This window comes from Clostridium lundense DSM 17049 (assembly GCF_000619945.1).
Classification (GTDB): Bacteria; Bacillota; Clostridia; order Clostridiales; family Clostridiaceae; genus Clostridium_AO; species Clostridium_AO lundense.
Map to the genome: position 1 here is coordinate 1 of NZ_JHVC01000023.1, position 57,671 is coordinate 57,671.

Consider the following 57,671-nt stretch of genomic DNA (forward strand, 5'->3'; position numbering starts at 1 on the left):
TTGACGGTGAGAGACTTCAAACCGTTAGTATCTATTACAGATTCGTAGGTTGCATTGAATAACCTATGACTGTTCTTTAAATCTGTTCCACTGATATAGAGCAGCGTGAAGGGAGAATTTTAAGACAAGGAAATATAAATCCTGAGGTGAATATCTATAGGTATGTTACCAAAGATACTTTTGATTCATACCTTTGGCAGATTGTAGAGCAAAAACAAAAGTTCATATCGCAGATAATGACTTCCAAATCTGTTGCAAGAAACTGTGAAGATGTAGATGAAACAGTACTGTCCTATGCAGAAGTTAAAGCTTTAGCTACTGGGAATCCCTTAATAAAGGAAAAGATGGATATTGATAATGAAGTATCAAGACTAAGAGTTTTAAAAGCTGCCTATGATAGTCAAAAATATACCCTTCAAGATAATTTCACTTTTAAATATCCAAAACTTATTAGTGAAGCTAACAGCCAGTTTGAATGTGTTATTAAGGATATTGATAAAAGAAATATGGAGGATGGTAAGGAGTTTTCAATAATTATAAATGGTAAATTATTTGATGAAAGAGAAAAAGCAGGAACAATGCTTCAGAGTCTTTATGAGAAGATACCTAAAGGTGAGGAGCTTCATGTAGGAAGTTATAAAGGTTTTGAATTAAAACTTAGAAAAAATCTCTTCTATGAAAAGCATGAACTCTTAATTCATGGTAATTTAAAATACACGGTAGACCTTGGAGATAGTGCTCATGGAAATATGCTTAGAATTGAAAATGTACTAAATAATCTTGAAAGCAAAATGGAGAATATAGAAACAAAGATTGAGGAATATAAAAGAAACTTAGAACAGTCAAAGCTAGAATATGAAAAACCATTTCCTTATGAAGAAGCATTAAAAGAAAAGCTATCAAGACAATTTGAGCTAAACTCATTACTGGATCTTAATAAAAAAGACAATGAAGTTATAGTAGATGAAGATGCATTAAGTAAGGAATGTGAGGAAAATGAAGGGTTAAAAGAACAGGAATATGATGAAATGGAAATGTAAAAAAGATTTTGAAAAAGATGGGGTGAGGTAAGTGAATAAAAATAAAGGAATAAATAGAGATAACTATAAATATATAAGTTCTTTAATAGCACAACTTTTAGAACTTGATATAGACACCGAAGAAAAAATAACAGGTTATATTGAAAACTATGGAGTAGATAACTTCCTAAAAGACTATGACAAAATGGAGCTTCCTTATGAGACTTATGAAAAATTAGAAAGCTTAGAGATGATTATAGAAAATATGGGAGGTGCGGTGTAAATGGATAAGAATATGCCCTATACTAATAACTTTTTAAAAGGCTTAACCAGTTTGACAGGTATTCCTATAAAGAAAATTCAAGAATATGCAAAAGAAAATAATCCTTTTAATATATTAGAGCATCCAAAAGTTATAGAACCAAATGAAAGGCAACTTCAAAAAATAGGACTGCTTAATGAATTTATAGCTTCTTACAACCTACTTAAAGTACATGAAAGTGAAAATAAAATTAAGTTTTCATCTCCCAAAGAAGCAGCTGATTACTTTGTTCCATTATTAAGCGGTATAAAGGATAAAGAGAAATTTATGGTGGCATTTTTAGATAATGGAAACAACATAATTCAGACAAAAATAATGTCAGAAGGGAATATAGCTCAAGCAGTAATTTATCCAAGAGACATTTTAAAAGAAGCTCTAGCTTGTGACTGCAAAGCAATGATATTAGCACATAATCATCCAGGAGGTTCTAATTCTCCATCCAATGCGGATAAAGCATTAACACAAAAGCTTGTAAATATATTTTATCCCTTAGATATAAAAATACATGATCATATAATAGTTGCAGGAGTGAATTTTTGTTCTATGGCTGAAAAAGGTTATATGCCACAAGCTATAAATGAATTAGCTAGCTATGAACCAATAAAAATAGAAAATAAAAATATATTAGAAGAAAATCAAAGCTTCAATTCTCAGTTAGACGAGGAATTGGAGCTTTAACTTTATTTATAGGAGGGAATAGTCCATGGCAATGGAAAAACTAAGATTTACTGATGAAGAAATATCTAAAGCTGATAGTGTAAATATAATAAGCTATGCCTTAAGTGCAGGATATCCAGTAAAGCAAGTTACTTCTCGTTCCTTTAAAATAGATGGCTATGGAGGTTTATATATTCATAGTGATGGCCATAAATGGAATTGGTTTTCTCAGAATAAAGGTGGTGGAGCTATTCAGTTTGTAATGGAAATGGAGAATAAGTCCTGGGTAGATGCAGTAAAAACTCTAATAGGAAAAACAGATGAAATTGTACGATATAAACCTCCAGAAGTTATTGAAGAAGAAACAAAAGGAGAATTTATTCTTCCAGAAAAAAATACTACATTTAAACATATCTTTGCCTATCTTATTAATTCAAGGGGCATTGATAGTGAAATTGTAAGAGATTTTGTTAAAGAACATAAGCTATATGAAAATGCACATGGTAGCTGCGTATTTGTAGGCTTTGATAAGGAAAACAATCCTAAATATGCAAGTATAAGAAGTACTAATACTACAGGTAATTCTTTTAGATGTGATGTAAAAAACTCAGATAAAACCTATCCATTTTGTAAGGAAGGAAAGAATAGTGCAGTATGTATATTTGAAGCTCCTATAGATTTAATGAGCTATCTTACATTGATAAAAAAACATAATATACGAAGCTTTGATAATCACTGTATTTCTCTTGGAGGAGTTGGGGATAAGGCTCTTGAATACTACTTAAAAGAAAATCCTGATATAAATAAAATAATGCTCTGCCTTGATAATGATGAGGCAGGGCATTTTGCATGTAATCAAATTTTTAATAAATATAAATATAGCTATGAAATTGTAAGGCATAAACCTAAAGGAAAGGATTTTAATGAAGATTTAATAGAATTAATTAAGGAGTCAAAGGCAACAAAAATAAGTGAAAATGAAGCTATGTATGGAAGTAGCGATTACTCAAATGAGTTTGAGGATATGAGTATTTAGAAAGGTAAAGAGTTCTTTTTTCAATATCCAAGAAGACTGAGCGAAAACCATGGGTTTGAGGTGAAGGCAAGCTTCCTATTGGTATAGCCAATAGCTTGTTAAGAATGGGGAAATCCCCAAGCCCCTTTAAAAGTCACTTAGAAAGAAGGGATGGTATGAGAAAAAGAAATGTTCAAACTAATATTAGAATGACAGAAGATGAAATAGAGCAAATAAAAAAGAAAGCTAAGAAAGCTAATATGACATTTAGCAATTATGTTATAGCTTCTGCACTTAATAAAGATATTGTGGTTATTGATGGAATAAAAGACTTTACTCATCAACTTTCTAAAGTAGGTACAAATATTAATCAATTAACTATGCTTTGCCACCAAGGAAAGATAACTTGTCCTGATATAAATTCTGTAAGTAAGATGTTGAAAGAGATATGGGAGAAACTTATAGGAATTAGGAAATAAGATAAAGTTCTTGGAATTATTGAGAAATTAATAGAAGTGGAATATAATTTTGTATAACTAATAAGATATTTGAAAATAATAGACATTTATCTAGTTGTTTATAAATTATGTAGAATATTTGTAGACAATGAAATGTATAAATCAGAATTTATCATTAAAATTTTTTATAATTGGAGGATTGTTGGATGCGGTTATATAGAGCCATGCCCATGAATGAAAAAATACTAAATAGCCATAAAAGAGTCTTTTCCAAGGGGCAAAATGTTATCAGTAATATTTGTGTTTTAAATGAAATATACAGTCAGATAATCCCTACACATAAGTTGAATAAAGCAAATAAGAATAGAATTATTTTTTCATTCACAGATGATATAGATGTAGCTTGTAGATTTATAGAAGAATATTCTATGACATATAATAAAATCGGATATATAGATTTAGAAATTTCAGATGAAACTTCTGCATTATTAATAAATAATGAAAATGTTCTATTTATTAAACCGATTTTTAGATTGTCGGATTGGATAGATTTAGCCATTTACAATGTAAGTGAAAATAAAAATTATTGTCTCCCAATTACTATAAATAACGTCAATTACGCACGAAAAGAATTTCCGTTAATAAATACCTTAGTTCCAAGTAGATGGGGAGCTTTAAGTTTAGCACGTTCTGCAAGAGAATATGTGGTAATATGTAAAAATTTAGTTCCTGATATACTATCAAAAAAGGATATTGATTACGAGAGAAAAAATAAGCACCTTAAAGATTATAATCTATTTCTTTCTGATAATGATTCCATCACAAAAAAAGAAGTTGTAAAAAGTTTGAAGAACGACCTTGAAAAAATTAACATATCTCAAGTACGCAAAGATTACCTATTTAAGTTATTATCTGAATGCAAATGAAAGAAATAGAATGGTCATAGTATTTAGATTACAAATTTCAATTCATCGAAATTAAATTGTGCATTCTATAAGGTATTAAAATTATAAGAACATTTGTTATTTTAAAATAATATGTGTTTTTATTTTACTTCAATTTATATAAAGTGTGGTGAATTTATGGCGGTAATAGAGTTTATAAATGCATCAAATAATACCTATAAAGGTATGAAAAGAGCTATAAATTATATAAAGAATCCTCTAAAGACATCAGAACATTTAACTGGAGGAAAAGATTGTTCATCAGATACAGCTTATGAAGAGTTTGTTATGATTAAGCAGAATTTTAATAAAGAAAAGGGGAGACAGTTTATACATTTTATTCAATCCTTTTCTCCCAATGATAAAGCTACACCGGAAATTATAAATGAAATAGGTAAAAAGCTTTTGGAACATGAAGTATTTAATGATTTTCAGGTAATATATGCAACTCATACAGATAAAGAACATCTTCATACTCATTTTATTGTAAATTCAGTTGGTTTTTCAAAAGGATGTAAGTGGCAGCTATCTAAGGAACAATTAGAAAGTCTTAAGGAATATTCAGATGAGTTATGCAAAGAATATGAGCTTATTGTTGTTGATGGAGAAAAAGGAAAGCACAAAAATAGGGGGGAATATAGGTCAACTGATAAAAAGCAAAGTTGGAAATATGAGTTGTATCTTGCTGTAAAGTATTGTAAATGGTGTAGCAGAAGTAAGGATGAGTTTATAGAAAATATAAATAAGCTTGGCTATAAAGTTGATTGGATAGATGAAAGAAAATATATAACTTTTACGATTCCTGATGGAAAGAAGTTCAGGAATAGCAAATTATATCCACCAGAACAATTTACAAAAGATGCACTTCTTAAAGCTTTTGAATTAAATAAACAGAAGGCGGATAAAAAGCAGCTTGAAGCAAGGAGGGAATTGCTATTGACAGCAATTGAAATGATTTGTAAAGATAATACTAATAATTATAATTATCTTTTACCTTTAACTACACTTGAGGGTCAAGCAAAGAAGGAAAGAGCAATTGAGGAAAGCAAAGGAAGAGGATTAGATTGGGAAAAAGAAATTTGAGATCGAAAAAGGGTTGTTCTTGTAACTAAAGCAAAAAAATACTATAATTGTAATATGTAAATTAATGATATTTTGGTTATATCCAAAAGGAGTAAGATATATGGGGGAGTTATATCAAAGTTTAGGATTTAGTGAGAATCCTTTTTCGAGATTTTCAGCAGAAGAAGAAATTGATTATTTATCTGATATATATATTAAACCTAGGTATTTCGACACTTTAATAAATGACTTAAGTAATGGAGCTAGTAGGTTTATATTTGGCGACAGAGGAAGCGGAAAATCAGCATTAATAATAGAACTAAAAAAAGAACTAGAAAAAAATAATATATTTGCAATAATAATTCAAAATTATGATGATATTCCACTAAAAAATAATGATAAACACATGATATATTTGATGATACAGGAATTGTTAAAAAAACTAGTTGTTGTACTTTCAAAAAATTCATTTCTAATTAAGAAATTGGACAAGTATGACAAAGAAAAATTAGCTATATTTATTAGAGATTTCTATAATAGCATGAGTAGACGAGAATATGAAGATTCATTTAATAAGATATCAAAGGTAAAGGCTAAAAATACAATAAAAAATATATTTAACACTATTTTAAATAAACCAATAAATATTGCGATATCATCAGGAATAGAAATAACTTCTGATCTCGTGTGTAAAAGCTTCAATCTGCCTAAAACTGGGAATTTGGATTTTTATAAGAAATACATACCTGACTTAAAGTTAGAAGAAATTAATAAAAAACAAAAGGAAGAGTATTTTTTATCAAATTATAAGTTACTAAAAGATATGTTACTAGAGTTAATTTTTATTATAAAAAAACTTGGGTTTAAAAATACAGTAATATTTTTTGATAGAATTGATGAATTTAAAGCGCTAGGTGGAAAAATAAATAATATTGTAGATTTCACTGTGCAAATGTTAAAGGATACGGACTTATTATATACGAAAGAATTATCATTAGTATTTAGTATATGGAATGACATAAAAAGAAAGCTAAATGAAGATGGGATACGGTTTGATAAATTTAAACCTATTGATGTATCTTGGAATAACGAGGATACAATTAATATATTGCAAAAAAGATTGGCACACTTTGCTATTAATAAGCCTTATGATTATAAAAACTTGTTAGAAAAGGAAGAGTGCTTAGAAGATCTAATATATTTAGTAAATAAGTCACCAAGAGATTTAATACGTTTATTTTCAGCTATTTATGATGAACAATCAATAAGTAATCCTCAAAGTAAAGTGTTTCAGATGGATAATATTCATAAAGCAGAAATTAAATATTGTAGACAATATGATTATTACTCAGTATTCCCTTCCAAAATTGGAACTAAAGAAGACATTGTAAGCATCGTTAAGAAAATACTTAAAGTTGGAAAAACGACATTTAAAAGCAGTGATTTAGTATCAGAATTTAAATTTAGTACACAGTCTGCAAATTCATATATTAAGATTATGAAGGATTATGGACTAATATGCGATAATGAACAAATTGTTAGTGTTCCCAAAGAATATATAGTAATAGATCCTAAATTAGTTTATTTAATAGATAATAGTATTAAAGAATTAAAATAATTATACATAAGAACAAGATCTATCTAATTGTAGGTCTTATTTTTATCCACAAAATTCAATTAACAAAGGAGAATTGCCCAATGAAATATAAAACCAAAAAGCTTATTATAAGTCTGCTCATCCTATTGAGTGGGCTTTTTCTAAACATTTATTTTTCAACTATAGTTCATCAGCTGCTTTCAAAGCAAATGACAATACTAAAAATTCCAAACTTAATAACTTGTATCCAGAGTATAGCGTCAAGTAAACAGCACTTGATGCTTTTTTTATGCCTTAATGGATTTAATATTCTATTTTCAATATTTTATTATTTTGCCAATGATAAGCCGTATCAGAGTGAGTTAAGGGAGATAACTCCTAAAATTTCAACACCAGTGCCAGCAGGTCAAAAGCAATTTGGTTCTGCTGAGTGGCTTACAGAAAAAGAGAAGGATTCAGCTTTTAATAACTTTATTCTAAATCCAAATGACAACAGGGTAAAGGCATTAATAGAACAAGGATATGATGATCTAAAAGAAATGAAGAAAGGATGGAATGAAAGAGAAGATGAAGAGGAAAAGAAGCAAGAGAAATGCTCAGAGAGGAAAGAGCAATTTACCATGGAAGGAGAAAAAGGAAATATTCAAGGAGAATCCAAAGATGAAACCTCAAAATGTTCAGGTGAATTTACCAAAGCTCTTTTACCGCAGGGAGGGATAGTTTTAGGTTGTAAAAAGCATAAGGGAAGTGAAAAGATTTATTTTATAGGAGAAGATGTTCATAGCCTTTGTATTGGCGCTACACGTTCAGGTAAAACGAGAACGGTGGTACTTGAAAGCATAGGTACAATAGCACTTGCAGGGGAAAGTATGATATTAAGTGATCCTAAGGGAGAATTGTATGCATATACCTATCCTTTTTTAGAAAGGTTAGGCTATGAAGTTATAGCTATAGATTTTAAAAATCCTGAAAAGAGTAGTAGGTATAATTTCCTGCAGCCTATAATCGATGCAGTAGATAACAATGATGTTGCTAAAGCTATTGATGCAACTTGGGATTTAACCTCACAGCTTGTAGGAGAACCAAAGGGTGAGAGAATATGGACAGATGGTGAAGCTTCTATAATTGCAAGTGCTATTATGAGTGTGGTTTATGACAACAAAGATGGAAATAATAGAAAATATCAGAATATGACTAATGTTTACTACTTTATTAGTGAGATGTGCAAGTCTACTGGTAATACTATGCCAATAATAGAATATGTTAAAAAGCTAAATCCTTCCCATCCTGCTAAAGCTTTACTTGCCATTTCAGAAGTAGCACCAAGTAAAACTAGAGGAAGTTTCTATACTGCAGCTCTTACAACTCTAAGATTATTTACTAATCCTTTAATCAATTCCATGACTAATGTAAGTGACTATAATCCTAAGGAAACAGGCAGTAAAAAGAGAGCTATATTTATAATACTTCCAGATGAAAAAACAACTTACTATACCTTGGCAAGTTTATTTGTATCACAGCATTATATTGAACTTGTAAAAAGTGCAGATGAAAGAGGTGGAAGACTAAAAAACAGAGTAAATTTTCTACTTGATGAATTTGGAAATTTTGCTACAATACCTGATTTCTCTAATAAGCTAACCGTTGGTGGTGGCAGAGGAATCAGGTTTAATTTATTTCTACAGAGTTTTGCACAGCTTGATGACAAGTATGGAAAGGAGGTGGCAAAGACCATAAAAGGCAATTGTGAAAACTGGATTTATCTTCAGGCAGACGATATTGACACTCTTGAGGAAATATCAAAAAAGCTTGGGAATTATACAGTATCTACTTATTCTTTAAGTGCATCTCAAGCAAAATTTTCTACTCCATCCAGCTCTCAAAGTATTAATCTAACCCATAGAGCACTACTTGCAGCAGATGAAATAAGGCTAATATCAAGACCTTACAGCTTAATTACTTCAAGAAATAACCCTGCAATTATGTATTCACCAGATTTATCAGCTTGGGAGTTTAATAAAATGTTTGGACTTGGAGATAAAGAACATAACAGAAAAGTAAGGGAGCTAAGGCAAAACAGAAGAAAATCAAGAAACATAACTATGTCTGATATGGACTTATGGGGAATATGGCTTTACTATGCTGCAAAGGAGGAAATGGGATTAATAAAGCAATCAGTAAGAGATATGCGTATGCAGGTTTCTAAAATCCAATCAGGATATTTTTATGAAGAAAGCGAAAAGAAAGGAGAACTATACAGCGATGAAGATTAAGAATTTATTAAAGAAAGTAAAAGAAAAGGCTTGGGTAGTAATTTTAACTTTATACGCCTTATTTATGAGTAGCTATACAGTCTATGCTGATGATAATGTACAAAATAGCAAACTTGTAAAAGGTACAGAAAAACTTATAAATGACATAACAACTTGGCTTATGATATTTGCTCCAGTAGTAGCAGGAGTGCTTATAATATACTTTTTTATAAGACGTAGTGCTGCCGATGATATGGATCAGAAGAAGTGGAACAACAGAATTGTAGTTGCTATAGTTTCTTGCATAGGTGCAGTTATAGCTTCAGCCACATTAAATTTAATAATTGGATATTACAAATAATTTTAAAAAAATTGGAGGTATTTATTAATGAAAAATTTAGTATTAATGATGCAATTAAAAGCAATGAGTAAGATGAATTTAGTAAAAGAAGCTTTAAAGATTAAAAGCGGTGAGGGCTTTGTTGATACGGCAGTAAAAATACTTATGTCAGTAGTAATAGGAGCATTAGTTCTTGGAGGACTATATCTATTATTTAAGGACACAGTTCTCCCTACATTAACTCAAAGAATAAAGGATATGTTCAATTTCAAAGGTTAAAAAGTTATAAAAAAGTAAAAGAAAATATAAAAAGTGGAGGGATTTATTAATGAGAAATTTAGCATTAATGATGCAATTAAAAACAATGAATAAGGTGAATTCAGTAAAAGAAGCTCTCACAAGTAAAAGCGGTGAGGGCTTTGTTGATACCGCAGTAAAGATTCTAATGTCAGTAGTAATAGGAGCACTTGTACTTGGTGGATTATATCTATTATTTAAAGATACAGTTTTACCAACATTAACTCAAAGAATAAAGGATATGTTTAATTTTAAAGGCTAATAAAATCGTTTAAAGGGCTTGCAAGTTTAAACTTCAAGCCCTTTAAACTTGGAGGTGATGATGTTGGAGGCATTACTTGTAATGCTAATTGCAGGGATATTAAGTGGCTGCCTTGCATATGTAAATTCTCTTTTAAATGATCTTGTCTCGATAGCTCTTCATGCAGAAAAATATATGGATACTCTAATTGGTACAAATGGATTTACGGAAGTGTTTAATATATTTTTGGCTTTTGGTATATCTCTTATAGTGCTTAAATTTCTAAAGAAAGGCTTTGAGCAGTATGTGCTTTGGACAGAAGGTGATGCAGACGCAGATCCCTTAGTATTTCTTACTGGATTTTTTAAAGCGTTGGCAATAGCAGTAAGTTTTCCTACACTATATCTTTGGCTTGCAACAATAGTTGAAGATTTAACAGATAAGGTAATAAATTTAATAAGTAGGGGAATGACAACAGATTTTTCAGCAGTAATAACAGGAATATCAAGTGCAGGACTATTTACAGCTATAATATCCTTGATATTTTTCATATGTTTCTTTCTTTTATACTTACAGTTTTTAATGAGAGGTATGGAAATATTAATACTAAGGATAGGACTTCCCTTAGCTTGTGTAGGTATTTTAGATGCAGATAAAGGAGTATTTAGAACCTATATACAAAAGTTTTTTCAATCAACTTTAGCTGTAATGGTTCAGATAGTGCTTGCAAAGGTAGGAGTAGCACTAATGCTTAATACTCATGTGTTTTGGGGAATAGCAGCCCTAATGCTTGCCATAAAAACACCAAGATTCCTTCAAGAATTTATTATCGTATCTGGTGGTCAAGGCTCTGGATTAATGGGAAATATATATCAATCTGTAAGACTTGTACAGATAGCGAAAGGAGCTTTTAAGTAATGGATTTAGTAAAAGAAATGGCAGATGCTTTTATGGTATTAATAAGAGCAGGGGCAGTACTTAGGGTAATTTATTGTATTATTCGTATGGGAGCATCTGAGGAAGAAAGCTCTATGTATAAGAAGAGAGCAAAAAACACAGCGATTTTTTATATAATAGCTGAGTGTATATGGCAAATTAAAGAATTAATAATGAACTATTATAGCTAAATTTTATCTTTAAGGAGTATTTCAATTTTAGCAATAAACACACTAGGTTTAACCTTTAAACTGTTACAAATATTAAAAATAACACTAAGAGTAGGCTTTCTTTTTCCTCTTTCTAAAAGGCTAATATAGGTTCTGTCTAAATCACATTTATCTGCTAATTCTTCTTGAGAAAGATTTTTTTCAGTTCTATATTCCTTTAAAACAATGGCTAAAGCTTCTTCTAAAAGCATTAAAATCATCCCCTTCTATATAATTGTCAAAAAAAAGCGACAAGAAGTCCACGGACTATAGTCTACAAATGATAAAACATATGGTATAATATCTCAATATAATATTATTATGGAAAATGTGGGTGGGGATTATGAAAAAAAGCATAGAACATATAAATAATGAAATAGAAAATCTAAGAATTGTTTTAAATGAAATATGTGCCTCTATAGATGATGAAAGTCTTACGGAGGAAATTTTAGATATAAGCAGACAAATGGACAAACTTATAATTGATTATATAGAGGAAAAAAGAAAAATGGTAAAAACTAAATAAGAATGGAGGATAACAATGGAGCAATTTGAAAAAGAAACTTTATATATACCACTGGGACTTAAAACAAGAACAGAAATTTTTGAAGGTTTTGGCAAGGAAGAACTTTTAAAATCTATAGGAGCTACGTTCATTGCATCAATAATTGATGCAGTAATATATTTAATAACAAGGAACACCGCATTTTGTGTGGTGTTTCTTCTATCTTCAATTGCAGGCTCAGTCATGATGCTTACAAAAGATAAGACTAATATTTCAGTAGTGGATCAGATAAAATTTATGGTAAGATTTCATAAATCTCAAAAGGTTTATAGATACAAATATTTGGAAGAATGGAATATAGGCACCTAACATTTACTTAATTAAATGAAGGGTGCTTTAATTTTGACTGAAAGAAAGGTGAAAAGTTAGGGATGGATATATTTGTTATTAAGGGTATCTTGTATGTCTTAATTTTAGCCTATGCAAGTTTTTGTGATATAAAGACTAAAACTATTCCAGACAAAGTCCATATATTAATAATTATTGTAGCATTAATCAATTTAGACAGTTTAAATTCAATAATAGGCTTATTATTTGTCCCAATGCCATTTTTTATTACAGCTTTAATAAAAGGTGGAGGTATAGGTGGCGGTGATGCTAAGTTTATGGGAGCTAATGGATTTTTTCTTGGAGTGAAAGGAGGGCTTTTTGGAAGCTTTTTAGGGCTTATCATTGCTATAACAGTAAATAAAGTTTATTACAAAATTAAAAAGAAGGATAATAACATATCCTTTCCATTAGCACCTTATCTTTCGGTAGGGTGCTTTTTAACATATTTATTATTTTGAGGAGGAATTTTTGAATGAAAAATTTATTAAAAAACAGAACGGTAATAGGACTTTCAGCTATAGTTTTATCTCTTATTATATGCTTTGGTATAACACCATTATACAATAATGCACTACAGTCAAAGGTTAAAATAGTGAGGATAAGTAAAGATATTTCTAAGGGAGAAATTATAAGCTCTGATAAGATTGAAACCGTTGAAATAGGTGGATATAATCTGCCAAAGAATGTATTAATAGATAAAGATAGTGTTGTAGGTAAATATGCTACAGCAGATTTAAGTAAAGGAGATTATATTTTAAGTAGCAAGATTTCAAATAGTCCCTTAGCAGAAAATAAATATCTATATAGCCTTGATGGTAATAATCAGGCGATATCAATAAGTATAAAAAGCTTTGCTGCAGGGCTTTCAGGAAAACTTCAAACAGGAGATATTATTTCTATAATTGCATCAGATTATGGTGAGTTTAGAGAAACTGTTATACCGAAAGAGCTTCAATATGTAAGAGTCCTTGCAGTAACTACTAGCGAAGGAGCAGATAGGGTTTATAATGAAAAGCAAACAAATGAAAAAGATAAGGAACAGGAATTGCCATCTACTATAACTCTTTTAGTAAATAGAACTCAAGCAAAACTACTTGCAGATCTTGAGCAAAAAAGTAAAATCCATGTGTCCTTAATATATAGAGGTTCAGAGGAAAATTCTCAAAAATTCTTAGATGAGCAAAAGAAGCTTATAAATGATAATAAAGATAGTAGCACAGGAAATATGAGTAATACAGATAACTCAGTAAGTCAGGGGGCAAGTACAAATGAACAATAATAAAATAATTGCTCTTTGGGGAAATCCTGATGCAGGAAAAACTACTGTAAGCATTAAACTTGCTAGAGAACTTTCTACAAAAAAGAAAAATGTTATAGTGGTGTTTTGTGATGTGCTTTCACCAAGCATTATGACAATATTACCCTATGCAAAAGAAGAAAATAAATCTTTAGGTATCATATTATCAGCTCCAGAAATAACTCAGGAAGATATTTTATCAAAATGCATTACCTTAGAAAAAAATCCTTATATAAGTCTCCTAGGATATTCTCAAGGAGAAAATATATTTACTTATGCTTCTTATTCAAAGGAAAGAGCAGTAGATTTTTTAATACTTCTAAGGCATATTGCAGATTATGTTATTATAGATTGTTCAAGTGTTTTTGCCTATGATACCTTATCAGCAGTAGCACTTGAAATGGCAGATAATGTAGTAAGGCTTTGCAGCAGTAATTTAAAGGCAATATCCTACTTCGCTTCTTATTTGCCACTGCTTGTAGATAGAAGATTTAATGTAAATAAGCATATTAAGGTTTTATCAAAGGTAAAGGAGAAGGAACCAAAGGATCAGATAATAGAAATGTATAGAGGAATAAAATATGAGCTGCCCTATACAGAAGAAATAGAAAATCAATTTTTATCAGCATCACTTTTTAACCATCTAAAGGATAAGAATAGCTTAGAATATGAAAATACTATAAGAGCTTTAAGTAATTATCTTATAGATGAAAAAGAGAATACTAAAAACTCAATTTCAAAAAAGAATGCTGTAGAAATTAAATCAAAAATAAAAGAGATTTCCTTATTTAAAAAAGCTTTTGTCTTTGGGAAGGGAGGAACTAAGTAGTGAATAATGCAGCTTTGTTTTTCAATACAGGGAAAAACTTAAAAGAATTCCCAGACATACTACAGGATGTACAGGAACATATTTCAAATAAATATTCAAATCTTATTTCAGATAATCCAAATGAGCAGAAGGAGCAAATAAAATCCTATATTTCAAAATATATTATGGACTATTCCTTAGGGGTAGAAGGATTAAGTTTTGATGAACTTGTAGAAAAACTTTATTCAGAAATGGCAGAGTTTTCATTCTTAACAAGGTATTTATTTAGAAAAGATGTAGAAGAAATCAATATAAATCAGTGGAAAGATATTAAAATAACTTATACTAACGGAGAAATTCTGCCTACAAAGGAGAAATTCAATTCACCTGAACATGCTATAGATGTAATAAGAAGACTGCTTCATAAGTCGGGAATGATTTTAGATAACTCTCAGCCCATAGTAAGAGGACATTTATCAAATAAAATAAGAATAACTGTATTTGGTACTGGTGTTATAGATGATGATAAAGGAATTTCAGCTTCTATCCGTATTGTAAATCCTCAAAAATTAGCTAAAGAGAACTTTATTAAAAATGGCACAGCTACAGAAGAAATGCTGGATTTTTTAAGTATATGCTTAAGATATGGCATAAGTATGTGTGTAACAGGAGCAACGTCTTCAGGTAAAACTACCTTAATGAGCTGGCTTTTATCTACAATTCCAGATGATAAAAGAATATTTACCATAGAAAATGGAACAAGAGAGTTTGACCTTGTGAAAACAGATGAAGAAGGAAAGGTAATAAACAATATAGTTCATACAGTAACAAGATATAGTGAAGATAAAAAGCAAAATATAGATCAAGAAAAACTCCTTGAAAGTGCTTTAACCTTTAACCCTGACTATATATGTGTAGCTGAAATGAAGGGAGAAGAATCCTTTGCAGCTCAAGAGGCAGCAAGAACAGGACATGCAGTAATAACTACAACCCATGCAAATTCCTGTGAAGCTACTTATTTTCGTATGATGACCCTTTGTAAAATGAAATATGATATAAATGATGACACCTTATATTCTTTAGTTACAGAAGCTTTTCCAATAGTTTTGTTTACTAAAAAGCTTGAAGATAATTCAAGAAAAGTAATGGAAATTACAGAGTGTGAAATACTGCCTAATGGTAAAAGGCAAATTCACACTCTTTTTCGTTATCATATTAAAGAGAATACAGTAAAAAATGGAAAAGTTAAAATAATAGGTAACTATGAAAAAGTAAAGGATATATCAAAGAGTCTTCAAAAAAGGCTTCTTGAAAATGGAATGCCATTAAGTGTACTAGAAAGCTTGCTTTCTAAAAATGTAGTAGAAGAAGGTGAAGAAAAATGACCTTATTAAAATTAATAGCTTTCTTAGGAATAATTTCAGGGAGTTTTATATTACTTTCCTTGTCACCCTTTGAATTCTTTGAAGCTATAGCAAATAAATTTAAAGGCAAGAAAAAAACTATTAAAACAAAGGTTAAAGAAGCTACAAATAAGAAAAAGCCAAGAGGAATAAAGCTTCTTCTTGAAGAAACTAAAGAAATACTAAAGATTACAGGAAAAACAGAAAAGTTTTATACTCTATGTGTAGCTTCATTTTTCTTATTTGTAATGGGAGTTATTGTAGCTGTATCTATGAATAACTTCTTTTTAGTTCCAGTGCTCTCTATAGGCTTTTCGCTTGTACCTTTTTGGTATATAAAATTTACAGCAAACTTTTTTAAAAAGCAGTTAAATGCTGAACTTGAAACAGCTCTTTCAGTAATTACCACATCCTATATGCGAAGTGAAAGTATAATAACCGCAGTAGATGAAAATATAACCTATTTAAATCCACCAGTATCAGATGTATTTAAAGGTTTTTTAACTCAAACCAAGCTTATAAATTCTAATATGAAAATAGCATTAGAAAACCTTAGGAGCAAAATAGATAATGATGTATTCAGAGAATGGGTGGATGCAGTAATAGCCTGCCAAGAGGATAAAAACTTAAAAACCACCTTAACACCAATAGTGTCAAAGCTTTCAGATATGAGAATAGTAGGAGCTGAACTTGATTATCTTCTTTATGAACCTATGAAAGAGTTTATAACTATGACTATACTTTTAATAGGAAATATTCCACTAATGTATTTTCTAAATAAGGAATGGTACGAAACGCTACTATTTACTGGCATAGGGAAAGCAATACTTGCAGTTTGCATAACTGTCATATTTATATCATTAGCAGCAGTAATTAAATTAACTAAACAAGTGGAATATAAGAGATAAGACATTGACTAAAGTTATCGTATATGATAACATATAATTAATAAATGCATATATTATAAAGAGGGAGATATAAACGTGGATTGGAAGGTTGAATTCTACCAAAGAGAAAATGGTAACATCCCTGTAATGGAATTTTTATCATCACTCTCACCTAAAATGAGAGCAAAAGCATATAGTGAAATAGAACTTTTAAAGGAGCATGGCATTTATTTAAAAGAACCTTATGTAAAACCCATTAAAGGGGAACAATATAAAGGAATATATGAGTTAAGAATAAAATTAGGATCAGATGCATCAAGAATATTTTATTTTACTTATCATAGAGATACTTTTGTATTGTTAAATGGATTTCTTAAAAAAACAGATAAAACGCCAAAGCTAGAGCTTGAAAAAGCAAAAAGGTATAAAGAAGATTTTGAAAAGAGGTGTGAAGATGAGTAAAGCAAGTGTTGATTTTTCAGTAATTAAAGAAGAACTTATGAAGGATAATGAGTTCAAAGATGAGTATGAAAAACTAAAACCACGCTATGAGCTTATTTCAGAAGTAATAAAAGCAAGAAGAGAGCTAAACCTAACTCAGGAAGAATTAGCTTACCGTATAGGAACTCAAAAATCAAATATTAGCAGGCTTGAAAGTGGAAACTACAATCCCTCTTTAGACTTTCTTAGCAAGCTTGCAAAAGGATTAGGAAAAGAAATTCATATTGAATTAAGGTAATGTAAAATAATTGGAACACGCAAGGCAAAAGCTTTGCGTGTTTTTGTGTGAGGTGAAATTAATATATGTTAACAATACTATTTATATTTTCCTGTCTATTTTCCTTTGGAGTATACATGCTAATGGCAGATTTATTAAAACTCCCTAGTTTAAAAGCTTCAAAGGCAGTAATAAGCATAAGCAGGAGAGAAAAGAAAAAGACACACAATTCGGAACTATATATATTACAGCTATCAACTAAGCTATCAAAAATTATAAAGCTTAATGAGTATAAAAAAAGAAAACTTACAGCAATTTTAAAATCCGCAGAAATAAATTTAACTCCAGAAACCTACATTGCAAAAGCTTATGTTAAAGCAGGTTTAGTACTATTTAGTATTATTCCTGCTTTATTTATTTTACCAATAATAACTCCAGTAATCTTATTTTTAGCTATAGCAATATATTTTAAAGAAATTAAGGTGGCTGAGGATAAGGTTAAAAATCAAAGAGAGGAAATAGAATATGAACTTCCAAGATTTACTGCTACTCTAACTCAAGAGCTTAAAGCAAGCAGAGATATACTGTCTATTCTTGAAAATTATAAGCAAAATGCAGGAAAAGCCATGAAAAGAGAACTTGAAATAACTGTTGCAGATATGAAATCAGGAAGCTTTGAGGGAGCACTTACAAGGTTTGAAACAAGACTTGGAAGTTCAACACTTTCAGAGGTCGTAAGAGGGCTTATAAGCGTACTTCGTGGTGATGATGGAGTGGTATATTTTCAGATGTTATCCCATGATTTAAAGCAATTAGAACTTCAAAGACTTAAAACACTAGCAGCAAAACAGCCATCAAAAATAAGAAAATATTCCTTTGCAATGCTTATGTGCTTTGTACTAATGTATCTTGTTGTAATGGGGATTCAAATAATGAAAACCATGGGGCAATTGTTCTAGGAGGTGGTACAGTGATTAAACTTTTAAAAGAAAAGAAAGGCGAAGGATATATTGATACTGTAGTTATTATAATTGCAGCTATGATGGTTATTGCTTTTGTAGTAAAAATATTTCCTGTATTTGTGGCAAAAAATCAATTAAATACTTATGCCAATGAAATTATGAGAACCGCAGAAATTTCAGGAAGAGTAGGTACGGAAGTAAGTGCGAAGGTAGAAAGTTTAAAAGATCAAACAGGAATAAGTCCTGCTATATCATGGCAGGCAAATTACATTAGTGGAACAAATAAAGTACAGCTAAATGATGAAATTACTGTAGCAGTTACTAAAACGGTGGATATAGGTTTCTTTAGTTTTGGCTCTTTTCCTATTGAACTTAAATCTAAAGCTACGGGGAGGAGTGAAGTGTATTGGAAGTAAAAAACATAAGAAGGATATTGAAGGAGAAAAAAGGAAATGCTCTTCCTCTTGCTTGTGCAATAGTTTTATCACTGATAATAATATTTAGTGCAGTATCAGAATACATGAGGCTTCAAATTATAGCAAAGGGAGTAAGGGATGCACTTCAAACTTCTGTAATAGCTGTGGCGGCTCAAAATTATGATGATGTATATAATGGGCTACGTGAAGGATATAGTGGAGGCTATAATCTAAACCAAGCTAATTTATGGGAGAGTAAAGTAGATACAGGAGATATATTTACTTATCTTGATAATCTTTTAGGTTTAGAGAAAAATGGTGTATATCACATTAAATTTACGGGAAAAGAGACAGAATATAAGCTTTCAGATCTTAAAATAAATATTATAAATACACCATTAGCACCGTTAAATCCTAATACTTCAAATAAATTTCAAGCTCAAGCTACTATCCATATTGAAGTACCTTTATCTTTTGGATGGGATAAGCTGCCACCACTACAAATAAATTTAAAGGTCAATGCAGGGTATACTTCTAAGTTCTAAAGTTAATCACATATCCACAAGAGAGGATGTGGACAACGTGTGAATAAGTAAAAATAAAAAAATAAAAAAACATCTGGACAAAATACAAAAAGTGTGTTTATTTTTTAACAAGGGCAGAAAAACCCGTTATGTTGAAAAAAATTAAGGGAGTGAATGTGGATGAAAAAACTTAATTTTAATGTAAAGAAAAATTTAACTGTAACACTTCTTGTTGTTTTAGCTATAGCTCTTGGAGCAGGCTTAATAAGTTATGTAAATAAAACACCTAAAAATAAAGAGGATAAAGTCTTATCAGATATTAATAAGGTAGATGAAGTTAAGGTAGAGGAAATAAAAACAGAAAATGAAGAAAAAGCTAAAGTACCAGTTATTAATGCTGCTGATAGTACAGAAAAATCCTCTCAAAATAATGTTGTAAGTAGTAATACTGAAACAGTACCTAAAAAACCAGAACCACCAAAGGAAAAACCTAAGACTACAGATGATATAACAAATAAAAATAAAGTACCTACTTATCCTGAAAAAGCAGTAAAACCACAGAAAGAATCAAGTCCTAAGGGAGGAGAAAAAAATAACAAAGGACAAGTATATGTTCCAGGGTTTGGTTGGGTTAACGATGAAGGTGGTGGTGGTCAAGGAACAAATGTAACATCTGATGGTGATATTAATAAGCAAGTGGGTACAATGGATTAGTTTAATAAAAAAGTATTTTTAGAGAGTATGGTTAAAATCTGTACTCTCTATTTTTTTGGAGGTGTAAGCTTATGAAAAGAGTAACAGCATTTTTACTTTGTTTAATGTTAATAATTTTTTCTGTACCTATAAGTGTATTTGCTGAAGGAGATGGAAACTTTGACGGCGGAGGAGGTGGAATGGGAAATGGATCATCTCAAAACTTTTGGAATCCAGGGAATGATGGGGTAAGGATTACTGTTATCAGGTGTAGAGATCAAATGCCAGTAACTACACCTATTGATTTCTCAAATAAAAATCAAAATAATATAAAAATACATTTTGGAAAGAAATCAAAAATTCAATATAGAAACGGAAGTTCCTTGCAAGCATACACAAGTGTGTATAACTATTATATTCCATCTCAACCTATGCCAAGGATAATTGGTTCAAGTAGCTATACTATAAATATTGAAGCTACTAAAAAATACTTTTGTTCTGAATATGCTCTAAGGTTAATTGCAAGTCTTACTGGTATGAATTATGAAAATCTTATAAGCGGAGATTATAAAATACTTATTGAACCTATAGCTTACATGACTTTTCAAGGAGTGTATATGGCAATGACTGCACATGAAGCAGCATTATATGATGAAAAACTTGGAGGAGGTTTAAGAGCAAAGATGGTAAGTTTATCTCATAAGAATTTGCCCCTTGCTTTGTTTTTACAAACTTCTGATTTAGGTTTTGCTGCTTGGTCAGGATCGAGTAATCAAAAGGTATCAAATACTCAAATAAAAGCCTATTTAGGACTTGGTGTCATAAGGTTTAGTGAGGCGGATAAGGGAGTAGATATTGATAGTAATTCCTATGAATATAGATGTGACACAGATGTTATTACTTCAATAACTGTAAATACAGATAGAAGAAGAACACCTGACAATCCTGTATCTGTAAGCTTTAGAGTAAATGGACAAAACTACACTGTAAGTAATATTTATATTCCAGAAGGAGAATCTCAAAAGGTTTGGTTTAAATGGCACACTCCCAAAACACCACAAACATTAAATATAGATGTAAGTATAAGTGGAGCATCTGCAAATAAAGCAAATATTACAGCCAAAATAGTAGACCTTAAAGAAAATACTCCACCAAATCCTACTGCTAATGATAAGAACCCAAGTTTTAAAGCTTCTAGTATTCCAAGTAAAGCTCCAAAAACTTCTGCTACATGGGGAAAATGGGATTGTTATTGGGAACCTAAATGGGAATGGCAGGCAAACTGGAACTGGGTTAGTACAGGTAAAAACACTGGATACTGGGTTGATAATGGTCATTGGGTTGATAGAGGAGATTGGAAATATAAATGGATAAGTTACTATGCTTATCTTTCAGCCAATATGAACCTTCAGCCAGATGCTAAAGTCCCTACAGCCTATTCAAAAACTATGAAATCAGGATATGGAATAAACTTAAATGTAACTTCTAATCTTAGTTCTAATGCTACAAGCTCATCCATAACAGGTGCTCAAAATATTATTTCTTATTATCCTGAATTTAATTATAAAACTTATAATAGAGTATTAGAAATGATAACAGCAGGTTATTCCTCAAGTTTTCAGCTTAGAAAAAATAAATATTCTACCTATAATCAAAGAGTACATTTTACTCCAATATGGTATCCAGATGGAATCTATTCTGTATATGCAGAAGTAATAGATGTATGGACACCAGATGGTATGCTTTCTGTTAATTTAAATGATTATGTAAACATAAAAGGCAGCTTGTATGACGATTGGCATATAGGCCCACAGTTTTAGGGTGAAACTTATGCGATTTAATATAATTTATGCTGATCCACCTTGGAGCTATAAAGTATATTCTAAAAAAGGTAGAGGAAGATCTGCTGAAAATCATTATAATACTATGAGTCATGAAGATATATACAATCTTGACGTAGCAAGTTTAGCTATGGAAGATTGTATTTTATTTTTATGGGTTACTTTTCCTAACTTACTTGTAGGGCTTGAAACTATGAAAAGATGGGGATTTACTTATAAAACCTTAGGGTTTTGCTGGGTAAAGAGAAATAAGAAAAGTCCAAATTGGTTTTGGGGACTGGGATTTTGGACAAGAGCTAATCCGGAAATATGCCTAATTGGAACTAAAGGTCACCCTAAAAGAATATCAAAAGCAGTTCATTCAGTTATAGATTTACCTATTGAAAAGCATAGTAAAAAACCTGAGGAAGTAAGGAAAAGAATAATTGAGCTTTGCGGATATTTACCCAGAGTTGAACTCTTTGCACGAGAAACTCATGAAGGATGGGTTTGTCTTGGTAATGAAATTGATGGCTTAGATATTAGAGAAAGTATTAAAAAAGTAAAGGAGATGTAAAAACTTATGAGAGTATTAATAGTTCAACCTCAAATAAGGCCTTATGTTGCAGAAATAGAAGAAGGTTTAAAACCTATGCAGGAGATAGTTGGAGGCTCAATTGAAATGCTAGACTTAGATGATAATACAAGCCTTGTTTGTAATGAAGAAGGTAAAATAAGATGTCTTGAAGGAAACAGACGTATCGGCAGAGACATAATTGCTGGTACGTTTTTTCTTTGCGGCTTTAATGAAGATGGAGCATCTATTTCACTAACAGATGAGCAGATTTCAAAATACTATGAAAGGTTTAGAGAACCAGAGTATTATTCTCAGGAAGAAGTAGAAGACTCAGCTTTTATGGATGTTTATGTACCAGATTATGAAGATGATATGGAGCTGTAGGAGGTGCACCATGAAACCTATTATAGCAATTGTTATGTTATTGCTTTGTTTAATTTGTGGAGGTTTAACACTGCTATTTTTAAAGAAGAATAGTAAAAGAACAAAGGATACAGAAAATAAAGAGCAGAAAACTGCTAATGAGTTTGTAAATGTAAAAGATATTAAAGAACGCTATTTATATACACGAGATGGCTACATTATCATGTATATAAAAATTAATCCTATAAGTATTGATTTGTTATCAGAAAGAGAAAAAAAGCTTTTATGTAAAACTCTTACAGCAGAGCTTTCAAGTGAGCAAAAGCCTTATAAGTTTTTAGCAGTATCAAGACCAGTAGATATTTCGCCACTTATAAATGAGTATACAAGTATTATTTCAAATAGCTCAGATCAAAAGCAAAAGGATTTGTTAAGAAATGAAATGCTAGTAATGAGTAATTACGCTTTATCTGGAGAAGTTGTTGAAAGGCAGTTTTATATAATGCTTTGGGAAAAGTATGAAGAAGATATTGAAAGAGAAATATCTAAAAGATGCTATGAATTTAAATCAAAATTTGAAAGTGGGAATATCCATTGTGAAATATTAAAACAGCAGGATATAGTGAGACTTTGTAATCTTATAAATAATCCAGCTTATACAAATATTGAGGATAGTGAGTTTGAAGCCACTATCCCTATTTTTTAAGAAAATGAAGATGGGAGAGAGAATAATGGTTAGAAATAAAAAGAATCTAGAAACGGAAATAATGTTAAACAATGCTCTTTTAAATATAATTACTCCTATGGGACTTGAAATTAAAAGAAATAGTTTAGTTATAGGAGAAAATACAGGGAGAATATATGGAATAGTAAAATATCCTCAAAAGGTTGATTATGGATGGCTTTCTAAAATTACAAACATTCCAAGTACCATTGTTAGTGTGTCCTTTACACCTATTGACAATGGTTCTTTTATTGAGAGTCTATCAAGAAATGTTATTCAAAGCCGTAGTATTGCTGAAAGTGCTAAAGATCCACTAGCTCAGAAAAGGGCAGAACGTTCAGCTTTAGATGGAGAAAAGATAATGGTGCAAATAGACCAAAACGGTGAAACTGTTGGACTTATGGGAATTACTATTATGCCAATATCAAGAGAAGATGAAAGCTTTGATAAGGTTTGCAGAAAAACTGAAAGTACATGTGCCATGAGTAAATGTAAACCAAGAAACCTGTCAAACTTGCAGGAGCAGGCATTTAAAAACTGCTCACCATTTTATACTTCAGATGAAAATATAGAGCAGATAGTAAGCAGAATAGTTCCTTTATCCACCTTTGTAGGTGGATTTCCTTTTTCATCAAGCAGTTATAATGATGGAAGAGGTTATTATTTCGGAAGAGATTCCAGTGGTGGATTAATTATACTAGATACTTGGAAGAGAGGAAATGATAGAACCAACACTAACATGGTTATAATGGGGGTAGCAGGAGTTGGAAAATCTACAGCAGTTAAACATATAGCCTTATCTGAATATATGAAAGGTACTAAAATTATATTTGTAGATCCAGAAAGAGAATACAAAGAACTATGCGAAGCTTTAAATGGAGATTGGATTAACGCAGGTGGAGGCAGTAATGGGAGAATAAATCCACTTCAAATAAGACCAACACCAGTAGATGATAACGATGAAGTTTATAAAGATGAAGGTCAAGGTATGGGTGATATGGCTCTTTATATTAAGAATTTAGAAATATTCTTTAGCTTGTACATTCCATCCTTAACAGATAGAGAAAGAGCTATTCTTAAAGATTGCTTAATTGAGCTATATAATAACTTTGGTATAACTTGGGATACAGATATAACAAAACTTAGTAATGAAGATTTTCCTATATTTTTAGACTTATACAATTTAATAGATAAAAAAGCAAAAGAAAAAACAAGAAAAGAAAGTGAAGCCAATATTTATGATGATCTTGTATTACTTTTAAAAGATATAGCCATGGGAAGTGATTCTTTTCTTTGGAATGGATATAGCTCTATTAAGACTAATACAAGGTGTATATGTCTTGATACCCATGATTTACAAAATACTAATGACAATATTAAAAGGACTCAATATTTTAATATTCTTACTTGGTGCTGGCAGGAAATGAGCAAAGATAGAAATGAAAGAGTACTGTTAATCTGCGATGAAGCTTACCTTATGATTGATACCAATGTACCTCAAAGTCTAGTATTTTTAAGAAATGTTGAAAAAAGGGCAAGAAAATACGAAGCAGGAGTTGCTATAATAAGCCATTCAGTTGTAGATTTTCTTGATCCACAAATAAAAATGTATGGACAGGCACTTCTTGATATACCATGCTTTAAAATCATAATGGGAACAGATGGCAGGAATCTACAGGAAACAAAGGAACTTTACAACCTAACAGATGCAGAGGAGGAGCTGCTTGCTAGTAAGAAAAGAGGAAATGCACTACTTATGATAGGTTCTAAGAGGCTTCATGTGGTGTTTGAGATACCTGAATATAAATTTGAGTATATGGGTAAGGCTGGGGGAAGATAAATAATATAAGAGTAATATTATTAAACTATGGAATTTATCGACAATAAAATAAATTTCAAGTAAAATAATAGAATAATTAGACAATTTATGATATTATAGTTTATGAAATTAAGGAAGGTGACATATTTATGGGATATAAATCAGAAGGGACCAAAAAAGCTGAAATAAGTATGAGATTTTCAGAGTTCGAAATGCCTCCTATGCAAGACATATTAATTGTTGGTAAGAAAGCGCCAATAGGTCCAGAGGCTGCTAGAAGAATGGTAGATATATTATCTCCTGATCAATATGAAATAGTTAAAATAGAACATCAGTGTGTGGAAGCAATAGTTGTTAGAAGGACTATCTTAAATATGCTTCCGCAAGATAAACTAATTCCTATAATAATGGAGGAGGTTGAAAGGATTGCTAATGAAGATATGATTATAAAGGCGCAAGTTAATATAACTATCAATGTTAGCAAATCTATAGATTTATGATACAAAGGGTTTTAGATATAATAGATAAAAATTTTTATAAAGTAGATGTATTAGATGGAGTAAAAAAAGTTCAGGAGATTTTTTATCAAAATAACATAGAGTGTTCTGCCGTTTATGATAAGAAAAAATTAGTTGGAGTCTTAACTTTAAGAGAATTAGGAATTGCAAATCCTAACAGAATAGTTGCGGATGTTATGACTAATAGATATATTTGCGTAGATTCACAAACATCTACATGGGAAATTAAAAATTTATTTGATTTTAATCAGAACATAGATGTAATATTTGTAGAAGATAACAGTAAAGTTGTAGGGGTTATTACGAAAAATCAATTAAAAATAGAATTGGGAAGACATATTGATTTACTAACGGGTTTATATAAAAGCGATTATTTATTTTATAATATATACAGTTTAATAGAGCAAAGAAAAGAAGCCTCATTAATATTTATAGATTTAAATAATTTTGGATATATCGATAAGAAATTTGGACATATAAATGGAGATGCAGTTTTAAAAATTGTAGCAAACTTACTTAAAGAAAATATACAACCAGATAATTTTTTATGTAGATATGCAGGGGATGAATTTGCAATTTTAACTACATATAATGCGAATAAGTGTAAAATTCTTTCTAAAAAAATAGTAACGGCAATAAAAGATTATAATTATCCTCATAATATTCCAGTTTCAGCATCTGTTGGCATAGCATGTTGTAATTTTAGTGACAGCATAATTGAAGATAGGATAGAAACAATAAGAAATTTAGTAAATGTAGCAAGTTTAGCATCAACAAAAGCAAAACAGAACATAAATAATGATCATATTATTATTGAAGATTTTGAGATAGGTATAACGGCATAAAATCTTAATAAATCAATAATTTGTATATTAGTTTGAAGAAGGATATGTAATAATTTAATCCTTCTTTTTTAGTTTGAAAAAATAATGGAGGTTGGTTCTATGCTATTAGATCCAAAAAGAGCAGCAATCGTTGCAAAAATAGCGATTCAAGCTGCAAAAGATGATGAAATCAGAAACAAAATAATTTTTATATCACTAGCACCGATTATTTCGGTGCTTTTAATTTTGGCTTTTATTGTATATATTCTTACAAATCCACTTGAAATACTGAGTAGCATTTTCTTTGGAAATGAGTTAACACAGATTAAAAATATAAGAAGCCAGTATGGATATGAGCAGCTGATAAATGCTAATGACAATAGTTATTTAGAAAGTAGTGGGTTAGATTTTTCAGGAGTATCTTTTAAAGATGGAGCTACAGAAGTGGTTTATTATAATCAAGCAGATGAAAGGTGGAAGGACAAGCCGTATGGAAAAACAGGAACTATAGGAAGAAGTGGTTGTGGTCCGACGTCTCTTGCTATAGTTGTGTCAAGCCTTACAGATAAAAAGGTTGATCCAGTTCAAATGAGTCAATGGTCTTATGAAAATGGCTATTACTGCGAAGGTGTGGGTTCTTACCATACGTTAATACCTGATGGAGCAAAACACTTTGGACTTAAAGTAGAAGGTTGCACTTCAAGTGAGCCACAAAAAATAGTAGATGCTCTTGCAGCGGGTAAACTTATAATTGCTATTATGGCAGAAGGACATTTTACAAGGAATGGTCATTTTATTGTACTTAGAGGAGTAACAGCAGATAAAAAGATTTTAGTTGCTGATCCGGTAAGTAGGACAAGAAGTGAAGAAAAGTGGGATATATCAATTATATTAAATGAAGCAAATAAAGGAGCAGATGCAGGAGGTCCATTTTGGATAATCAGTAAACTATAAAATAGAAAGGGGCAGAGTGATTTGAAAAAGAAGTTATTAATAGAGCTATTTATATATATTGTAATTGTAGTTATAGGGTTTATTTTAATATTTACTTATAAACCTAAACACAAACCTATAGATATACCAGCAGACTATAAAGTGGCAAGGAGTGAGAACAGTGTTTTTGTATCTATCAAACAATGAAAACATAGGATTATTTGATTTTTTATCTAAAGAAAAAGGTATGGTAATTAAAAAGCTCTCAGGTGAGTTCTATCTAAAAAAGTTTGTAATTCATGATATGAGAAATTTAAATCACTACTCTTATTTTGCTATAGATTTAAAAGCGCTTAAAGATACTGAAAATGAAATAATTGAAGCAATAACAGCGTTTAAAGCGATGTATGATTCAAGAATTATAATTTTTGCTGAAGGATTAAAAAGAGAAGATGAATTAATATCAAGGCTTATAGAAGAGAAAATCTACAACGTTATAATTTCTAAAGAAATACAAGAGATTAAAGATGAAATACTAAAATGTTTAAGTCATATAGGGAAAACAGAGGAAGATTGGAATCTAAAAGAAAATAATGAAAATCAGTATACATTTAATCATAAAAATATAAAAATAGCAGTTGCGGGAGTATTATCAAGAGTGGGTACAACTACAACTGCTTTTAATATGGCAAGATTTTTATTTAATAGTGGAGCTAAGGTAAGTTATACGGAAGCTAATGACTGTGGGCATTTAAAAGAAATAGCTGCTTATTATGAATTTTTAAAGGTAGAAAATTATTATAGATACAAAGGAGTTGAATACTATCCTAATAAGCAATTTCCTAATGATGTAAACTGTCAAATCTTTGATTTAGGAAGCTTAAACAAAGGAAATATAGCAATATTTAAAAGCTGTGACATTAAAATTCTATGTAGTGGAAGCAAACCTTATGAACTTATAGAAACTTATGAAGCAATTAATTCTATAAAAGATGTTGATTATAATATTTTATTCTCTTCAATATCCGATGAAGAAAATTTAAAAATAAGAAAAAGCTTTGAAAACAGTAATGATAATATACATTTTCTTAAATATTCACCAAGTCTATTTGATGGAAAGATTAATGAAGATATATACAGAGAAATAATTAATGACTTTATTACCTAGACTAGAAGAGAGGAGGAACTAATGTGAAAAAAGGAGAAATGCTTGATAAAGTATATAAATCAAAGCTACCAAGCAGAGCAAAGCAAATAATGTTTTATCTTATAAATAGAGCTAATGCAGAAGGAACGTGCTTTCCTTCTGTAAAAACTATAGCTAGTGATTGCGGAGTGTCAGAAAGAACTATTCAAAGAACCATGAATATTCTTGTAGAAGAAGGGTTTGTTATTAAAGAAGAAAGATATAGGGATAATGGAGGACAAAGTTCAAATCTTTATAAGCTTCAAATAGATCCTGAAAATAACGATATTAAACCTAATGCTAATGAAAATAGATTTGATGAAGAAAAGTTAAAAGATATTGAAGTGAAAGAGGAGACAAGCAACATAGAAAATATTGAAGTTGTTAATTTTGAGGATTATGAAAAAGAAAAAAAGAATATAGTAGATGTTTCAATGGATACACTTTTAAATAAGGTAAATTTTGAAAGTGAATATATATGTCACCCTATGACTTTATATAAGACAGGTAAAAAAAGTAAGCTAATTAGAATCATGTCAACATTAAACTCACTATGTCATGGGGTGGGTGACAATTTGTACCCCCCATGAACTATACAATATAAGGTTTATAGAGATATTGAAAGATAATTATATATTTTAAATATAAATAAATTTTGACATAGTATGCGAATATTTATATATATTACCAATAAATTTGTCAAATATTATTGTAATTCTTCGCTAAAAAGAATAAACTAATAATTGGAATAATATAAACTATTTTAGTATAAGAGGTGCCATATGAACGGATATATGACAGTTCAAGAAGCAGCTGAGAAGTGGAAATTAACAACAAGAAGGGTACAGGTTTTATGTTCAGAAGGTAGAATTCCTGGAGCAACTAAATATGCATCTATATGGATAATTCCTGAAAATGCTGAGAAACCTAAAGACAGAAGAATAGATAAAAGATAGAATAAAAAGGAGTATCGCTTTATGTCAACTTTAAATTGGACTACAACAAGTACATGGATTGATGATAGCATAGAAGTATTAAGTAACATAAGTGATAAAATTAATATTAATGAGCTTGCGGAAAAAGTAAATAATGGCGAAATTCTTGGTGATAGAAAATTATCTTCTTCAAAGAGAGTATTTAGTGCGATAAAAGCAAGATACTTGAATAAAGATGAGGAGAAAGTATTGGCACTATCAAAGGTAATTAAATCAAATCTATCTAAACAAGAAAAGTATAATCATATGTTTTTATATTACTTAGAATATGAAACTCTTGCAAAGGCTTTTTTAGAAGGATATATTTTTAATAATTATAATGAATATTCACAGAAAACATTTACTCAAAAAGATTTAGATAGATTTTTTGAAAAGTTATTTGAAGAAAAAAAGTATATGCTATCCAAAAATTTACAGCAAGAAATATCAGAACAAAGCATTAATAAGGTAAGAAACCAATTAATGAAATTTTTAGAGGATTTTAAATGGGGAGAAAAAAAGGATGAAAAATTGTATATAAAGAGACCTAATCTTTCAGCGGAATGGTTTGTTTATGTATTGTTCTATTATTTTTCAACAGAAACTATAGATATACTGGATGTACACAGATCCAATGTATTTAATAAATTTTTACTTAATAAATATGATATAGAATATTTTATTTCACAAGCAAACATAAAAGGACTGATTGATGTTCAAAGGCTTGGTGATATTAACATAATATCCAAGAAAAATGGAGGTATATTGGAGTATGCAAGAAATTATTAATAATGTATCAAAGGAGATAAATAGAGTAGTAAGCAAACCACCATCCAGACCAATAAGATTGATGTTTTTTGAGAATAAATCACTATATGGAATAGTGATAAATAGCATTAGAGAAAAATACTTTGTGGCAAATGAAATATTAAATGTAAATAGTTTTTTTGAAAGCGAAGTATACGATGAAAATATTGATGAGCTAACAAAAATTGAAAATAAATATGGAATAAGTAGTGGAAGGTTTCAAACTAAGCTATCAGAAATTTTTACTCTATTTTTAGAAAAATTTTGTTATAGTAATAAAATAAAAAAACTTTTAATAATGGAAGATGAAGAGTTATATAATTATGAATTTAATCCATTGGATTATATAAGCAGATATTTAGCTTCAGATGATAGTTTTGCTGTACAAGCTAATTTACCTATAGTATGGGTTACTATAGGTAAAAAAGATCCTTATGAAGAAAATATTTATCATTATTATAAAACAGAACAGACAGAAGGTAGAAGAATAAAAATAACAAATTCTAATTTTGTAGATTGTATATATGATTACAAAATAGAATATTGATAGAGGTGCTAAGATGAAGAAGATATATGAAACTTTTGGCAGAGACATAAAAAGAGAATTTAATGACGTTACTACTGTAGATAGAAAAATTACAGCTTTAGAAATTTATGAATATGTATTGACCGAAAATGTGGAAAACATTATGGGAAATTTTTTTGCTTATTTTTTTGATGATGACAAGCTTTATCCTAATTTGAAAATGCAAACACAGCTTTTACAGGAAAAATATAGAGATAAAATCGGGCCTGGTGTATGGGTTAGAGGATTTTTTGGATCCGGTAAATCTCATTTTATTAAAATACTAAATACAATGTTTACTACAGAATATTTAGAATATGAAGATGAAAATAAAAACAAACAAAAATTAAACGTAATTAAAACATTTCAACAGCAAATAAGAGATCCAAAGCTTTCAGAGTTAATAGGGAATATTAATACTAATGATTATATCACATTTATTTTTTCAGCAAACCATATTACAAGACCAGGAGATACTATACTTGATTGTTTACCAGAAGCTATTTTAAGACAGAATGGAAAATTAGACGGTTTTGAATTGAAGGATAAATATTCAGCAATAGAAGTATCTGAATTCCTACAAAATATATTAAAACAATCTGGAAAGAAAAGAATGATAATTTTTATAGACGAAATATTGGATGTATTAGATGAAGCGGATAAGGTAAGAAAATTTGAAGGCCTTATAGAATTATTGGATGATAGAATATGGTTTGTAGTTACTTCTTTGGAAGCAAAAACAAAATTGTTAAATACACAGACAGCAGAACGAATGATTCATAGGTTTGGGCAGGAACAGATTCTTTATCCTGAAGAGATGCTTAAAATAGTTAAACATAGATATTTAGACAAAAAAGATGAAGCTACAAGTTATATAGAGGAAAAAATAAAATTGGATAAATTCAAATATTTATTTTCTCAAGCATATTTAGCTAATACTGATGATGGAAAAATAGAAACGCCCAATTTAGTTATTTCATATCCATTTTATCCATTCCAATTAGCTTATTTAAAAGAATTATTAAAAAATGAAACTAAAGGTTCAGTAAGAAATCTTATGCAAACTGTTAAGGCTATTATAAAAAATCCTGAGGTATGCAATAAAGATATAGGTTATTTTGTAGATATCAATTTGATTTTTGATGAATTGAAAAATAAACGTGGTATTGATGATGAATATGGTGATTTGATTAAAAGCTTAGAAGGAAATGTAATTATAGATGAAAAAAATAATTATGTAAATATTCAAATATTAGTAAAAATATTAAAAGCTATTGTACTTTTGGCACAAGTTAGACCAGAAGGATCCAAAGCAAGTATGATTTTGCCTCTTGTTTATGAAGAAATTTCAATTAAAGATGAAAATATATTAAAAGATTATATTGATATCTTAGTCAAAGAAAATTATGTGAATAATGAAGGCGGATTTTATAAGCCAATAACAAAAAAAGAATCAGATGTCTGGAGTAAGATTAAAGGTATAAAAATTATTACTGATTCGGAAATTAGAGAGGCATTAAATAAAAGAATATATGAGTTATTTAATACTCAAGTTAAATCAAGTAAAAATATTATTTGGGGTAAAATCAATGATTTTTCAAAAGAAGTAGGATTTGTATTAAAAAAATCAGATGAGAGCATAGAATATCCCAATATATTTTCTTGCATTCCTTTTGATTATGAAATTGAAAAATTAAAAGAAAATGCAAGAAATAATACAAATAATAAAGAGAGCATTTATATAGTTCCACAAAAGAAATATGATGGGGAAGCTTTATTTAATGCAATGAAATTTTATTTGCAAATGGAGGAAGCATTAGGTAAAGAGTTAGATTTTGGTATTGATCAAAAGTTAAGAATTCAAATTGAGAATAAGCGAGATACTACTGTAGGTAATGATATTGAGAAAATGATAGAGGATTGTTTTAAAAATTCAATAATAATTTACTTAGGGAATGAAAACAGAGATTATAATGCTCTGGTAATAGATAGACTTAATAAAGAAGTAGAAAAAATGTTAAAAAGAAAATATTCGCAGTTTTTTGGCAAGATACTTAGAGAATCTGTTGATACATTTATAAAAAAAGAAATTTTAGCCCCTACATTAAAGCTAACAACACAATATTTAAAAGATTTAGATTTAGTGGATACAAATGGAAATATTAATACAAGTAACAGATATTATAATGAATTTTTAAAATCATTTCCACAAAGCGGATTTGGTAAAGATGGAAATAGTATTATGGATGAATTTACAAAAGGTAAATATGGATGGCATCATGATACTATAAAAATCCTAACAGCTTTAGCTTATAAAAATGGTGATATTAAAATATCACAGCAGGGAAAATACTTTAATATTCCTGAAGATATAGATATATTAGTTGGCAGCAGTGGACCTTTTACTTCAAGGGAAAGAGTTAAATATGATTTATATACATTTTCACGGGTTAATATTTCAGATGAAGATATAAGAAAGGCAATAATTAACCTAAAACGACTTGATCCAAATTTAGTTATTGAAATTAAGCTAAAAGATATTGCTGATAAGATAAAAAAGTATTTTAGTGAAAATAGAAAATTTGCATTAAATCAATTAATAAATAATTACGATGCATTTATTAATGAAGAATTAAAAAATACAATATTATACATTAAAAATACAATAAATGAGTTTTCATCCAGAGACGATGCGGAAGAAATAGTAAGCTTATTTAACTCAAAATTTAACGATGATTCAATTTTAGATAATACTAAAAAGGTAGTTAGCATAATAGAAAATATTGGAAAATTAGAATACATTAAAAAAGTATATGACATGTATTTAAGTGATGAAAATAGTAATTCTAAAATAGAAATAAAAGATAAAGGTGTCAAGTTTATCAATGGAGATATAAAATTATATGATGAAATAATGAAAGACTATACTATTAAGTATCAAGAAGCATATAAGGAATATTCAAAAAAATATAATGAAACTATTAAAATATTGAAGGAGATTCCTGAATGGAGCAGCTTAAAAGATGAACAAAGAATTGATATTTTAAATAGTATCCAATTTAAAAAGATTGATGCAATTATACTTAATGGTAAACTTAAAATGCAAGAACTTGGAACATTAGAGGATATAAAAAGATTAACAAAACAATTGGATAATATATTAATAACCTTAATAGAAAAAATTCATGAATATAATGATAAAAATAAAATTGTAATTAAAAAAGAACCTGAAACTATTTATCCTGCATCAGATTTTGGAAATGATAAGTTATATGAAAAACCACAAAGAGTAAAAAGAAAATTTAAAAACTATACTAAAGAAATTGTAATAAATATAGATAGCATAGAGAAGCTTAATGAACTTGATGCAGTATATTCCAAAATAAAAAAGCAGATAGAAAAAGAACTTAATGAAGGAAAGAAAATAACATTAGAACTATAGGGGGAATATCAATATGGCTGACAAGATTAGTTTAAAGGCAAATGTATCAAAAATAAGAGAAATATTGATAAAGGATTTCGCAAGCAAATTTGAAAAACTAGGATTTGATAATAAAGGAAATATATCAATAGATATACCTATGAGTAACCAAGATATGCTTATGAAAAATAATCTTGTGAGTCTTTTTGAGAGTAAAAACATATCTGGAAATCAAAAAGAATTTATAAAATATATTCAAGATTGTGCAAGAACCTTCTTGCACATCTTGATATGTTTTAAAACTATGGAAAAAAGACAACTTATGGGTAAGCTATTGAAAGAAATAATTGCTAATAATATTTACAATGAAGTACTACCTGATTTTAAAAATGTAGATCCGTATGCTTTTATGGATATTGTAGATAAATATGAAGATGAAATAGATGATTTAGAGAGAAAAGATAACTATAAAGAAGATACTGAATACTATAAATTTATTTTAGTTTTACAAGTTCTCTCAAAAGAAATGGCAAAAGAAGTTCCTCTTTTGTTCAAAGATTTTGAACATACTATTTTATATCCTGATTTTGAAAGTATAAAAGCTATTATTAATATACTTTCAAGTATAAAAGATGAAGAGTTTTATGAAGATGATTTTTTAGGTTGGATTTATCAATATTGGGTAGATGTAAAAGCTGATGAAATAAAGATAGCAAAAAATAATGAAGATATAAGCTATAAGGATAAAATATATTCGCTAATTATTAATGAACTTGAAGAGGAGCAAACTCAATTTGGAGAATTTTACACACCAAGATGGGTTGTAAAATATATAGTTGATAATACTCTTAAACCTTATTGGGAAGAAAATAAAAACATTGATAACATTAAATTATTAGATCCTGCCTGTGGAGCAGGTAACTTTTTGGTATATTCATTTGATGTTTTTTATGAGTTATATAAAGCTGAGAGACCAGAATATTCAGAAGAGACTATAGTTAAAAAAATATTAGAGAATAATATATTCGGGGTTGACATACAAAGAGAGCCACTTCAAATATCAGCTTTAAACTTATGGTTAAAAGCTAAGGGTAAAGCTGCAGATGCTAAAATAACTGAAATGAAATTATTTAATATGAATATATTAAAAGCCAATTCTTTGTATAGATATGAAAATGATATAGTGACTTATCAGATTTCACTATTTGATCAAGATATAGACTTTAATGAAAATACATATACAGCAGAAGATATAGGTAAATATATTAGCAATCAAGAAAAAATATTTCAAAGAAAAGCGAAAGATTTCTTTTCTCAAAAGTTTGAAGTTATTGTTATGAATCCGCCTTATTTAGGTATAAGAAAGATGAGAAAAGAAACATCAGACTTTTTAAAGAAACAATATCCCAAATATTATAATAATTTATTTGAAGCATTTATTGCAAGAGCAGAAGAATTACTTATTAAAAATGGTTGCTTAAGTTTTGTGGGATCTGACTCATTTATGACTCTTGACAGTCATGACAAAATAAGGGAACTAATGCTTTCTAATTTTGCCATACGAAGGCTTATTAAATTAGGTGTAGGAGTTTTTGATGGACCAGCAGTAAGTGCAGCACTTTTCTTAGCATTTAAATCAAATAAAAATTCTAAGCAACTTGTAGAATGCTGTGATTTGACTCAAAATACTGGAATTCAAGATATAGACAGTGTAGAATGGGTTAAAGTACAGCAAAAACTTTTCAATAATATTAGTGGAAGTCCATTTATATTTGATATACCAACTAATATTTGGAAAATATTTATTGAATGCAAAAAGTTAGTAGAAGAGGTTAAAATAAAACAGGGAATAATGACTGGAGATAACGGGAAATATCTACGATACAAGTGGGAGATTCCTGATTCATATATTAATAAGCATTTTTTTGCGTATGCGAAAGGTGGGGGATATTCAAAATATTCAAATGATCTTTATGATTACATTAATTGGTATAATGATGGCTATGAAATAAAAAAAGAAGCTAAAGAAAAATATGGAAGTGAAACAAGAACAATTAAAAACCAAGAATTTTTCTTTAAACCTGGACTAACATACAGTAACATTGGAGGTAAATATTTCAGCGTTAGGAATTTACCTTCCAACTGTATATTTGATATGAAAGGTTCGTGTATTTTTAGTGATAATGACAATCTAGATTATATTCTTGGTTTTTTAAATTCAAAATTAACTAGCTTTATTTTATACAAATTAAACCCATCACCAGGATTTCAAGTAGGTGATTTAGAAAGAGTACCATATAAAAAACCTAAAAAGGAAGTTGAAGAAAAAGTTAAAGAAAAAACCATAAAAGCAAAAGAAATAAAAGAATTTTTATTAGGCTTTAATTATATATCTGACTTTTATCATTCAACAGAATTAGAATTTGGATTTAATTATTGCAATAAAAATATAGCAGATGCCTATATACAATATTTAAACTACGCTGAGAAAATTGAAAATGAGTTATATGAAATACAAAATGATATTGATAAATGTATTTATAAAATTTATGATTTATCAAATTTAGATATAGAAGTAATTGAAGAAGAATTTGGAAAATCTGCTTATAATTATGAAAAATTAACTAATCCTTCTGATAAACTTAGCAGAGATGAATTACAACAGTTATATTGTATAGGAGATCCAAAGAAAGAAAGCAGAAGCCAAAGACCTATGAGTATCATAGAAATCGCTGAATATAAAGGGATGAACCCAGATGATGTTCTTGAACTTAGAAAAGAATATGGAATTTATCGAGAAAAGGATCTTAAACAAGCTGTTTTAAACTGGCTAAGAGCTATTGTTAAAGACTATATAAAAGAGCAGGAGCCTAAGTTATATTTAGATGAAGATATTGAAAAAATAATCCGTATTCAAATTGAAAAGAACTTTAAAAATGGATATGAGCTTATTAATGAAGCAGAAGCAATTTTAGAAAAAAGCTTAATTGGTGTTATTAGATCCGGAGTGAAAATAGGTTCATCCAATGTAACAATTGCAGGTAAAGGAGCTAAAGATTTAGATGAACCATTGCTTCAACAGAAGGTTATATCTGGAACTGGAGCAAGTAAAACAATTGTAATTTGGCACCTGCAGCAATTTTTATTGGAATTTGAAGAAGATAAAAAATATGTAATGCAAAATGAAATACGAAGGATTAAAGAACTATTAGAGTCAAGATTAAGAAATTGTAAAGAAAAACTATTGGCAGAAAATATTAAGGCTAAAGATAAAAAAGAACTTGAGAAAGAAGAGAAACTTTTAGTAGAAGGTATTAAAGTGTTAGATAACTGGAAAGTTGTATAGAGGTGAAATATGGGGATTAAGCTTGAAGATAGTATCAATAGAATTATTAAAAATAAAATATCTTTTCTTCCGGTATTTTGGATTGATAAGGAAGGTACTTTTTATGATATTTTAAGCGAGATTAATTTTGATTCTAACATAGACTTTAACATTATAAATACTACTTCAAAAATTGAAATACAAAAAGCCATAAGAAAATCAAAATCTGATAAAAAAACTGTTTTTTATTCAATAAATGATTTAGATTTAGATTCTTATATTGCTTCAGGGAAAGCAAATATAATAGAGATTGATATTAATGATTTTCTAACTAATAATGATGAGCTTTATAATAAAGTTAGAAATAAGCTCTATTTATCTAATGAACAATTTAAATTGGTTATTCATAATTTTGAAAATGTGTATAATATGATGTTAAAAGAAGATTATGTTGACGAGAATATAATAAAAAATATTTTGTTAAAAGTTTCCTTTGGTAAAGCAGAAAACCATAAGGATTTGATTATAAAAGTTCTTAAAAATGATTTTCAAGTAGAGATGCTCAGAGATGCAAATTTAATGGACAACCTTATAAATGCTTTTAAAAATTATTTAGGCGTTTCTGTTGATAATAATTTTATTGAAACCAATAACCTTATACAAAAGGTATTACTATCTTTAGCAAAAAATGAATTAAAAGATGATTTTCCAAGTATCTTTGAAGATATGGTAATTAATATGCATTCAATATCGTTGTCAAAAGTATTCGAGTTTATTAAGGAAAATAAATATAGTTTTAAAAATGAAATTTATGCTCTAAATGAATATATACTTAATAATATTGATGGCATTGACACAGAAAAAATTTCATTTTCAATTCCTGTTTTTTTTGAAATGACCATAGAAAATAAGTTGAAGAAAAATTCTTTAGTAAAAATTAAATTGTCCAAATTATGGACAGAGGATATGCAGATAATAGGAGAATATTTTAAAACTTATGAAACTTTAGAAGCATTACTAAATCAAAATATAAATTACTTTTTCCTTGATACAACGATGAAATCATACATAAAAGCTTATAAAGAGGATTTATATTTAATTGATAATTTGTACAGGAAATTATCATTATATTTTGAAAGTCTATCAACTATAAGTTTAAGATTATATAATGCCATTTTTGATATGAGCATGTTTAATAACATATCCGATAAATATTATAATGTTATATTAAATATCAATAGTAAATATATAAATAATTATAGCTTGTTAATAAAAAATACCGATGGTGCATTTAGACAAAAGGATGTTTTTAAAAATATAAGAATAAAAGATAGAACTGTTGTTTTGCTAGCTGATGGTTTAAGATATGAAATGGCAAAAGAACTTGTAGCAGGATTAAACTTTGAAGAAGTTAGTGAATATGATGTGTTTTCTGAAATACCAAGTGAAACAGAAGTGTGCATGAATTCTTATTTTATAACAGATGAAAATGTTAGAATAAATGATAAATGTGCTTTTGAACTAACTAAAGACAATAAAATAATTACACAGTTAAAAGATTGGAGAATAAATAAGGCCAAACAAATCTTAAAAAAAGAAGTAATAGATTTTGAGATGTTCAAAAATACTAAAGATTTTAACGGGATTGTATTATGTTTTAATGATACTATCGATAATTATATTCATAAGTTTAAAAATGCATCTAAAGTTAGCAGTGGAATAGAAGATATTAAGTTAATAATTGAATATTCAATAAACAGAAAATTTGATGTTCTGTTACTTTCAGACCATGGGTTTATAGAAGCAGAAGAAAAAATAAGGGAGCAGGATAATAGTATAGCTTTAGAAAAGAAAAAAGGAAGATATTTAATTTTGAATGAGAAAAGCAAATGTGACACGTCATTCTATTTAGATAGTTATAAATGTGCAGATTTTATTGATACTAATGGATATAAAATATGCTTTATAAACAGTATAAATACTTTAAAAAAAGTAGGTAAATATACCCATGGCGGAATATCATTACAGGAAAATATTATTCCAGTTTTTTTAATTAAGTGTAGAAGAGATTTAGAGGAAATAAATAAATTTAATCCTATACAAAATATTAGTTGTGTTAATGAGATAAAAGCTAATTTAGTTGGAGCTTCAGGCTACATGTTAGAAATATATCATAAAGGAATTCAAGTTTATAAAATAGAAATTCAATCTGATAATTACAATATTAATTATCCTATAAGAGATGCAGTAAATGGTGATGAATTCCTAATAGTAATATTGAAGAATAATATGGAAGTATATAGAGAAGTAATTAAAAAGCAAGGCAGAACTGTGATTGATAAGGATTTAGATATATTTGGAGGCAGATGATAAATGGATTTACAAGATAAAATTCTTGAAAATTTTAAATTCAAAGTAGTGAAAAAAGGTATCGTTAATAGTTTGAAAACAAGTATAAAGTTGCCGGTGTATGTTCTTGAATATTTAATTTCTCAATTTTATGATGAAAGCTTAAGTAATGAAGAAATTATAACTAAAGTTAAGGGTATTCTTGATGATCATTACATTTTACCAGAGGATAAGAATAAAATTAAGGATTCTATAAAAACAAGTGGTAGTATTGTTATCATAGATAAATTATCTGTAGAAGTTGATCTTAACAAGGATATGTATATAGGTACAGTAAATACTGCAGGGCTTAAAGATATATTAGTTGATGATGAATGGATAAGAAAATACCAAGGGCTTATTGAAGGTGGTTTATGGGGGCTTATTAGGTTAGAAAAAAATGAAGAAAGCAGTAAATATCCTGTAATGGTTGGTAAATTTAGCCCTATGCAGGTATCATCAGAAGAATTAGAATCGTTTATTTTAAAAAGAAGTGCTTTTACAAGAGATGAGTGGTTGGATTTATTGATTCATAGCATAGGTTTAGATCCTAAATATTTTGATTTTAGACAAAAATTATTAATTTTGCTTAGGTTGATTCCTCATTGCGAAACTAATTATAATTTAATAGAGCTTGGCCCAAGAGAAACTGGAAAATCTTATACATACAATGAATTATCCCCGTACAGCATTTTAATTGCAGGAGGTAAGGCTTCAGTTGCGGTTTTATTTTATAATCTTGGAAGAAAAGAAGTTGGTCTTGTAGGAATATGGGATGTTGTAGCTTTTGACGAAGTTGCTAATGTAAGATTTGATGATCCACAAGGACCTGCAATGTTGCAGACATACATGGAATGTGGAAATTTTGCCAGAGATAAAATTAGAATTGAGGGAAAGTCTTCTATGGTTTTTGTAGGGAATATAGACAACCCACTTCAGATATGGGAGCAAGGTGGAGATCTTTTTTCAACCTTAGCAGATGAATTACAAACACCAGCTTTAATAGACAGATTTCATTATTATTTACCTGGTTGGGAAATGCCTAAAATGAAAACAGAGTATTATTCTAAAGACATTGGATTTATCTCGGATTATTTCTCAAGAGTACTTCATGATTTTAGAAAAAAATCTTATTCGGATATAATAGATAAGTATTTTACACTTGATTTAAGTTTGGGTTCAAGAGATACAAAATCTATAAGAAAAACAGTATCGGGCCTATTAAAATTATTACACCCTGATATGAATGTAAGTAAAGAGGAATTAAAGGAATACTTAGATTTTGCTATAGAAGGAAGAATGCGTGTAAAGGAACAGCTTAAAAGATGTGGTGGCTTGGAATTTTTTGGTACTAATTTTAGATATTATGACAAAGAAGATAAGACTACTAAGCAAATATTTTTGAAAGAAATGAAAAATGGTATAGGAAACATGATAGAACCTTTAGATATAGGGGAAGTTTATACAGTTATAACTAAGGAAGACAGGATGTTTCCAATAAAGATAGAAACAAATCAAGTTACTGGGAATGGTGGATATCAAATAACAGGGAGACCTTCTTCAGAAGCAAAAGATACAATTAGAAATGTATTTAACTATATAAAAGCAAATTCAAATAATATGGGTGTTAAAACAAAGTTAGAAGAATTTAATTATATTACTCAACTTATTGATGAAAATGCTTCAGGTGGGAATCAAGAAATAGGGGCTGCTTTTTATTTGAGTATGATATCAAATTTTATATCTAAGGTAATAAAGGCAAAAACAGTAGTATTAGGTAGCTTAACTGTTAATGGAAACCTTATTAAGGTAAGTAATTTAAATGAAAAAATAAGTTATATTATTGAGCAAGGAGCAAAATTTGTATATCTTCCTATTTCAAATCAGCCAGATGTAATTACTTTATCTCCAGATGTATGGAGTAAAATATCATTGATATTTTATGTAAGCCCAGAGGATTTAATGAGGAAGATATTTGAATTGGAATAGGAGAATAAATATGTCCGATTACATTTTAACCTATACAAAAACTAAATTTTATCCTTTAGAACCATTAATGGAAGATATAAAAATTGAAGATATATCCCATGCTCTTTCTCTGATCACAAGGGCAAACGGGCATTTTAAACACTTTTATTCTGTAGCTCAGCATTCTATTAATTGTTATAAGGAAGCAAAAATTAGAGGATATTCAAAGCGAGTTCAGCTTGGCTGTCTTTTACATGATGCCAGTGAAAGCTATATTTCAGATTTAACAAGACCAGTTAAAAAGAATTTATCACAATATTTTGTTATTGAAGATAAGCTTCAAAAGGTAATATACGAAAAATTTGGACTTATCAATTTAACAGAAGATGAAATATATAAAATAAGAGAAATTGATTACGTAATGCTTTATTATGAATTTATAGAGCTTATGGATGAAAAAATATTTGATGAAGAGACTTTTATAGCTATGAAGCATAACTTTTCACAAAGAGATTTTAAAACTGTTGAAAGTGAATTTATATATGCCTTTGAAAATATAAACAAATCTGATACTAAGAATAGTTATGTTGGTGTTGATGGCTGTAAACATGGTTATGTAGCAGTAAATATAACAGATAATGATTTTGAAATTAATGTTTTTAAGAATATAGAAGAAATATGTGCAAAATATAGTGATAGTAATACAATTTTAATAGATATGCCTATTGGACTTCCTGAAAATACATATGATATAAGGCCGGAAACAGAAGGAAGAAAAATATTATCTTCAAGATCATCCTGTATATTTACAGTCCCATGCAGACAAGCTGTGTATGAAGATGATTATTTTATGGCTAATGAAATAAATAGAGATATATTAGGAAAAGGTTTAAGCAAACAATCTTTTTCCATTTGCAGCAAAATAAAAGAGATAGATGAATTTTTAAATAATGCATCAGAGTTTAAAAATAGGATTTTAGAAAGCCATCCAGAAATCTGTTTCGCAATGTTTAATTTTGATGGAAGAATGGCAATGCCTATTTTTGAAAACAAGAAAACAGATGAAGGAATGGAAAGAAGATTAGAGGTATTAAGCCGCTATTATGAGAAGACTGATGAAATTAGAGAAGTACTATATTCTGATGACAAGTTGAAAGGTATTAAAGATGATATCATAGATGCACTATGTCTTTCTATTACTGGAATGCTTGGATATAAAAATGGATTTAAAACAATACCCCAAAATCCAATGAAGGATAGCAAAGGACTATTTATGCAAATGGTTTATGCTGATAAAATTTAAGAGAGGTAATATAAATGATTTCAAAACAAAATATAATCACCACAATAAATTCCTTGAGTAATAAAAGAAAAATCTTTTTTTCGGAGGCAGACTTTCAGTTTGCACTTTCTTGGGAGCTACAAAGGCATATGCCCAAAAGTGATGTTAGATTAGAATACTCTCCTGCACATATTGATCCATCTATGCATATTGATATTCTTCTTAAAGAAGAGGATGAGTTTTATCCTATAGAGTTAAAATATGTAACTGCTGCTTGTGATACTATTGTAGATGGAGAAAGATATTTATTAAAAAATCATGGAGCACAAGATATAAGAAGATATGACTTCTTAAAAGATATTATGAGAATTGAAAAACTCATTTATAACCATAATGAATATAAGAAGGGGTATGCTATTTTTCTAACTAATGACTGTAGTTATTGGACAAAGTCCTCCGCTAAGGAAACCTGTGATAGGGATTTTAGAATAAATCAAGATGAAATAAAATCAGGGGAACTTAAATGGGGAGAAGCAGCAGGAATAGGAACTAAAAGGGGCAGAGAAGAATCTTTATTGCTGCAGGGAAACTATAAATTAAACTGGCAGGATTATAGTAGTATTAGTGATGAAAAATGGGGTAAATTTAAAATTCTTATTGTTGAAGTAGAAAATAGCAAAGATATAACAAGTGTTACTAATAAATATTGGGTTTATGAAAATTGGGTAGCAGAAAAGAAAGCAGTAATTCACAAAGATAGCTGTGTATTTTGTAACCATGGAAAAGGTAATAATAAGAATATTCATGGAAATAGGAATGGAAAATGGCATGGGGAATTTTCAAGTTTTGTTGAAGCAGAAAAATTTGCAAATACACTTAATGATAGAGAAATAAGAACTTGTAAAAAGTGCATTATATAGAATTATAGGAACATTGTATAAATTTAAAATGAGATGGTAACAATAAAAATGTTAGAATATCTAACATTTTTTGTTGCGAAAACAATCTAAATTGCATATAATAATAGTGAAAGGAAGTGAGAGGTATGTCAAATAAGTTAAATGAAAGGCTTAAACAAGCTAGAAAAAACTTAGGACTTTCACAAGAATATGTTGCCGATGTAATGAAGGTTCATAGGACAACAATAACTGCGATTGAAACTGGAAGTAGAAAAGTAACGGCAGATGAATTAAAGCAATTCGCTGAAATTTATGGAGTAACCTTAGATGAGTTAGTTTATGATCAGGACAATACCAAAGAAACTAAAATGTTTGCAAGAGCATTTTCTAGTCTTTCAGATATAGATAAAGAAGAAATAATGAATTTAATTGAATTCAAGAAAAAAATAAAAGAGAGACTTGTAGCAAATGTTTAGTAGTATAGATTTATCAGATTATTTCTATAAGCCAGAAATTCTTGCAAAGAAAGTTTTAGAAATATATTTTTCTCAAAGAATACCTTCTTATCCAATAGATCCTTTTGATATTTTAAAGCAGATGAATGTAGTTTATCAATTCAGGGATTTTAAGGATTTAGAAGGTATTTACATTGTTCCTGAAGATGAGGATGATATAGCTATTGTAGGTATAAATAACAATAGACCAGTAACAAGGCAAAGATTTACAGCCGCACATGAGCTATGCCATCATTTAAAAGATAAAAATGAAAGTTCCATATGTCCAATTGATGGAAGAGAAAAAAATCCTATTGAAAAGTATGCTGATAAATTTGCCAGTGAATTATTAATGCCAACAGAAGAATTAAAAAAACAGGTGTATAGATTTGAAAATAGTGGGTATGTAAGTTTTGAAAATATTATTTATATTGCTGATTACTTTGGCGTAAGTTTTGAAGCATGTGTGTTTAATATAGCTTATAAACTTAATAAAGTTGAGGGGGACATAGAACCCTCAAAGCTAAAAAAGCGAATAAATAAATTTAAACCTGATAAAAAGAGAATTGAGCTAGGGCTTAAGAAATATGATTCATCATTATTAAGAAATATAATAAATTCCTACGATTATTTTTACAACAATGAAAGTAAGGCTGTTTGGTATAAATTCAAGAATGATTTTATTTATAATGAAAATAGACTTGAAGGGGTAAATATTGATAGAGAGGATGTTGCTGAAATTCTAACAGATATTAGAATTTATAAGCAAAACAGTGAATATTGCAAATCTGAATACAAAGATATAATTGAAGTTGTTGGACATGCATCTATCTATGATTTTTTACTAGAAACAGAAGAAACAATTAGCATCTTTAAACTTTTAAAGCTACATACTATGCTTTTTCAATTTGCACCATACCCAGAAGCAGCAGGGAAAATAAGAAACTCAAATAATTTTGTTACAGAAGCAAAATTTGAAACAGTTGACTATAATAATATAATTAATGAGCTGTTAAAACTAGAAGAAAAGTTAAAGGAATTAATAAATAAAATGAATAGTATGTCTACCGCAGAATATGTAGAAGAAGCTGTAAAAATCCATCATAGAATAACGGTAATTCATCCATTTATTGACGGAAATGGTAGATGCTCTAGAGTTATGTTAAATTGGCTATTTAAGATTAAAGGATTACCTCCTGTTTACTTAAAATATGAAAATAAAGATTATTACTATGAAGCTTTAAAAGAAGCAGATCTAAATAATGATTATTCTTATTTATGTGAAGTTTTTTATAGAGAGATACTAAAGTCAATGATTCAATTAAATACTAAATTTAAACTATAAAATATAAAAAGCAACATCTAAGAATCATTAAAATCAAGAGATGTTGCTTAAAGGATTATTATTTTATATGTGGAAGTATAACTTTAATAATATTTCCAATTATTTCCGATTATTTCCGATTCGTGATTTGAACACTTATATAGAAGAGAAGCAATTTTAGTAGTCTCTTTAACTAACTGAGAATTATTATCTCAAAAAACTAAATAGTCAATAGAGCTATGAAGATTTTTAGATATGTTAACTAAACTATCCATGCTCATTTTTCTTTCTATTCTTTCAATTTCACCAACATAAACAGGAGAAAGACCGATAAGCTCTGCAAATTTTTCTCTTGATATTCCTAATAATTCACGTTCAAAACGAATTCTTTCACCGATAATTTTATAATCAGGTTCATATTTCATTTAAATCTCCTCCTGTAATTACTTTACAAGAGTAAAAAGAATATAAAAATAAGCTATATGTATACAAAATATATATGCATATAGCTTATTTGACATTAGGCATTATACTATTTCGGTTTTACCTTCTAATTTGGCATACATTTTTTCTTGCTGCTTAGTTGTAAATTGAAAATATATTTCAGTATTTGAAACAGATTTATGACCTAACCACCACTGCAATTCTTTTATATCCATATCGCATTCAGCTAGATGAACAGCAGTAGTATGTTTAAGTGCGTGAAAATGATGTTTCGATTTATCTTCTATATTTGCTAATGAGCAATATTTTTTCATTAAATAATTTAAAGTTTGTCTTGATATAGGTTTATTTTTTTGACTTTTAAAAAGTATTTCAGATGTTGATGAAATCCCATTTTTCTGAATATATTTGTTTAAAATATGTTTTGTTTTTTCATCTAATCTTATAGTATTATTATTACTTCCTTTTAAGCGTTTACAGTAGATTTCACCTTTATTTATATTATAATCTTCAAGTTTTAAAAGTGAAATTTCAGAAGCTCGTAATCCGCATCTATATGCTAATCTAAATATTGCCAAATCACGTAAAGAATGAGATGAATTTAAACTTTCAATAGAATTAAAAAGTGCAATTGCTTCATTTTGAGTTAAATATTTAATTTTAGTTTCTGTGTTTCTCATTATGTTACATTCTCCTTAGTGAAATAATGATACAATATAAATATTTTGTACAATTATAGTAATTATTATAAAAGAAAAACCAGTAAAAATTACGCTATTTTTGTAATTATATTACAAGATAACCCACAATATCTTTTATTTATACCAAATATTAGCTATAATAAAAACAATACTTGCATAGTATGGAATTTGTATTATAATAAAATTGTACAAAATATTTATTCTGTTCCAATAAATAATATAATTATTTATTTTAAAAGTCAAAAAATAACATTTATTATAAATAATTAGATAGAATAAATGAAAATATATAAACTGTAAGTTATAAAAAATCCAGAGTACCGTAAAATGAAATCAGTAAAATATTGGATAATTGTTAAGTTGAAAATAGCTGTTATCAAATAATTCTTAAGATTTGACAACAGCTTTTATAAGTTCATAAATTAATTTTTTCTTCTTGATGCTACACTTGCTAATTAACTCAGCAATTTCTGAATCTAAATAATTATTTGATTCCTCATCAATACCTGTAAGTAAAAAGGATATAGGGATATTAAGAATGGTCGATATTTTATAAAGCATTTCTAAATTTATTTTAGTTGTACCACGTTCAATTTTGCTTATATAAACATTTGATACATCAAGCATCTCTGATAGTTGATTTTGAGTAATATTTTGTTGGTTACGATAATTTTTAATTCTTAAGCCAATTAATGTATAATCTAAATTCATTTTCATCACCCAAAAATAATATATCAATAAGCTGTTAATGAATACAGAAGCCAATAAGTTAACATTGAACTAATATGTTAAATTTGATACAATTATAACTAATACAAATATAGAAAACAGGGTTGATTGACTAAGACAAGTTAATATTATAGTAGAAGGTGAGTCTATTGATATATAATAGTGAAAAATCAATGATAGTGTCTAAAATCATTCACGATATTAAAAATCCTATAAATGGGATAATGGGTTTTTTACAACTTCTTGAAGATACTACTTTAAATAATCAACAATTAGAATATGTTAATTATATAAAAGAATGTGCTGATCTAATTTTAACTATTACAAATAATCTGTTAGATTTAGCTAAATTGGAATCAAATAAAATTGAGTTAGAAGAAATTACATTTAATTTATATGATATAATAGAAAGATCTATAAAACCTTTTAGCGTGAAGATAAATGAAAAGAAATTAAAATTAGAAGTAATTATTGATTCAGATGTGCCTTTCTTTGTTATAGGCGACCCAACTAGGCTCACCCAAGTGATAATGAACTTAATGAGTAATGCTATTAAATTTACTAATGAAGGGAAAATTTTGCTAAAAATTAGTATTGACAATAATTATATCATTAATAATAAAATAATCTTTGTTGTAGAAGATACAGGGATAGGAATGACGGAGGAAGCAATAAATAAAATATTTAAACCTTTTACACAAGCAGATAAATCTATAACACGTAATTTTGGTGGTACTGGACTTGGACTTGCAATTTGTAAGGAACTTGTAGAAATTATGGGTGGAGAAATAAAAGTAAAGAGTTATAAAGGAAGGGGTACAAAATTTACATTTCAGTAAAGTTAAAAATAGTATAAAATTTTGTATTGGATGGGGGATAGAAAATGTTAAATAATCTTAAAGTAAGAACAAAAATAGTTACTATGGTATTATTTATAGGTGTTTTATTTTTTATAATAGGTTCTATGATGTATGTAAATATTAGAAGTTTGAAGTCAAAACTAGATTCAATGTATAACAATAATTTAGTATCGATACAAAGTTTAAACGATGCTAGAGCGCAACAAGAAGCTGTAGAAGCAGATATTTATTATATTATGCTTCATACTAATGACAAAGAAGCGCAAAATAAAAAATTAAAGGATATTGAAGAAAGAAAGGAAAAATTCAACAAATCAATTGAAACTTATAAAAAAACAGAACTTGATAAATATGAAACTGATCTCTTGCCAACTCTTGAAAGTAATATGCAAAAATATAGAGATGGGAGAGAAAGTGCTATAAAACTTGCTCTTGAAGGTAAACAACAAGAAGCTATTAAAGAATTTGATAAAGTAGAAAATGTATTATTGGAAGTTGAAAATAATTTAAGAGACCTATCTGATTATAACGTTAAAGATGGAGAAAATACAATCAAAAATAAACAATTGGAATATAACAAAACGATGTTAGTATTAAATATTATTATTTTCTTTGCAATCCTTTTTGCAACTATAGCAGTTTATGTTATATCACGAAATATAGTAAACCCCTTAACACTTGCTGTAAATCATTTAAATGTTATGGCTACAGGTGATTTTTCAACGGAGGCACCAGAAAAATTCACAAAAAGAAAAGATGAAATGGGTGAGATTGCACAAGCTATAAGCAGGACTCAAAATTCACTTAAAGAGTTAGTTTTAAATATAACTTTTGAAGCTGATAATATTGAAAATATAGTTGGAAATGTTAAAAATAGTATTAATAATTTAGATAATGATGTAGAAGAAGTATCAGCAACTACAGAAGAGCTTTCAGCAAGCACGGAAGAAACAGCAGCTTCAGCAGAAGAAATGGCAGCAACCTCTGGGGAAATGGAGAGAGCGGTTAGTTCTGTAGCACAAAAGTCTGAGGAAGGTGCGGGGAAAGCTACAGGAATAAGTGAAAAAGCTAAAAATATTATGCTTACATCAGAAAATAATCAAAGAGAAACAGAAAGAATGTTTAAAGAAACAGAAAAAGCACTAAAGCAATCTATAGAAAAAGCAAAAGCAGTAGAACAAATAAATGTTTTAGCAGATTCAATACTTCAAATAACCTCCCAAACTAATTTACTTGCTTTAAATGCAGCTATAGAAGCAGCAAGAGCAGGGGAAGCAGGCAGAGGATTTAGTGTAGTAGCAGAAGAAATAAGAAAACTTGCAGAACAGTCTAGTGAAACTATAAATAAAATCCAAAGCACTACAGGAATTATATTATCTTCCGTTAACGATTTAACATCAAATTCTAGTAATATGTTAAACTTTATTGAAAATAGAGTTTTAAAAGATTACGAAACTTTAGTAGAAACAAGTAAAGAATACAATGATGATGCACTATATTATAAAGATTTTTCTACAGATTTAAGTGCAACTTCAGAAGAACTATTAGCATCAGTACAAGATATTCTAAAAACTATTGATGGAGTTGCAGGAGCAGCAAGTGAAGGAGCTGGAGCAACTACAGATATAGCAAATAGGGTGCAAGAAGTAAATACTAAATCTAATGAAGTTTTAGGAGAAGCTTTAAAAGCAAAAGAAAGTGCAGAAAAATTAAAAATGGAAGTTTCTAAGTTTAAGTTATAGTCTTTAGCATAAAAAACAAGTATAATGTAAATAAGTGGGGCTGTTGCAAAACTAACTTTGTAAATAGAATAAATTCATTTGAGATGCTTACAGTATTAAAATGAACAAACTTGTAAGTTAAAAATGTTTAGTTTGAGTATAGAAAAAAAGCATTATTATAAAGCAAAAAACAAGGAAAATCCACAAAAAAGAGCCATTTTAATGGCACTAGGGGAGCTTTGCATGAGTTAGATGTTTCAACGTGCGAGTAGCACAGCCAGTAACAGAGCCTTATAGGCGCAGAGCAAGCCACCAGTTTTACTGGTGGTCCTGACTTATTGAAATAAAAAATGTGAATTCCGAAGAACTCACATTAATTGTATAATTAAATTATGCTAATAAATAAATCATACATTAAAGATTATAATGAGTTTAATGATAATTTTCAACTTATATTACCATTAAATTTAGAAAATTTAATACCAGAAGATGATTCTGTCCGCTTGCTAAGCCATGTATTGGAGGGATTAGATTACAGTAAGTTGTATAAGGCGTACTCTTCCGTTGGAAGAAAACCGGCAGTGGAACCTAAAATCATGTTCAAAATAATATCGTATGCTTATTCTCAAAATATTTATTCAAGCAGAAAAATCGAAAAAGCATGCAAAAGAGATATAAATTTCAAGTGGTTACTTCAATGTTATAAGGTACCCGATCATGCTACAATCAGTAGATTTCGTAAAGACTACATTTCAAATGAGGTAATTGAAGATTTATTTTATCAACAAGTTAATTATTTAGCTAATCAAAATGAAATACTATTTGAAAATGCATTTATTGATGGTACTAAAATCGAAGCGAATGCCAATCGTTATACTTTTGTTTGGAAAAAAGCTATTTTAAAAAATGAGGGTAAAATGTTTGATAAAATTCTTGTTCTCTTAGAAACTATTAATCTTGAAGAATTGAGGCAATTTACTATTGAGAAAGAAACAATGATTGATGACATTATTAAAATTCTTCAATGGCTTGAATCTGAAAAAAAGAAAAGAAGCATTGAATTTGTTCATGGAATAGGTAAGAGAAAAACTAAGATTCAAAAATGGACAGAGCAACTAACGGAATATAAAGAAAGACAAGAAAGATATAATTTTAGTAAAAATCTGTTTTCAAAAAGAAATAGTTATTCTAAAACTGATCCTGACGCGACTTTCATGCACATGAAAGATGATCATATGAGAAATGGTCAATTAAAGCCAGCATATAATGTACAAATTGCAGTCGAAAGTGAAGTAAGCGTCAAAATTTTGGTACCTATTTTTATAATATTGAACGTATTAAAATATCCTAGTAAGGCAATAATAAGCTTTACTAGGATTAATTTTATTTCTTATCTTTAATTTTCATATTTTCAGGAATTTTATTCGACCAAGGCATAAGATTCTCTAGGCTTTCGCTATCGGATAAATCTATCTTTGATAGATTATCGAATAAATAAACTAAGTACCGTTCTACTACTAGTTTATTAGCCTTGGCAGTTTCAACAATGCTATAAATAGTAGCACTTGAAGTTGCACCTTTTGCAGTATTGGCAAACAAGAAATTTTTTCTGCCTATAACAAAAGGTTTTATTGCTCTCTCAGCAGCATTATTGTCAACTTCTATAGAACCATCTAATAATACATTTTTTACACCTGGTAAATGCTTTTTAGCATACTCAAGTGCTTTACCTAATGGACTTTTTGGAAGAGCATTTTTGATTTCTATTTCAGTATATTCAATAAATTTATCTATTATTGATGTTAATTCTTTAGATCTTACTTCAAATCTAACGTCATAGTAATTTTCATCACTTGAATAAGATTCTCTAAGCTCTTTTTCGAGTTTATAAATTTGCTCGCAATAATTAAACCCTATTATCGCTCTAGAATTTTTTAGGGCTTGTTCATCTAAATCAACTATTATGTTATGAAAATATCTTCTTATATGAGCTAAGCAATATACTCTTATGGCGTTGCTAACGGAATTATAACCATTATAGCCATCGGTTTGTAGAAAACCTTTGAAATCTCCTAAGAAACTTTTAGGACAAGAGCTTGATCTAGTGCTTTGGTACTCATACAAAATCACTGGAGCAGATTCAGTTTCGCTCATGTACTCATACAAAATCACTGGAGCAGATTCAGTTTCGCTCATGTACAACCACATATACTTTTTAGATTTAGAATCCTTTCCATTATCATTAATTACTTTTAAAGTAGTTTCATCGGCATGAATATAATTTCTACTAAGTAATTCTTTTTTCATGTAGTTATATATTGGACCTAAAGCTTCCGCTGCGGACATAGTCCAGTTACATAGAGTTTGTCTTGAAAGAGTAGCTCCCATCATATCAAAGTAAAGTTCCTGTCTATAAAGTGGCATAGCATGTTGATATTTAAGTATAACAGTATGAGCAATTAACTCATTAGAAGCCATACTATTATAAAAAATAGTTTTAGGAGCTGGTGCTGAAATTATATTACTTTCACCAATTTCTTTTTCACATGATTTACAACCATAACTATAAATTATATGTTCTTCAACTACAAGTTTAGCTGGAATTAATTTGATGATTTCTTTTGTAGATTTCACTCCAATTTCTGTGAGTAATTCACCACAATCTTTACAGATAAGATCATCACCTTCTAATTTATGCTCAATAACAACTCTTTCTAAGTTTGCTAAATTATCTTTTTTCCCTATGTAATGATTTTTCTTAGCTCTTTTATATGTAATTTCTTCTAAAGTAGGTTCTTCTGCATTTGAATCACTAAATTTTTCAGCTTCGTTAAAAAGAGATAATTGGTTTATATCTACTTGCTCACTAGACACTCCAAATATCTTTCTATTTTTATTTGAAATAATACCTTTTAAGTATTCTAACTCATTTTTAAGTTTTTGTATTTCTTCATCTTTTGAACTTAATTCTTTATCCTTTTTATCAATTTCAGTTGACATTTTTTCAACTTTTTCAATTAATGATTTTGTTACCTCATCAAGTTCATTTGTCAAAATTTCGTGATTCATGATTACCTCTTTAACGTTTGTTTAATATATTCATTATACCACAAAAGCCATTGAAAATAAAGGGTTTCAACGGCTTTTTGCTGTGCGAATTTTTAATAATAATTACTAGGTTTTATAGATTTAAATTTAGAATTTGTTCTTACCTCATAACCTTTTAAAAGCCAACGTAATTCTTCAACATTTACTTTCATAGCATCTTCTGTAGTTATAGGCCACTTGAAGCGATTCGCTTCTAAACGATGATAATATAGCCAAAATCCCTCATCAAAGTGAAGAATCTTTAACTTATCCATTTGTTTATTACAAAAAACAAATAATGCTTTCTCAAAAGGATCAAGCTTAAATTGATTTTGAACTATCATAACTAATCCATCAATGCTTTTTCTTAAATCCGTGCAGCCGCAGGCAAGATAAACTTTTTCTACTTTATCAATATTTAACATTTTGCAGCTAACTCTTTGATTATTGAATATATTAAAGTAGTTTCACTAACCGGAATAGTTATATTAGCAGTTCCAATAGTAATTTTAACTTCCTTTGAAGTTAAGATATTTTTTTCTATATTATCTTGCTTGGTATTTAATGAAACAGCATGAAAAATAGATGTTGTAGGATTTGTTGTAGCTATTCTTTTTTTATGATAATAAAATTGGCTTTTGGAAAGTTTGTTTTCTATACAAAAATCTTTTAAAGTTATTGTGCCTTTATAGGAATTAAATTTATTGATGTATTCTTCCCAACTGGCATTATCTAATTTTCTAGACATATTAGTCCTCCCATTAATAATCTTTTAATTTAACTTTATCAATGAGAGGCCAGGTTATCTAGATACTTAATTTTTTACGCTTACAAAGTGAATACGTAACCGGTGTCGGAATATTTGATGATAGAAATGACATAGCAACGTTAATACCTATGCTCAAGAATATGAAAGAAAAAATTGGCCGGAAATATCTTAATGTAATTGCAGATTCAGGTTATGAAAGTGAAGAAAATTATTTGTTTTTAGAATCAAATAAACAAACTCCTTATATAAAACCACAAACTTATGAGAAGTGGAAAAAAAGAAGTTTTAAAAATGATATAAGTAAGCGTGAAAATATGAAATATGATGCTGAATCAGATTTTTATATTTGCCATAATGATAAAAAATTAATATCGACTTCTATTATTCATAGAAAATCCGCAAGTGGATACAAATCAGAAGTAACGGTGTATGAATGTGAAAACTGTGATAACTGTGCTCACAAAGTAAAGTGCACAAAAGCAAAAGGAAATAGAAAAATGCAAGTTTCAAAAACTTTTGTGGAAAAGCGTGAAATATCCTATAAAAATATTACAACTGAATTTGGAACTAAATTAAGAATGAACAGATCTATTCAGGTCGAAGGAGCATTTGGAGTTCTAAAAAGTGATTATGAATTCAATAGATTTTTAACACGTGGAAAAAATAGTGTTAAAACTGAATTTATTTTGCTTTGTTTTGGCTACAACATTAACAAATTACATTCTAAAATACAAAACGAAAGAACTCAGAATCATCTTCATGAATTAAAATCTACTGCCTAATTATGGAATAAATTGATTAGGCTTATTTAAGTGCGTTTAAAATTCAAAAGTATTTAAAATAATAGATGTGGCATTTGTAATATTTAGAATATTTTGTTCTAAACCGAAAAGGAGCATCGCTCCTGATTAAAATTTAATCATTTTGCGACACTCCCTTTTAAGTGGTTATAAGGAAATATATGTTGAAATTTAAATATATAAGATTTTGAAGTGAGGGGTTAGGGTTGGCAGAAAAGATTCAGTTGGGCTGGATAGATTATTCAAATGAACATAGAAATAAGGTTATGGCAGTGCTTCATGCTCTTTCTGCACCAGATGCAGTTGATGAAATAGGAATAGGAGTAATACGTGATGGTTTTGCTGATATTCTTTTTCCAGGAACATCAACAGTACAGACAAGAGCAAAATACTTTTTTATAGTCCCTTATATTTTAATGGAGCTTGAAAGAGAAAAAAATATTACAACAAGAAGTCTTATTGATAAGCTTGGTAAAACTGAAATAGAGCTTATAAAAACATTGAATAAAGATGATGTTGATGGTGTAATTGGTAGACGTGCGGGTTCTAAGCTTAAAAGAAAGCCGTCAAGCATTTATTGGAATGGTCTTAGAACTTTTGGTATTTTTAAGTATAATAATCTTTCACTTGATGGATATGCTAGAGCAGTATGCGGTATTAAGGAACATAAAAATCAGTTGAGCAGCTATGGGCATGAAGAAAAAGGGGCAAAAAGTGATGATGCAGATGTAATGCAAGGAGATACTTTAGGTGGATTTTGGAGATGCATATTACCAAAGCCAAATTGGAAAGAAGATATTTCTATTAATTTAAAATATGAGGAAGCCAAGTATTTAAGGGAACGAATTATTAAAGCTGAAGCTTCAAAAGATTCATTATTTGCTTTTATTTTAAAGAATAATTATAAAGAAGTATTAGATAATACTGAGTTTGATGCTATAGGTGATTTATTGCCATTATCTGATAATATTAAGGTTGATTATGATATGGCAAAGAATTTTGGAAAATTCATTTATGGAGCTAACATAAGATACAATGTTATACTTTCAAATAATAAAAATCAAGAAGCTATGGAAGCATGGAAAATGTGGATTAACAGTGCTTTTGTAAAAAATGAGTTTGCAGGTTATGACTTTTATCAAGTAATTAAAAGACTTAAAATAGGAAACGGTAAATTAATAAGATTCTTGAGTAGATGGAAAGAGAAAGTTGTTACTGGAAATATTGATGAGATAGATAATCTTATTATTGAACGTGAAATTGAACTAAAAGGAAAAGAGCGTGCAAAGTTAAAAAACAGTAAAGCATATGTATATAAACAAGGCGATTGGCTCGGTGGGGGAAGTCTTCAATATCGTTTAAAAAATGCACAAAGATTAATGGTTGATATTTATTCAGGATTGGAGGGGGAAAATGATTAGACCAGCAGAAGATAGATTAAATTATAGTAGCCTTTTAAATCCACCTTTAGGTTATGAGGTGGAATTTGCTATTGGAACAACATATTCCCTTGATTTAGAAGCTTTAGTTGGAGTACCAATGGCATTAAGTCTTTCGGAAGAGATGGATAGTACTTTCATAGAAAATCCTATTTTTATACTTGAAGGATTGCGTAGAAGTGCTGATAAATTTATATTGTTTTCAGAAGCAGGGCAAATTAAAGTACCACAAAATGCGAATTTTATTTTTTCACTCCTTGAAGACAGTGTGCATGAAGTAGCTCTTAAGAATAATAAGTCCTTCCATCCAAAGATTTGGATTATAAAATATGTAAATGATAAAGATGAAAAATTATATCGCTTATTGGTATTAAGTCGTAATCTTACCTTTGATAGAAGTTGGGATATGGCAGTAGCCTTAGAAGGCAATAGAAATAATAAAAAAACACTAAAAAACAGACCGCTTTCTGAGTTCATTACATTTCTATTAACCTATGCAAAAAATGATAAAAAGAAAAAAGATATGAAGGAAATAATTTCAGAGCTTGACTATGTACATTTCAAATCACTAGATAAAAATTTTACTGACTTTGATTTTTGTCCTATAGGAATTAATGGCCATGGTAAGGCTGAAACAGATTTGTTTAATACATATCATAATATGATAATTATATCACCATTTTTAAGTAAGGAAACAGTAGAAGAACTTAATGATTTATCTTTAGCTAATGCTTCTAAAACTTTAATTACACGTAAAACAGAGATTGTTAAATTGGACAGAGGATTACTAAAAGACTTTGATGTTTATGCATTAAAGGATTTGATTGTGGATGGAGAAGAAACCATTAGTGGTGATAATGAAAAGAATGATATTTATAGAAGACAGGATATTCATGCCAAAATGTATGCTAAAACAAAATACAATGAACATCATATTTATTTAGGGTCAGCTAATTGT

The 57,671-nt window shown here is 28.9% G+C and carries 60 protein-coding genes and 2 pseudogenes (1 of these 62 running past the window's edge); 55 read left to right on the plus strand and 7 right to left on the minus strand.

Features of this window, described 5'->3' with window-relative positions:
- The first annotated feature begins 146 nt into the window (after positions 1–146).
- The 14 genes from T514_RS0118975 (at position 147) to T514_RS0119040 (ending at position 11,331) form a co-directional block, all read left to right on the plus strand.
- A complete protein-coding gene (locus tag T514_RS0118975; RefSeq protein ID WP_027626198.1) occupies positions 147–1,040 on the plus strand; it encodes a hypothetical protein in 894 nt (297 codons plus the stop codon).
- Positions 1,041–1,071: 31 nt separating this feature from the next.
- Positions 1,072–1,302 carry a hypothetical protein gene (locus T514_RS0118980; RefSeq protein WP_027626199.1) on the plus strand — a complete coding sequence of 77 codons (231 nt, stop codon included), beginning with the start codon at positions 1,072–1,074 and terminating at the stop codon, positions 1,300–1,302.
- Entirely contained in the window at positions 1,303–2,019 is a 717-nt protein-coding gene (locus T514_RS0118985) for a JAB domain-containing protein (RefSeq protein WP_027626200.1), read from the plus strand. It begins immediately after the preceding gene.
- Positions 2,020–2,044: 25 nt separating this feature from the next.
- Positions 2,045–3,034, plus strand: a complete 990-nt coding sequence (locus tag T514_RS0118990) for a DUF3991 and toprim domain-containing protein (RefSeq protein WP_027626201.1) — start codon at positions 2,045–2,047, stop codon at positions 3,032–3,034.
- A gap of 155 nt (positions 3,035–3,189) precedes the next feature.
- Entirely contained in the window at positions 3,190–3,492 is a 303-nt protein-coding gene (locus T514_RS0118995; RefSeq protein ID WP_027626202.1) for a plasmid mobilization protein, read from the plus strand.
- A gap of 185 nt (positions 3,493–3,677) precedes the next feature.
- Complete coding sequence (locus T514_RS0119000) at positions 3,678–4,397, plus strand: hypothetical protein (protein WP_027626203.1); 720 nt, start codon at positions 3,678–3,680, stop codon at positions 4,395–4,397.
- A 156-nt stretch (positions 4,398–4,553) separates the two neighbouring features.
- On the plus strand, positions 4,554–5,498 hold the full coding sequence (locus T514_RS0119005) for a relaxase/mobilization nuclease domain-containing protein (RefSeq protein ID WP_027626204.1): 945 nt from the start codon (positions 4,554–4,556) through the stop codon (positions 5,496–5,498).
- Positions 5,499–5,598: 100 nt separating this feature from the next.
- Positions 5,599–7,095 carry a P-loop ATPase, Sll1717 family gene (locus T514_RS0119010; RefSeq protein ID WP_016207434.1) on the plus strand — a complete coding sequence of 499 codons (1,497 nt, stop codon included), beginning with the start codon at positions 5,599–5,601 and terminating at the stop codon, positions 7,093–7,095.
- An 80-nt stretch (positions 7,096–7,175) separates the two neighbouring features.
- Positions 7,176–9,347, plus strand: a complete 2,172-nt coding sequence (locus T514_RS0119015) for a VirD4-like conjugal transfer protein, CD1115 family (RefSeq protein WP_027626205.1) — start codon at positions 7,176–7,178, stop codon at positions 9,345–9,347.
- Positions 9,337–9,687 (plus strand): Mbov_0395 family pilin-like conjugal transfer protein, encoded by a 351-nt coding sequence (locus T514_RS0119020; protein ID WP_027626206.1) that lies wholly within the window; start codon positions 9,337–9,339, stop codon positions 9,685–9,687. Before T514_RS0119015 ends, T514_RS0119020 begins: the two co-directional genes overlap by 11 nt.
- 27 nt (positions 9,688–9,714) lie before the next feature.
- Positions 9,715–9,945, plus strand: coding sequence for a DUF6133 family protein (locus tag T514_RS0119025; RefSeq protein ID WP_027626207.1), 231 nt, complete (start codon positions 9,715–9,717; stop codon positions 9,943–9,945).
- A gap of 49 nt (positions 9,946–9,994) precedes the next feature.
- The gene (locus tag T514_RS0119030) at positions 9,995–10,225 is read left to right on the plus strand and encodes a DUF6133 family protein (RefSeq protein ID WP_027626208.1); all 231 of its coding nucleotides are present in this window, start codon (positions 9,995–9,997) and stop codon (positions 10,223–10,225) included.
- A 63-nt stretch (positions 10,226–10,288) separates the two neighbouring features.
- Positions 10,289–11,122: a conjugal transfer protein TrbL family protein gene (locus tag T514_RS0119035; RefSeq protein WP_027626209.1), complete on the plus strand. Its 834-nt coding sequence runs from the start codon at positions 10,289–10,291 to the stop codon at positions 11,120–11,122.
- Complete coding sequence (locus T514_RS0119040; protein WP_027626210.1) at positions 11,122–11,331, plus strand: hypothetical protein; 210 nt, start codon at positions 11,122–11,124, stop codon at positions 11,329–11,331. The genes T514_RS0119035 and T514_RS0119040 overlap by 1 nt, the downstream gene beginning before the upstream one ends.
- Here the strand turns inward: T514_RS0119040 and T514_RS0119045 are convergent.
- On the minus strand, positions 11,328–11,561 hold the full coding sequence (locus T514_RS0119045) for a helix-turn-helix domain-containing protein (RefSeq protein WP_027626211.1): 234 nt from the start codon (positions 11,559–11,561) through the stop codon (positions 11,328–11,330). The genes T514_RS0119040 and T514_RS0119045 overlap by 4 nt on opposite strands.
- Positions 11,562–11,692: 131 nt before the next feature.
- Between T514_RS0119045 and T514_RS0119050 the strand changes: the two genes are divergently transcribed.
- The 35 genes from T514_RS0119050 (at position 11,693) to T514_RS0119225 (ending at position 46,184) form a co-directional block, all read left to right on the plus strand.
- Positions 11,693–11,875 carry a Spo0E family sporulation regulatory protein-aspartic acid phosphatase gene (locus tag T514_RS0119050; RefSeq protein ID WP_027626212.1) on the plus strand — a complete coding sequence of 61 codons (183 nt, stop codon included), beginning with the start codon at positions 11,693–11,695 and terminating at the stop codon, positions 11,873–11,875.
- A gap of 15 nt (positions 11,876–11,890) precedes the next feature.
- Positions 11,891–12,223, plus strand: a complete 333-nt coding sequence (locus tag T514_RS0119055) for a hypothetical protein (RefSeq protein WP_027626213.1) — start codon at positions 11,891–11,893, stop codon at positions 12,221–12,223.
- A 62-nt stretch (positions 12,224–12,285) separates the two neighbouring features.
- On the plus strand, positions 12,286–12,702 hold the full coding sequence (locus T514_RS0119060) for a prepilin peptidase (protein ID WP_027626214.1): 417 nt from the start codon (positions 12,286–12,288) through the stop codon (positions 12,700–12,702).
- A 14-nt stretch (positions 12,703–12,716) separates the two neighbouring features.
- Positions 12,717–13,523 (plus strand): Flp pilus assembly protein CpaB, encoded by an 807-nt coding sequence (gene cpaB, locus T514_RS0119065; protein ID WP_027626215.1) that lies wholly within the window; start codon positions 12,717–12,719, stop codon positions 13,521–13,523.
- Positions 13,513–14,370, plus strand: a complete 858-nt coding sequence (locus T514_RS0119070; protein WP_027626216.1) for an AAA family ATPase — start codon at positions 13,513–13,515, stop codon at positions 14,368–14,370. The genes cpaB and T514_RS0119070 overlap by 11 nt, the downstream gene beginning before the upstream one ends.
- Positions 14,370–15,734, plus strand: a complete 1,365-nt coding sequence (locus T514_RS0119075) for a CpaF/VirB11 family protein (RefSeq protein WP_027626217.1) — start codon at positions 14,370–14,372, stop codon at positions 15,732–15,734. Before T514_RS0119070 ends, T514_RS0119075 begins: the two co-directional genes overlap by 1 nt.
- Positions 15,731–16,660 carry a membrane protein gene (locus T514_RS0119080; protein ID WP_027626218.1) on the plus strand — a complete coding sequence of 310 codons (930 nt, stop codon included), beginning with the start codon at positions 15,731–15,733 and terminating at the stop codon, positions 16,658–16,660. Before T514_RS0119075 ends, T514_RS0119080 begins: the two co-directional genes overlap by 4 nt.
- 75 nt (positions 16,661–16,735) lie before the next feature.
- The gene (locus tag T514_RS0119085) at positions 16,736–17,101 is read left to right on the plus strand and encodes a type II toxin-antitoxin system RelE/ParE family toxin (RefSeq protein WP_027626219.1); all 366 of its coding nucleotides are present in this window, start codon (positions 16,736–16,738) and stop codon (positions 17,099–17,101) included.
- The gene (locus tag T514_RS0119090) at positions 17,094–17,378 is read left to right on the plus strand and encodes a helix-turn-helix transcriptional regulator (protein ID WP_027626220.1); all 285 of its coding nucleotides are present in this window, start codon (positions 17,094–17,096) and stop codon (positions 17,376–17,378) included. The genes T514_RS0119085 and T514_RS0119090 overlap by 8 nt, the downstream gene beginning before the upstream one ends.
- 116 nt (positions 17,379–17,494) lie before the next feature.
- Positions 17,495–18,316 carry a secretion protein F gene (locus T514_RS0119095; protein ID WP_423219367.1) on the plus strand — a complete coding sequence of 274 codons (822 nt, stop codon included), beginning with the start codon at positions 17,495–17,497 and terminating at the stop codon, positions 18,314–18,316.
- Positions 18,317–18,327: 11 nt separating this feature from the next.
- On the plus strand, positions 18,328–18,735 hold the full coding sequence (locus T514_RS0119100) for a DUF4320 family protein (RefSeq protein ID WP_027626222.1): 408 nt from the start codon (positions 18,328–18,330) through the stop codon (positions 18,733–18,735).
- Positions 18,726–19,280: a hypothetical protein gene (locus T514_RS0119105; RefSeq protein ID WP_027626223.1), complete on the plus strand. Its 555-nt coding sequence runs from the start codon at positions 18,726–18,728 to the stop codon at positions 19,278–19,280. Before T514_RS0119100 ends, T514_RS0119105 begins: the two co-directional genes overlap by 10 nt.
- Before the next feature lie 159 nt (positions 19,281–19,439).
- On the plus strand, positions 19,440–19,973 hold the full coding sequence (locus T514_RS0119110) for a DUF6550 family protein (protein ID WP_027626224.1): 534 nt from the start codon (positions 19,440–19,442) through the stop codon (positions 19,971–19,973).
- A 71-nt stretch (positions 19,974–20,044) separates the two neighbouring features.
- Positions 20,045–21,772: a DUF8193 domain-containing protein gene (locus tag T514_RS0119115; protein WP_027626225.1), complete on the plus strand. Its 1,728-nt coding sequence runs from the start codon at positions 20,045–20,047 to the stop codon at positions 21,770–21,772.
- A 10-nt stretch (positions 21,773–21,782) separates the two neighbouring features.
- Complete coding sequence (locus T514_RS0119120) at positions 21,783–22,349, plus strand: MT-A70 family methyltransferase (RefSeq protein ID WP_027626226.1); 567 nt, start codon at positions 21,783–21,785, stop codon at positions 22,347–22,349.
- Positions 22,350–22,355: 6 nt separating this feature from the next.
- Entirely contained in the window at positions 22,356–22,733 is a 378-nt protein-coding gene (locus T514_RS0119125; RefSeq protein WP_027626227.1) for a DUF3846 domain-containing protein, read from the plus strand.
- Between the two features lie 10 nt (positions 22,734–22,743).
- Complete coding sequence (locus T514_RS0119130; protein ID WP_027626228.1) at positions 22,744–23,418, plus strand: hypothetical protein; 675 nt, start codon at positions 22,744–22,746, stop codon at positions 23,416–23,418.
- 25 nt (positions 23,419–23,443) lie between these two features.
- Positions 23,444–25,276, plus strand: a complete 1,833-nt coding sequence (locus tag T514_RS0119135; protein ID WP_027626229.1) for a VirB4 family type IV secretion system protein — start codon at positions 23,444–23,446, stop codon at positions 25,274–25,276.
- Positions 25,277–25,404: 128 nt separating this feature from the next.
- On the plus strand, positions 25,405–25,755 hold the full coding sequence (locus tag T514_RS0119140; protein ID WP_008423847.1) for a hypothetical protein: 351 nt from the start codon (positions 25,405–25,407) through the stop codon (positions 25,753–25,755).
- On the plus strand, positions 25,752–26,618 hold the full coding sequence (locus tag T514_RS0119145; RefSeq protein WP_027626230.1) for a diguanylate cyclase domain-containing protein: 867 nt from the start codon (positions 25,752–25,754) through the stop codon (positions 26,616–26,618). Before T514_RS0119140 ends, T514_RS0119145 begins: the two co-directional genes overlap by 4 nt.
- A 99-nt stretch (positions 26,619–26,717) precedes the next feature.
- Positions 26,718–27,551, plus strand: a complete 834-nt coding sequence (locus T514_RS0119150) for a C39 family peptidase (protein ID WP_027626231.1) — start codon at positions 26,718–26,720, stop codon at positions 27,549–27,551.
- A gap of 21 nt (positions 27,552–27,572) precedes the next feature.
- A complete protein-coding gene (locus T514_RS27040; RefSeq protein WP_169735833.1) occupies positions 27,573–27,737 on the plus strand; it encodes a hypothetical protein in 165 nt (54 codons plus the stop codon).
- The gene (locus tag T514_RS0119160; RefSeq protein ID WP_027626232.1) at positions 27,712–28,698 is read left to right on the plus strand and encodes a hypothetical protein; all 987 of its coding nucleotides are present in this window, start codon (positions 27,712–27,714) and stop codon (positions 28,696–28,698) included. The genes T514_RS27040 and T514_RS0119160 overlap by 26 nt, the downstream gene beginning before the upstream one ends.
- Positions 28,699–28,721: 23 nt before the next feature.
- Positions 28,722–29,306 (plus strand): helix-turn-helix domain-containing protein, encoded by a 585-nt coding sequence (locus tag T514_RS25900; protein WP_027626233.1) that lies wholly within the window; start codon positions 28,722–28,724, stop codon positions 29,304–29,306.
- Positions 29,307–29,498: 192 nt separating this feature from the next.
- The gene (locus T514_RS26310) at positions 29,499–29,672 is read left to right on the plus strand and encodes a MerR family transcriptional regulator (RefSeq protein WP_084284757.1); all 174 of its coding nucleotides are present in this window, start codon (positions 29,499–29,501) and stop codon (positions 29,670–29,672) included.
- Between the two features lie 21 nt (positions 29,673–29,693).
- Complete coding sequence (locus tag T514_RS0119175; protein ID WP_027626234.1) at positions 29,694–30,479, plus strand: BrxA family protein; 786 nt, start codon at positions 29,694–29,696, stop codon at positions 30,477–30,479.
- Positions 30,463–31,044 carry a hypothetical protein gene (locus tag T514_RS0119180; protein WP_027626235.1) on the plus strand — a complete coding sequence of 194 codons (582 nt, stop codon included), beginning with the start codon at positions 30,463–30,465 and terminating at the stop codon, positions 31,042–31,044. Before T514_RS0119175 ends, T514_RS0119180 begins: the two co-directional genes overlap by 17 nt.
- Before the next feature lie 13 nt (positions 31,045–31,057).
- A complete protein-coding gene (locus T514_RS0119185) occupies positions 31,058–34,504 on the plus strand; it encodes a hypothetical protein (RefSeq protein WP_027626236.1) in 3,447 nt (1,148 codons plus the stop codon).
- A gap of 13 nt (positions 34,505–34,517) precedes the next feature.
- Positions 34,518–37,829, plus strand: coding sequence for an Eco57I restriction-modification methylase domain-containing protein (locus T514_RS0119190; protein ID WP_027626237.1), 3,312 nt, complete (start codon positions 34,518–34,520; stop codon positions 37,827–37,829).
- A 9-nt stretch (positions 37,830–37,838) separates the two neighbouring features.
- Positions 37,839–40,178 carry a PglZ domain-containing protein gene (locus T514_RS0119195; RefSeq protein ID WP_027626238.1) on the plus strand — a complete coding sequence of 780 codons (2,340 nt, stop codon included), beginning with the start codon at positions 37,839–37,841 and terminating at the stop codon, positions 40,176–40,178.
- A 3-nt stretch (positions 40,179–40,181) separates the two neighbouring features.
- Positions 40,182–42,185, plus strand: coding sequence for a protease Lon-related BREX system protein BrxL (gene brxL / locus T514_RS0119200; protein ID WP_027626239.1), 2,004 nt, complete (start codon positions 40,182–40,184; stop codon positions 42,183–42,185).
- 10 nt (positions 42,186–42,195) lie between these two features.
- The gene (locus T514_RS27655) at positions 42,196–43,467 is read left to right on the plus strand and encodes a DUF429 domain-containing protein (RefSeq protein WP_034869687.1); all 1,272 of its coding nucleotides are present in this window, start codon (positions 42,196–42,198) and stop codon (positions 43,465–43,467) included.
- Positions 43,468–43,481: 14 nt separating this feature from the next.
- Entirely contained in the window at positions 43,482–44,366 is an 885-nt protein-coding gene (locus T514_RS25015) for a hypothetical protein (RefSeq protein WP_051542173.1), read from the plus strand.
- Positions 44,367–44,491: 125 nt separating this feature from the next.
- Positions 44,492–44,821: a helix-turn-helix transcriptional regulator gene (locus T514_RS25020; protein ID WP_034869689.1), complete on the plus strand. Its 330-nt coding sequence runs from the start codon at positions 44,492–44,494 to the stop codon at positions 44,819–44,821.
- Positions 44,814–46,184 carry an ImmA/IrrE family metallo-endopeptidase gene (locus T514_RS0119225; RefSeq protein WP_027626240.1) on the plus strand — a complete coding sequence of 457 codons (1,371 nt, stop codon included), beginning with the start codon at positions 44,814–44,816 and terminating at the stop codon, positions 46,182–46,184. Before T514_RS25020 ends, T514_RS0119225 begins: the two co-directional genes overlap by 8 nt.
- A gap of 191 nt (positions 46,185–46,375) precedes the next feature.
- Here T514_RS0119225 and T514_RS25025 read toward each other — a convergent pair whose 3' ends face one another.
- The 3 genes from T514_RS25025 to T514_RS0119240 all read right to left on the minus strand — a co-directional run bounded on the left by T514_RS25025 (position 46,376) and on the right by T514_RS0119240 (position 48,019).
- Positions 46,376–46,588 (minus strand): helix-turn-helix domain-containing protein, encoded by a 213-nt coding sequence (locus tag T514_RS25025; RefSeq protein WP_242850634.1) that lies wholly within the window; start codon positions 46,586–46,588, stop codon positions 46,376–46,378.
- A gap of 102 nt (positions 46,589–46,690) precedes the next feature.
- A complete protein-coding gene (locus T514_RS0119235; protein WP_027626241.1) occupies positions 46,691–47,287 on the minus strand; it encodes a tyrosine-type recombinase/integrase in 597 nt (198 codons plus the stop codon).
- A 408-nt stretch (positions 47,288–47,695) separates the two neighbouring features.
- The gene (locus T514_RS0119240; RefSeq protein ID WP_008423886.1) at positions 47,696–48,019 is read right to left on the minus strand and encodes a helix-turn-helix domain-containing protein; all 324 of its coding nucleotides are present in this window, start codon (positions 48,017–48,019) and stop codon (positions 47,696–47,698) included.
- 191 nt (positions 48,020–48,210) lie between these two features.
- Here T514_RS0119240 and T514_RS25030 point away from each other — a divergent pair, with 191 nt between their 5' ends.
- The 3 genes and pseudogenes from T514_RS25030 to T514_RS25035 form a co-directional block, all read left to right on the plus strand.
- The gene (locus T514_RS25030; protein ID WP_156940012.1) at positions 48,211–48,876 is read left to right on the plus strand and encodes a sensor histidine kinase; all 666 of its coding nucleotides are present in this window, start codon (positions 48,211–48,213) and stop codon (positions 48,874–48,876) included.
- 44 nt (positions 48,877–48,920) lie between these two features.
- Entirely contained in the window at positions 48,921–50,639 is a 1,719-nt protein-coding gene (locus T514_RS0119250) for a methyl-accepting chemotaxis protein (protein WP_027626242.1), read from the plus strand.
- 371 nt (positions 50,640–51,010) lie between these two features.
- Positions 51,011–51,910: pseudogene (locus tag T514_RS25035) on the plus strand (transposase); the annotation flags it as partial.
- Positions 51,911–52,001: 91 nt separating this feature from the next.
- Here the strand turns inward: T514_RS25035 and tnpC are convergent.
- The 3 genes from tnpC to tnpA all read right to left on the minus strand — a co-directional run bounded on the left by tnpC (position 52,002) and on the right by tnpA (position 54,453).
- The gene (gene tnpC / locus T514_RS0119260; RefSeq protein ID WP_051542177.1) at positions 52,002–53,687 is read right to left on the minus strand and encodes an IS66 family transposase; all 1,686 of its coding nucleotides are present in this window, start codon (positions 53,685–53,687) and stop codon (positions 52,002–52,004) included.
- 92 nt (positions 53,688–53,779) lie between these two features.
- The gene (gene tnpB / locus T514_RS0119265) at positions 53,780–54,130 is read right to left on the minus strand and encodes an IS66 family insertion sequence element accessory protein TnpB (RefSeq protein WP_027626244.1); all 351 of its coding nucleotides are present in this window, start codon (positions 54,128–54,130) and stop codon (positions 53,780–53,782) included.
- On the minus strand, positions 54,124–54,453 hold the full coding sequence (tnpA, locus tag T514_RS0119270; protein ID WP_027626245.1) for an IS66 family insertion sequence element accessory protein TnpA: 330 nt from the start codon (positions 54,451–54,453) through the stop codon (positions 54,124–54,126). Before tnpA ends, tnpB begins: the two co-directional genes overlap by 7 nt.
- An 80-nt stretch (positions 54,454–54,533) precedes the next feature.
- Between tnpA and T514_RS25040 the strand changes: the two are divergent.
- The 3 genes and pseudogenes from T514_RS25040 to T514_RS0119285 form a co-directional block, all read left to right on the plus strand.
- A pseudogene (locus T514_RS25040) lies at positions 54,534–55,256 on the plus strand (transposase); the annotation flags it as partial.
- 224 nt (positions 55,257–55,480) lie between these two features.
- Positions 55,481–56,695 (plus strand): DUF6361 family protein, encoded by a 1,215-nt coding sequence (locus T514_RS0119280; RefSeq protein ID WP_027626246.1) that lies wholly within the window; start codon positions 55,481–55,483, stop codon positions 56,693–56,695.
- Positions 56,688–57,671 carry the 5' portion of a phospholipase D family protein gene (locus T514_RS0119285; protein ID WP_027626247.1) on the plus strand. 789 nt of this gene lie beyond the right edge of the window, so 984 of the gene's 1,773 nt are visible here — the first part of the coding sequence; its start codon is at positions 56,688–56,690; its stop codon lies beyond the right edge, outside the window. Before T514_RS0119280 ends, T514_RS0119285 begins: the two co-directional genes overlap by 8 nt.

Excerpts from the sequence above, each read along its gene's own strand:
- T514_RS0118985 (WP_027626200.1), top strand. The coding sequence starts at position 1,303 with ATGGATAAGAATATGCCCTATACTAATAACTTTTTAAAAGGCTTAACC.
- T514_RS0118990 (WP_027626201.1), top strand. The coding sequence starts at position 2,045 with ATGGCAATGGAAAAACTAAGATTTACTGATGAAGAAATATCTAAAGCT.
- T514_RS0118995 (WP_027626202.1), top strand. The coding sequence starts at position 3,190 with ATGAGAAAAAGAAATGTTCAAACTAATATTAGAATGACAGAAGATGAA.
- T514_RS0119000 (WP_027626203.1), top strand. The coding sequence starts at position 3,678 with ATGCGGTTATATAGAGCCATGCCCATGAATGAAAAAATACTAAATAGC.
- T514_RS0119005 (WP_027626204.1), top strand. The coding sequence starts at position 4,554 with ATGGCGGTAATAGAGTTTATAAATGCATCAAATAATACCTATAAAGGT.
- T514_RS0119010 (WP_016207434.1), top strand. The coding sequence starts at position 5,599 with ATGGGGGAGTTATATCAAAGTTTAGGATTTAGTGAGAATCCTTTTTCG.
- T514_RS0119015 (WP_027626205.1), top strand. The coding sequence starts at position 7,176 with ATGAAATATAAAACCAAAAAGCTTATTATAAGTCTGCTCATCCTATTG.
- T514_RS0119020 (WP_027626206.1), top strand. The coding sequence starts at position 9,337 with ATGAAGATTAAGAATTTATTAAAGAAAGTAAAAGAAAAGGCTTGGGTA.
- T514_RS0119025 (WP_027626207.1), top strand. The coding sequence starts at position 9,715 with ATGAAAAATTTAGTATTAATGATGCAATTAAAAGCAATGAGTAAGATG.
- T514_RS0119030 (WP_027626208.1), top strand. The coding sequence starts at position 9,995 with ATGAGAAATTTAGCATTAATGATGCAATTAAAAACAATGAATAAGGTG.
- T514_RS0119040 (WP_027626210.1), top strand. The coding sequence starts at position 11,122 with ATGGATTTAGTAAAAGAAATGGCAGATGCTTTTATGGTATTAATAAGA.
- T514_RS0119045 (WP_027626211.1), bottom strand. The coding sequence starts at position 11,561 with ATGCTTTTAGAAGAAGCTTTAGCCATTGTTTTAAAGGAATATAGAACT.
- T514_RS0119050 (WP_027626212.1), top strand. The coding sequence starts at position 11,693 with ATGAAAAAAAGCATAGAACATATAAATAATGAAATAGAAAATCTAAGA.
- T514_RS0119055 (WP_027626213.1), top strand. The coding sequence starts at position 11,891 with ATGGAGCAATTTGAAAAAGAAACTTTATATATACCACTGGGACTTAAA.
- T514_RS0119060 (WP_027626214.1), top strand. The coding sequence starts at position 12,286 with ATGGATATATTTGTTATTAAGGGTATCTTGTATGTCTTAATTTTAGCC.
- cpaB (WP_027626215.1), top strand. The coding sequence starts at position 12,717 with ATGAAAAATTTATTAAAAAACAGAACGGTAATAGGACTTTCAGCTATA.
- T514_RS0119070 (WP_027626216.1), top strand. The coding sequence starts at position 13,513 with ATGAACAATAATAAAATAATTGCTCTTTGGGGAAATCCTGATGCAGGA.
- T514_RS0119080 (WP_027626218.1), top strand. The coding sequence starts at position 15,731 with ATGACCTTATTAAAATTAATAGCTTTCTTAGGAATAATTTCAGGGAGT.
- T514_RS0119090 (WP_027626220.1), top strand. The coding sequence starts at position 17,094 with ATGAGTAAAGCAAGTGTTGATTTTTCAGTAATTAAAGAAGAACTTATG.
- T514_RS0119095 (WP_423219367.1), top strand. The coding sequence starts at position 17,495 with ATGCTAATGGCAGATTTATTAAAACTCCCTAGTTTAAAAGCTTCAAAG.
- T514_RS0119110 (WP_027626224.1), top strand. The coding sequence starts at position 19,440 with ATGAAAAAACTTAATTTTAATGTAAAGAAAAATTTAACTGTAACACTT.
- T514_RS0119115 (WP_027626225.1), top strand. The coding sequence starts at position 20,045 with ATGAAAAGAGTAACAGCATTTTTACTTTGTTTAATGTTAATAATTTTT.
- T514_RS0119120 (WP_027626226.1), top strand. The coding sequence starts at position 21,783 with ATGCGATTTAATATAATTTATGCTGATCCACCTTGGAGCTATAAAGTA.
- T514_RS0119125 (WP_027626227.1), top strand. The coding sequence starts at position 22,356 with ATGAGAGTATTAATAGTTCAACCTCAAATAAGGCCTTATGTTGCAGAA.
- T514_RS0119130 (WP_027626228.1), top strand. The coding sequence starts at position 22,744 with ATGAAACCTATTATAGCAATTGTTATGTTATTGCTTTGTTTAATTTGT.
- T514_RS0119135 (WP_027626229.1), top strand. The coding sequence starts at position 23,444 with ATGGTTAGAAATAAAAAGAATCTAGAAACGGAAATAATGTTAAACAAT.
- T514_RS0119140 (WP_008423847.1), top strand. The coding sequence starts at position 25,405 with ATGGGATATAAATCAGAAGGGACCAAAAAAGCTGAAATAAGTATGAGA.
- T514_RS0119145 (WP_027626230.1), top strand. The coding sequence starts at position 25,752 with ATGATACAAAGGGTTTTAGATATAATAGATAAAAATTTTTATAAAGTA.
- T514_RS0119150 (WP_027626231.1), top strand. The coding sequence starts at position 26,718 with ATGCTATTAGATCCAAAAAGAGCAGCAATCGTTGCAAAAATAGCGATT.
- T514_RS26310 (WP_084284757.1), top strand. The coding sequence starts at position 29,499 with ATGAACGGATATATGACAGTTCAAGAAGCAGCTGAGAAGTGGAAATTA.
- T514_RS0119175 (WP_027626234.1), top strand. The coding sequence starts at position 29,694 with ATGTCAACTTTAAATTGGACTACAACAAGTACATGGATTGATGATAGC.
- T514_RS0119180 (WP_027626235.1), top strand. The coding sequence starts at position 30,463 with ATGCAAGAAATTATTAATAATGTATCAAAGGAGATAAATAGAGTAGTA.
- T514_RS0119185 (WP_027626236.1), top strand. The coding sequence starts at position 31,058 with ATGAAGAAGATATATGAAACTTTTGGCAGAGACATAAAAAGAGAATTT.
- T514_RS0119190 (WP_027626237.1), top strand. The coding sequence starts at position 34,518 with ATGGCTGACAAGATTAGTTTAAAGGCAAATGTATCAAAAATAAGAGAA.
- T514_RS0119195 (WP_027626238.1), top strand. The coding sequence starts at position 37,839 with ATGGGGATTAAGCTTGAAGATAGTATCAATAGAATTATTAAAAATAAA.
- brxL (WP_027626239.1), top strand. The coding sequence starts at position 40,182 with ATGGATTTACAAGATAAAATTCTTGAAAATTTTAAATTCAAAGTAGTG.
- T514_RS27655 (WP_034869687.1), top strand. The coding sequence starts at position 42,196 with ATGTCCGATTACATTTTAACCTATACAAAAACTAAATTTTATCCTTTA.
- T514_RS25015 (WP_051542173.1), top strand. The coding sequence starts at position 43,482 with ATGATTTCAAAACAAAATATAATCACCACAATAAATTCCTTGAGTAAT.
- T514_RS25020 (WP_034869689.1), top strand. The coding sequence starts at position 44,492 with ATGTCAAATAAGTTAAATGAAAGGCTTAAACAAGCTAGAAAAAACTTA.
- T514_RS0119225 (WP_027626240.1), top strand. The coding sequence starts at position 44,814 with ATGTTTAGTAGTATAGATTTATCAGATTATTTCTATAAGCCAGAAATT.
- T514_RS25025 (WP_242850634.1), bottom strand. The coding sequence starts at position 46,588 with ATGAAATATGAACCTGATTATAAAATTATCGGTGAAAGAATTCGTTTT.
- T514_RS0119235 (WP_027626241.1), bottom strand. The coding sequence starts at position 47,287 with ATGAGAAACACAGAAACTAAAATTAAATATTTAACTCAAAATGAAGCA.
- T514_RS0119240 (WP_008423886.1), bottom strand. The coding sequence starts at position 48,019 with ATGAATTTAGATTATACATTAATTGGCTTAAGAATTAAAAATTATCGT.
- T514_RS25030 (WP_156940012.1), top strand. The coding sequence starts at position 48,211 with ATGATAGTGTCTAAAATCATTCACGATATTAAAAATCCTATAAATGGG.
- T514_RS0119250 (WP_027626242.1), top strand. The coding sequence starts at position 48,921 with ATGTTAAATAATCTTAAAGTAAGAACAAAAATAGTTACTATGGTATTA.
- tnpC (WP_051542177.1), bottom strand. The coding sequence starts at position 53,687 with ATGAATCACGAAATTTTGACAAATGAACTTGATGAGGTAACAAAATCA.
- tnpB (WP_027626244.1), bottom strand. The coding sequence starts at position 54,130 with ATGTTAAATATTGATAAAGTAGAAAAAGTTTATCTTGCCTGCGGCTGC.
- tnpA (WP_027626245.1), bottom strand. The coding sequence starts at position 54,453 with ATGTCTAGAAAATTAGATAATGCCAGTTGGGAAGAATACATCAATAAA.